Source organism: Myxococcus qinghaiensis (assembly GCF_024198215.1).
In the GTDB taxonomy this organism is placed as follows: domain Bacteria; phylum Myxococcota; class Myxococcia; order Myxococcales; family Myxococcaceae; genus Myxococcus; species Myxococcus qinghaiensis.
The window spans coordinates 1-57,671 of record NZ_JAKCFA010000006.1 but is presented as its reverse complement, the minus strand read 5'-3'; the positions used below and the strand labels follow the sequence as shown (position 1 = coordinate 57,671).

General features: G+C 69.4%; 48 protein-coding genes (1 of these 48 running past the window's edge). 29 read left to right on the top strand and 19 right to left on the bottom strand.

Translation table 11 applies throughout. The features are described from left to right. From LZ199_RS12350 to LZ199_RS12335, 4 genes are all read left to right on the top strand, one after another. A protein-coding gene (locus LZ199_RS12350; protein ID WP_253993870.1) for a UvrD-helicase domain-containing protein crosses the window boundary here: on the top strand, positions 1–3,637 show its 3' portion. The gene continues 35 nt to the left of window position 1, outside the view; the window shows 3,637 of its 3,672 coding nt (coding positions 36–3,672); its start codon lies off the left edge, out of view; it ends in the stop codon at positions 3,635–3,637. 12 nt (positions 3,638–3,649) lie between these two features. After that, the gene (locus LZ199_RS12345) at positions 3,650–4,960 is read left to right on the top strand and encodes an adenylosuccinate synthase (RefSeq protein WP_253993869.1); all 1,311 of its coding nucleotides are present in this window, start codon (positions 3,650–3,652) and stop codon (positions 4,958–4,960) included. A 110-nt stretch (positions 4,961–5,070) separates the two neighbouring features. After that, positions 5,071–6,738: a tetratricopeptide repeat protein gene (locus LZ199_RS12340; protein WP_253993868.1), complete on the top strand. Its 1,668-nt coding sequence runs from the start codon at positions 5,071–5,073 to the stop codon at positions 6,736–6,738. A 63-nt stretch (positions 6,739–6,801) separates the two neighbouring features. Next, positions 6,802–7,233, top strand: a complete 432-nt coding sequence (locus LZ199_RS12335) for a PH domain-containing protein (RefSeq protein ID WP_253993867.1) — start codon at positions 6,802–6,804, stop codon at positions 7,231–7,233. Between the two features lies 1 nt (position 7,234). Here LZ199_RS12335 and LZ199_RS12330 read toward each other — a convergent pair whose 3' ends face one another. The 3 genes from LZ199_RS12330 to LZ199_RS12320 form a co-directional block, all read right to left on the bottom strand. Then, positions 7,235–8,119, bottom strand: coding sequence for an FHA domain-containing protein (locus tag LZ199_RS12330; protein WP_253993866.1), 885 nt, complete (start codon positions 8,117–8,119; stop codon positions 7,235–7,237). Positions 8,120–8,258: 139 nt separating this feature from the next. Next, positions 8,259–9,014: a YqjF family protein gene (locus LZ199_RS12325; RefSeq protein WP_253993865.1), complete on the bottom strand. Its 756-nt coding sequence runs from the start codon at positions 9,012–9,014 to the stop codon at positions 8,259–8,261. A gap of 65 nt (positions 9,015–9,079) precedes the next feature. Next, positions 9,080–9,799, bottom strand: a complete 720-nt coding sequence (locus LZ199_RS12320) for a hypothetical protein (protein WP_253993864.1) — start codon at positions 9,797–9,799, stop codon at positions 9,080–9,082. A 144-nt stretch (positions 9,800–9,943) separates the two neighbouring features. Between LZ199_RS12320 and LZ199_RS12315 the strand changes: the two genes are divergently transcribed. Beyond that, positions 9,944–11,140, top strand: a complete 1,197-nt coding sequence (locus tag LZ199_RS12315) for a carbohydrate-binding family 9-like protein (RefSeq protein WP_253993863.1) — start codon at positions 9,944–9,946, stop codon at positions 11,138–11,140. Between the two features lie 18 nt (positions 11,141–11,158). On the opposite strand, the gene LZ199_RS12310 is transcribed toward LZ199_RS12315, so the two are convergent. Together LZ199_RS12310 and LZ199_RS12305 are read right to left on the bottom strand one after the other, a co-directional pair. Then, positions 11,159–11,413 carry a hypothetical protein gene (locus tag LZ199_RS12310; RefSeq protein ID WP_253994191.1) on the bottom strand — a complete coding sequence of 85 codons (255 nt, stop codon included), beginning with the start codon at positions 11,411–11,413 and terminating at the stop codon, positions 11,159–11,161. A 4-nt stretch (positions 11,414–11,417) separates the two neighbouring features. Next, entirely contained in the window at positions 11,418–13,877 is a 2,460-nt protein-coding gene (locus tag LZ199_RS12305; protein WP_253993862.1) for a DNA internalization-related competence protein ComEC/Rec2, read from the bottom strand. 191 nt (positions 13,878–14,068) lie between these two features. Here LZ199_RS12305 and LZ199_RS12300 point away from each other — a divergent pair, with 191 nt between their 5' ends. Next, entirely contained in the window at positions 14,069–14,563 is a 495-nt protein-coding gene (locus LZ199_RS12300) for a CarD family transcriptional regulator (RefSeq protein WP_047859039.1), read from the top strand. A gap of 75 nt (positions 14,564–14,638) precedes the next feature. After that, the gene (locus LZ199_RS12295) at positions 14,639–15,298 is read left to right on the top strand and encodes a hypothetical protein (protein ID WP_253993861.1); all 660 of its coding nucleotides are present in this window, start codon (positions 14,639–14,641) and stop codon (positions 15,296–15,298) included. On the opposite strand, the gene LZ199_RS12290 is transcribed toward LZ199_RS12295, so the two are convergent. After that, on the bottom strand, positions 15,273–17,033 hold the full coding sequence (locus tag LZ199_RS12290; RefSeq protein ID WP_253993860.1) for an FHA domain-containing protein: 1,761 nt from the start codon (positions 17,031–17,033) through the stop codon (positions 15,273–15,275). The two genes, LZ199_RS12295 and LZ199_RS12290, sit on opposite strands and share 26 nt — an antisense overlap. A 191-nt stretch (positions 17,034–17,224) precedes the next feature. Here LZ199_RS12290 and cysS point away from each other — a divergent pair, with 191 nt between their 5' ends. The 6 genes from cysS (at position 17,225) to LZ199_RS12260 (ending at position 26,796) form a co-directional block, all read left to right on the top strand. Next, positions 17,225–18,694, top strand: coding sequence for a cysteine--tRNA ligase (cysS, locus tag LZ199_RS12285; RefSeq protein WP_456094062.1), 1,470 nt, complete (start codon positions 17,225–17,227; stop codon positions 18,692–18,694). Between the two features lie 44 nt (positions 18,695–18,738). Beyond that, positions 18,739–20,436 carry a M28 family peptidase gene (locus LZ199_RS12280; protein WP_253993858.1) on the top strand — a complete coding sequence of 566 codons (1,698 nt, stop codon included), beginning with the start codon at positions 18,739–18,741 and terminating at the stop codon, positions 20,434–20,436. Between the two features lie 84 nt (positions 20,437–20,520). Then, positions 20,521–22,614: an excinuclease ABC subunit UvrB gene (gene uvrB, locus LZ199_RS12275; protein WP_253993857.1), complete on the top strand. Its 2,094-nt coding sequence runs from the start codon at positions 20,521–20,523 to the stop codon at positions 22,612–22,614. Between the two features lie 12 nt (positions 22,615–22,626). Beyond that, entirely contained in the window at positions 22,627–24,567 is a 1,941-nt protein-coding gene (gene uvrC, locus LZ199_RS12270) for an excinuclease ABC subunit UvrC (RefSeq protein WP_253993856.1), read from the top strand. Between the two features lie 134 nt (positions 24,568–24,701). Next, positions 24,702–25,220, top strand: coding sequence for a DUF507 family protein (locus tag LZ199_RS12265; RefSeq protein ID WP_256569053.1), 519 nt, complete (start codon positions 24,702–24,704; stop codon positions 25,218–25,220). A gap of 70 nt (positions 25,221–25,290) precedes the next feature. Continuing rightward, positions 25,291–26,796 carry a hypothetical protein gene (locus LZ199_RS12260; RefSeq protein WP_253993854.1) on the top strand — a complete coding sequence of 502 codons (1,506 nt, stop codon included), beginning with the start codon at positions 25,291–25,293 and terminating at the stop codon, positions 26,794–26,796. A gap of 364 nt (positions 26,797–27,160) precedes the next feature. On the opposite strand, the gene LZ199_RS12255 is transcribed toward LZ199_RS12260, so the two are convergent. Continuing rightward, positions 27,161–27,523 carry a hypothetical protein gene (locus LZ199_RS12255; RefSeq protein WP_253993853.1) on the bottom strand — a complete coding sequence of 121 codons (363 nt, stop codon included), beginning with the start codon at positions 27,521–27,523 and terminating at the stop codon, positions 27,161–27,163. A 67-nt stretch (positions 27,524–27,590) separates the two neighbouring features. After that, entirely contained in the window at positions 27,591–28,481 is an 891-nt protein-coding gene (locus tag LZ199_RS12250) for an SDR family oxidoreductase (RefSeq protein WP_253993852.1), read from the bottom strand. 111 nt (positions 28,482–28,592) lie between these two features. On the opposite strand from LZ199_RS12250, the gene LZ199_RS12245 reads away from it, so the two are divergent. Then, entirely contained in the window at positions 28,593–29,486 is an 894-nt protein-coding gene (locus LZ199_RS12245; RefSeq protein ID WP_253993851.1) for a LysR family transcriptional regulator, read from the top strand. A gap of 27 nt (positions 29,487–29,513) precedes the next feature. On the opposite strand, the gene LZ199_RS12240 is transcribed toward LZ199_RS12245, so the two are convergent. From LZ199_RS12240 to LZ199_RS12215, 6 genes are all read right to left on the bottom strand, one after another. Beyond that, entirely contained in the window at positions 29,514–30,851 is a 1,338-nt protein-coding gene (locus tag LZ199_RS12240; RefSeq protein WP_253993850.1) for a di-heme oxidoreductase family protein, read from the bottom strand. Positions 30,852–30,879: 28 nt separating this feature from the next. Next, entirely contained in the window at positions 30,880–31,983 is a 1,104-nt protein-coding gene (locus tag LZ199_RS12235; RefSeq protein ID WP_253993849.1) for an imelysin family protein, read from the bottom strand. A gap of 47 nt (positions 31,984–32,030) precedes the next feature. After that, entirely contained in the window at positions 32,031–33,383 is a 1,353-nt protein-coding gene (locus LZ199_RS12230; RefSeq protein WP_253993848.1) for a hypothetical protein, read from the bottom strand. Positions 33,384–33,641: 258 nt separating this feature from the next. Continuing rightward, a complete protein-coding gene (locus tag LZ199_RS12225) occupies positions 33,642–34,559 on the bottom strand; it encodes a DUF3108 domain-containing protein (protein ID WP_253993847.1) in 918 nt (305 codons plus the stop codon). A 21-nt stretch (positions 34,560–34,580) separates the two neighbouring features. After that, positions 34,581–36,272: a DUF4091 domain-containing protein gene (locus LZ199_RS12220; protein ID WP_253993846.1), complete on the bottom strand. Its 1,692-nt coding sequence runs from the start codon at positions 36,270–36,272 to the stop codon at positions 34,581–34,583. Between the two features lie 25 nt (positions 36,273–36,297). After that, positions 36,298–37,104 carry a DUF3108 domain-containing protein gene (locus LZ199_RS12215; protein ID WP_253993845.1) on the bottom strand — a complete coding sequence of 269 codons (807 nt, stop codon included), beginning with the start codon at positions 37,102–37,104 and terminating at the stop codon, positions 36,298–36,300. A 322-nt stretch (positions 37,105–37,426) separates the two neighbouring features. Here LZ199_RS12215 and LZ199_RS12210 point away from each other — a divergent pair, with 322 nt between their 5' ends. Further along, positions 37,427–37,639, top strand: a complete 213-nt coding sequence (locus tag LZ199_RS12210; protein ID WP_253993844.1) for a hypothetical protein — start codon at positions 37,427–37,429, stop codon at positions 37,637–37,639. A 27-nt stretch (positions 37,640–37,666) separates the two neighbouring features. Here the strand turns inward: LZ199_RS12210 and LZ199_RS12205 are convergent, their stop codons facing one another. Beyond that, the gene (locus LZ199_RS12205) at positions 37,667–38,338 is read right to left on the bottom strand and encodes a YggS family pyridoxal phosphate-dependent enzyme (protein ID WP_253993843.1); all 672 of its coding nucleotides are present in this window, start codon (positions 38,336–38,338) and stop codon (positions 37,667–37,669) included. Between the two features lie 2 nt (positions 38,339–38,340). Continuing rightward, complete coding sequence (locus LZ199_RS12200) at positions 38,341–38,934, bottom strand: Maf family protein (protein WP_253993842.1); 594 nt, start codon at positions 38,932–38,934, stop codon at positions 38,341–38,343. Between the two features lie 58 nt (positions 38,935–38,992). On the opposite strand from LZ199_RS12200, the gene LZ199_RS12195 reads away from it, so the two are divergent. Further along, entirely contained in the window at positions 38,993–40,096 is a 1,104-nt protein-coding gene (locus tag LZ199_RS12195; RefSeq protein WP_253993841.1) for a sensor domain-containing diguanylate cyclase, read from the top strand. A gap of 90 nt (positions 40,097–40,186) precedes the next feature. Here the strand turns inward: LZ199_RS12195 and LZ199_RS12190 are convergent, their stop codons facing one another. Beyond that, positions 40,187–41,758: a peptidylprolyl isomerase gene (locus tag LZ199_RS12190; RefSeq protein WP_253993840.1), complete on the bottom strand. Its 1,572-nt coding sequence runs from the start codon at positions 41,756–41,758 to the stop codon at positions 40,187–40,189. 219 nt (positions 41,759–41,977) lie between these two features. Between LZ199_RS12190 and mreC the strand changes: the two genes are divergently transcribed. The 5 genes from mreC to LZ199_RS12165 all read left to right on the top strand — a co-directional run bounded on the left by mreC (position 41,978) and on the right by LZ199_RS12165 (position 47,331). After that, a complete protein-coding gene (mreC, locus tag LZ199_RS12185) occupies positions 41,978–42,838 on the top strand; it encodes a rod shape-determining protein MreC (protein WP_253993839.1) in 861 nt (286 codons plus the stop codon). After that, positions 42,835–43,335: a hypothetical protein gene (locus LZ199_RS12180; RefSeq protein WP_253993838.1), complete on the top strand. Its 501-nt coding sequence runs from the start codon at positions 42,835–42,837 to the stop codon at positions 43,333–43,335. The genes mreC and LZ199_RS12180 overlap by 4 nt, the downstream gene beginning before the upstream one ends. Further along, positions 43,332–45,374: a penicillin-binding protein 2 gene (gene mrdA / locus LZ199_RS12175; protein ID WP_253993837.1), complete on the top strand. Its 2,043-nt coding sequence runs from the start codon at positions 43,332–43,334 to the stop codon at positions 45,372–45,374. Before LZ199_RS12180 ends, mrdA begins: the two co-directional genes overlap by 4 nt. Then, complete coding sequence (gene rodA / locus LZ199_RS12170; protein WP_253993836.1) at positions 45,358–46,509, top strand: rod shape-determining protein RodA; 1,152 nt, start codon at positions 45,358–45,360, stop codon at positions 46,507–46,509. Before mrdA ends, rodA begins: the two co-directional genes overlap by 17 nt. Positions 46,510–46,647: 138 nt before the next feature. After that, on the top strand, positions 46,648–47,331 hold the full coding sequence (locus LZ199_RS12165; protein WP_253993835.1) for a PilZ domain-containing protein: 684 nt from the start codon (positions 46,648–46,650) through the stop codon (positions 47,329–47,331). A gap of 103 nt (positions 47,332–47,434) precedes the next feature. Here LZ199_RS12165 and LZ199_RS12160 read toward each other — a convergent pair whose 3' ends face one another. Further along, entirely contained in the window at positions 47,435–47,755 is a 321-nt protein-coding gene (locus tag LZ199_RS12160; RefSeq protein ID WP_253993834.1) for a hypothetical protein, read from the bottom strand. A 530-nt stretch (positions 47,756–48,285) separates the two neighbouring features. Continuing rightward, entirely contained in the window at positions 48,286–48,615 is a 330-nt protein-coding gene (gene trxA / locus LZ199_RS12155) for a thioredoxin (protein ID WP_253993833.1), read from the bottom strand. A gap of 184 nt (positions 48,616–48,799) precedes the next feature. Here trxA and LZ199_RS12150 point away from each other — a divergent pair, with 184 nt between their 5' ends. From LZ199_RS12150 to LZ199_RS12115, 8 genes are all read left to right on the top strand, one after another. After that, on the top strand, positions 48,800–49,180 hold the full coding sequence (locus LZ199_RS12150; protein ID WP_253993832.1) for a hypothetical protein: 381 nt from the start codon (positions 48,800–48,802) through the stop codon (positions 49,178–49,180). 33 nt (positions 49,181–49,213) lie between these two features. After that, on the top strand, positions 49,214–50,029 hold the full coding sequence (locus tag LZ199_RS12145) for a cytochrome C assembly family protein (RefSeq protein ID WP_253993831.1): 816 nt from the start codon (positions 49,214–49,216) through the stop codon (positions 50,027–50,029). Between the two features lie 2 nt (positions 50,030–50,031). Next, positions 50,032–51,363, top strand: a complete 1,332-nt coding sequence (gene hemA / locus LZ199_RS12140; RefSeq protein WP_253993830.1) for a glutamyl-tRNA reductase — start codon at positions 50,032–50,034, stop codon at positions 51,361–51,363. Then, on the top strand, positions 51,360–52,298 hold the full coding sequence (gene hemC, locus LZ199_RS12135; RefSeq protein ID WP_253993829.1) for a hydroxymethylbilane synthase: 939 nt from the start codon (positions 51,360–51,362) through the stop codon (positions 52,296–52,298). Before hemA ends, hemC begins: the two co-directional genes overlap by 4 nt. Before the next feature lie 42 nt (positions 52,299–52,340). After that, on the top strand, positions 52,341–53,096 hold the full coding sequence (locus LZ199_RS12130; protein WP_253993828.1) for a uroporphyrinogen-III synthase: 756 nt from the start codon (positions 52,341–52,343) through the stop codon (positions 53,094–53,096). Positions 53,097–53,197: 101 nt separating this feature from the next. After that, positions 53,198–54,991 (top strand): zinc metalloprotease, encoded by a 1,794-nt coding sequence (locus tag LZ199_RS12125; protein WP_253993827.1) that lies wholly within the window; start codon positions 53,198–53,200, stop codon positions 54,989–54,991. Next, positions 54,976–56,820 (top strand): GspE/PulE family protein, encoded by a 1,845-nt coding sequence (locus LZ199_RS12120; RefSeq protein WP_253993826.1) that lies wholly within the window; start codon positions 54,976–54,978, stop codon positions 56,818–56,820. The genes LZ199_RS12125 and LZ199_RS12120 overlap by 16 nt, the downstream gene beginning before the upstream one ends. Before the next feature lie 111 nt (positions 56,821–56,931). After that, positions 56,932–57,198: a DUF6959 family protein gene (locus LZ199_RS12115; RefSeq protein ID WP_253993825.1), complete on the top strand. Its 267-nt coding sequence runs from the start codon at positions 56,932–56,934 to the stop codon at positions 57,196–57,198. The last annotated feature ends 473 nt before the right edge of the window (positions 57,199–57,671 follow it).

The window sequence follows — 57,671 nt, the reverse complement described above, 5'->3', positions numbered from 1 at the left end:
CAACCTCGCGTTGATGGCGGGTGCCGGCGCGGGCAAGACGTACAGCCTGGTGACGATGACGCTGCACCTGTTCGCCGGTGCGCGAGAGGCGGGCGCTCCGATTCGCCCCGCGCGGCTGTGCATGTTGACCTTCACGGACAAGGCCGCGGCGGAGATGCGCTCCCGCGTGCGTCAGCGCCTGGATGGGCTGGCCCAGGGCGATGTCCGACTGGAGCAGGAAGAGACGCTGCGCGAGTCGCTCGAGCGGCTGGGCCGGCCCTTCCCATTGCCCGATGAGTGGCGGCAGATGCGCGAGGAGCTGGGCGCGGCCACGGTGGGCACGTTCCATTCGCTCTGCGGCCAGTTGCTGCGGCGGGCCCCTCCGGCGGTGGGCATCGACCCGAGCTTCGAGGTGCTCGACGAGCTGGAGGCCTCCAGCCTGGTGCAGGACGTGGCCGAGCGCGTGGTGCTGGACGCGCTGGAGGCGGGCGACGCGCAGGTGCGCGAGCTGTGTCAGGAGCTGGGCTTCTCCGACTCGGGCTTCTCCGATGGGTTGGTGGCGGCGCTGGTGTCCGTCTACGGCAAGCTGCGCGAAGAGGGGCTGAAGGCGGCCTCCGCGGCGGTCGGCGACGCGGCCGAGGCGCGCGCGGAGTTCGATGACGCGGTGACGGAATGCCTGCGGTTGTGCGCGGACGCCCGCGCGCTGGATGCGAAGGGCGAGTGGGGCCAGTTGGTGGGCGCGCTGGAGAAGGCGCTCCATGGAATGACGGCGGAGAACTTCCAGAAAGGTGACCGCTACCCCTGGCTGCGCGCCTGCTTCGCGACGGACACCCGCAACATCGCTCGACTCAGCAAGGGCGCCGCCACTCCCGTGAAGGAGCTGTACTGGCGCATCTACAAGCGCAAGAGCAAGAGTGACGCTCCGGTGCGCATGCTGGTGGATGTCTGGGCCGCGTGGCACACCGCTCCCTTCGAGGCCACGTTCCGCGAGCTGCTGGGCCGCGTGGAGACCCGGCACGACGCGGAGTTCTCCCGGCGCAACGTCTTCGACTTCACGTCGCTCCTGGTGAAGGCGAGGGATTTGCTCAGGGACCATCCCGAGTTCCGCCGACAGGCGCAGGAGCGCGTGGGCGCGCTGATGGTGGACGAGTTCCAGGACACCAACCGCCTCCAGTTGGAGCTGGTGTTGTTGCTCGCGGAGCGGCGCGAGGAAGGTCCGCGCGAGCTGCCACCGGACGTGGACCTGGTGTCCGCGCTGCCACTGGAGCCCGCGTTCCTCTGCGCGGTGGGAGACCGCAAGCAGTCCATCTATGAGTTCCGTGGCGCGGATGTCTCCGTGTTCACCGTGCTCGCGCAGAAGATTGTCGACGAGGGCGGCACGCGAGGCTTCCTCCAGCAGAACTTTCGCTCGGTGCCGGGGCTCCTGGCCTTCTTCAACCACGCCTTCGCCGGGGTGCTGGTGGCGGCGGACTCCCAGGCGCCGCGTCCGTTCGAGGTCATCTACGTTCCGGAGGAGGACGACCTGTCTCCACGGCGGACCTCGCTCTCCGAGACAGCGGCGGTGGAGCGGCTCCACCTGGAGGAGCAGGAGACCGCGGGCGACCTGCGCTGGCTGGACGCGGACTGCGTGGCGCGACGGCTGCGTATCCTGCTCGCGCCAGGCGCGGCTCCCACCGTGGCACGCGAGGACGGTGAAGGCGCCCGGCCCGCTCGCGGTGGTGACGTGGCCATGCTGTTCCGGACCTTCACGCACCTGGAGATCTACCGCCAGGCGCTCATCCGTCACAACGTGCCGCACCGGGTGCTGCGCGGACGCGGCTTCTACGGAGCGCAGGAGGTGCTGGACCTGGCCTCGCTGCTGGCGCTGCTCGCGGACTCGGAGGACGCGCTCGCCTTTGCGGCCGTGCTGCGCTCGCCGCTGGTGGGGTTGTCGGACGCGTCGCTGTTCCATCTCGCTGGAGAGCAGCCGCTGTCACTCGCGTCCGAACGCTTGACGGATGCAGCGGTGCTGACGGAGCTGTCGGAGCGCGAGCGGATGCGCCTGTCGGAGTTCCTGGCGGCGTTGCCGGTGTTGCGTCGCGAGCGGGACCGCCTGGGCGTGAGGGAGCTGCTGCTCGCGGCGCTGGACATGACGGGGTATCGCGAGGCCCTGGCGGGCTCTCCCTATGCGGAGCAGGCGAGCGCCAACGTGGAGAAGCTGCTGGCGCTGGCGTCGCGGCGGGACGAGCGCGGCACGGGGGGCTGCGTGGCCTTCGCGCGCGAGCTGCGCATGCTGGCCGAGTCCAAGCCCAACGAGGCGCAGGCGGACCTGCTGGACGCGGGAGACCCGCGCGCGGTGCAGTTGCTCACCATCCACCGCGCCAAGGGCTTGGAGTGGCCCATCGTCGTGGTGCCAGGCATGGGCAGCAGGCGGCGGAGCACCTCAGGGCGCGCGCACTTCGAGCGCTCGCACGGCATCGCCCTTCAGCCGTGGGTGCCTGACTCGCTGGAGGACTACACCTCCAACCGCTTCGAGGCGGTGCGACAGGAAATCAAGGCGCGTGAGGCCGCCGAGTATCGCCGCCTGCTCTACGTGGCCCTCACCCGTGCACGTGACTTGTTGATTCTCGCCGGCGGCGAGGAGCCCCGGTCGAGCAAGGAGTCGTGGTGGCATCTCATCGATGCCCGCCTGGAAGATGTCGCCACGCGCGAGCTGGTGGACGACGTGGACGTGGACGAGCTGCCTCCGCCCGCCGACCCGGAGCCTCCCGGGCCGGAGGCGCTCGTCCTCGCGAAGTCCCGCGTGGAGGCCGCGCTCTTGCGCGTGCGGGGCGGACTGCTGGACCTGGGCGAGTCGCCCGCGGGTGTCTCCGCGCCGGTGAGCGCGGTGCAGGACTTCCTCGCCTGTCCGCGCCGCTTCCACTACTTGCACCGGTTGGGCCTTCGCGGCGCGCCCTGGCCGTGGGAAGTGCCCGTGCGAGAGGAGCCGCTCCTCGTCGACCCGGATGGCTGGTTGCCCGCGAAGAGTCCAGCGGAGTTGGTGCGCGAGCTGCTGCGCGGAGCGGACCTGCGGCTCGCGTCGGCGCGTGACGTGGATGCGAGTGAGCGCCGGGCCCATCTGGAAGGCCTGCTTCGCGAGGCGGGCGCGCTCCCCGACGAGGAAGGCATGGAGGATGTCCTGGGCACGGTGGAGCGCTTCCTCTCCACGGACTTCGCTCGCTCGCTCGCGGAGTCGCCGTCGCGCGCGGTGCACCGGAACCTGGCCTTCTCGTTGGTGCTGGAGGACGGCGTCTGCCTGGAGGGCGCGGTGGATGTCCTGTGGGAGTCGCCGCGGGGCGAGGCGGTGGTGCTGGCCTACAAGTCAGGTGGGCGACATCCGTTGGGCGCAGCCGCGTACACCCATGAACTGGCGGCGCTGGCGTTGGCGGCTCGACGGATGGTGCGGCCGGGTGTCCCCGTCCGTGTGGGCGTCGTCTTCCTGGGCGAGGCGCGTCCGGAGCCCGAGTGGAGCGTGGACGGGGCGGGGCAGGAGGAGGCGGCCGGGCGGCTCGCGGGCGCGGCGCGTGCACTGGCCCGGGGGGAGGTCCGTGGGACCTGGGCGGGACGAGAGAGGGCGACCTGCCAGGCCCTGCATTGTGGCTTCTCGGAACACTGTCACCCGGCCCCTTCCGCGTGCTAAGCGGCGGGCACCATGCCGAACGTCGTCGTCATCGGAGCGCAGTGGGGAGATGAGGGTAAGGGCAAGGTCGTCGACCTCCTTACCGAGCATGCCCAGTTGGTCGTCCGCTTCCAGGGCGGCAATAACGCGGGCCACACGCTGGTGGTGGGGGGGCAGAAGACCGTCCTGCACCTGATTCCCTCGGGCATCCTCCACCCGGGCAAGACGTGTGTCATTGGCAACGGAGTGGTGGTGGACCCCGCGGTGCTCGTGGGTGAAATCGATGCGCTCAAGGCGCGCGGTTTCCTCAAGGAGGACTCGCAGCTCCTCATCTCCGACAATGCCCACGTCATCTTCCCGTGGCACAAGCTGCTGGACAGCTTCCGCGAGAAGGCCCGGGGAGACAGCGCCATTGGCACCACCGGCCGCGGTATCGGCCCGTCCTATGAGGACAAGGTCGCGCGCCGGGGCATCCGCATGCGTGACCTGCTCAATCCGGAGCGGCTGCGCAAGCGCATCGAGGAGCGGCTGCCGCAGGCGTTGGAGGAGCTGAAGGAGCTGTGCGCGAAGGCGGGCGTCCCCGTGCCTCAGCTCGAGGTGCCGCAGGTGCTGGCCGAGTTCTCCGGCCTGGGCGAGCGGCTCAAGCCCTACGTGCACGACGCCTCGCTGTTCCTCGCGGAGCAGGTGCGCAAGGGCGCGCGCATCCTCTTCGAGGGCGCGCAGGGCACGCTGCTCGACGTGGACCACGGCACCTATCCCTTCGTCACGTCGTCGAACTGCGTGGCCGGCAACGCCGCGGTGGGCTCGGGCCTGGGGCCCACGGCCATCGACAAGGTGATGGGCATCAGCAAGGCCTACACCACGCGCGTGGGCGGCGGTCCGTTCCCCACGGAGCTGACCGACGCGATTGGCGACCAGTTGCGCAAGGTGGGTGACGAGTTCGGCGCGACGACGGGCCGTCCCCGCCGCTGCGGCTGGCTGGATGGCGTGGTGCTGCGCTACGCGGTGCGCGTCAACGGCTTGTGGGGCATCGCGCTCACCAAGCTCGACGTGCTCAGCGGGCTCAAGTCGCTCCAGCTCTGCAACGCGTACGACCTGGACGGTCAGAAGGTGACCGAGCTGCCCGGTGACTACGAGGACCTGGCGCGCGTCAAGCCCATCTACGAGACGCTGCCCGGCTGGGACGAGAAGCTTTCCGGTGTGCGCAGCTTCGATGACCTGCCGGAGAACGCGAAGCGCTACGTGCGTCGCGTGGAGGAGATCAGCGGCGTTCCCGTGGTGTGCGTCTCCGTGGGCGCGGACCGCGGTGAGACGGTCCTCCTGCAGAACCCCTTCCGGAGCTGAGGCTGGGAAGCGCACCCTCGGAGGAATCTTCCCACCGAGGGTGCGGGACCGCCGTGACGCCGTCCCTGGATTCTGCTACGGCAGCCAGGAGCCACCCCCTGGGGGACGTCATGGTTTTCGTGCGCAGGTCCGTCATCGCCCTGTCCGCGCTGTTGTTGCTCGGCGCAGCGGAGCCTTCCGAGTCCGCCCGGGCCGCATTCGCGCGCGGCGAGTCGGCGCTCTCCAGCGGTCGCTTGGATGAAGCCGCCGCCGCGTATCGCGAGTCGCTGTCCGCCACGCCGGGGTACGCCCCCGCGCTCAATGGCCTGGGCAGCGTCTTGTTCCGCCAGGGCCAGTTGAAGGACGCCATCGCGCGCTTCACCGAGGCCGCTGAAGCGGACCCCCAGCACAAGATGGCGTTCTTCAACCTGGGCTATGCCGCGCGCAAGGCCGGGGATTCCGCCACCGCGGCGCGGGCGTACGCGCGCTACGTGCAGCTCGAGCCCGACGACGCGGACGGCTACTACGGGCTGGCGGAGAGCCATCGGCAACTCGGTGACAAGTCCCAGGCGATTGCCGCGTATCAGGGCTACATCGCCCGCGAGCGGCGGCCCTCCGAGCAGATCTGGGTGCAGAAGGCGCGAGGCCATCTGAAGGCCCTGGGCGGACAGCCCCTGCCGGCGAACGAGGCGGCCCGTCCAGCGTTGGGCGCGGAGCCTTCGAATGGTGTCCTGCGAGAGAAGGGCGCGACTCCGAGCGCCATGCCCGTGGCGGGTGCCGCGCAGCCGGGAGCGGGCCAGACGGGAACGGCCTCGCAGCTGGCAAGCGTGGCTCCAGCGGGCACGGCCTTGTCGGGAGGCAATGCCTCGCAGGTCGGGAACTCGGCTGCGGCGGGCACGGCCTCGTCGGTGGGCAATGCCCCTCAGGTGGCCAGCGCGGCTCCAGCGGGAGCGGCCTCGTCGCCAGGCAGTGCCTCGCAGCCGGAGAGCTTCGCCCAGGCGGGAAGTGCCTCGCAGCCGGCGAGCGCGCAGCAGGAGCCGCTGCCCTTCCCCTCGACGCGCGCGGCCTCGGACGTCGTGCAGGAGCGCACGTCGAATCCGGCGCTCGCCGCCGCGCGGATCCGCGATGGCGACGCGTTGATGAAGGAGCGCCGCTACCGTGAGGCGGCCTTCGCCTTCCTGGATGCCTCGCACGCGGACGCTGGCCACGTGGAGGCCCTCTTCAAGCTGGGCAACGCGCTGGCCGTGCTGGGCTACTACGGGCAGGCGGTGGAGAAGTGGGAGACGGCGACGCGGCTCACGCAGGACACCGCCATCCGGCAGAGCGCGCAGGACAACATCACCCGGGCTCGCGCGAAGCTGGCCCAGGTGGGCGCTTCGCCGCAGGCGGCGGGGCAGGCTCCTGGCTCGGGTCCTGTCGCGGACCCGACACGTGCCCAGGCCCGACGCGCCTATGAGCAGGGCGTGCAGCGCATTGGCACGAGGGAGTTCTCCACCGCGCTGACGCATCTGACGCAGGCCATCCAACTGGAGCCCATGCTGGCGGTCGCGTACACGGCGCGAGGAAGCGCGAACATCGGCCTGCGTCGCTACGCGGAGGCCGCGGCGGACTACCAGTTCGCGCTGGAGCTGGAGCCCCAGTCGGCCTCGCCCCTTTACGGACTGGCCGAGTCCTACCGCGCCCTCGGTCGCAACGCCGAGGCTCGTGGCCTCTACGAGCGCTATGCCGCCTCGTCCGCCGCGGATGTCCGGCCGCAGCTCCAGGAGGAATCTCGACAGAAGGCCACGAAGCTGCGTTGACCGGCTGGCAGGCGGGCGCCGGGGCAGGTGGATCCTGTCAGTCCCAGGCACTAATTTGTAGCCATGGCCGGGCGCGACGCTGGGATGGACGATCGGCAGTTTTTTCGCCCCCGCCGGGGCCTGGCGGCCGCGATGGCGGTGGCTGGCCTGCTCTGGGTGGCGGTGCTGCTCTACCTCTTCAATTTCGAAGGGGTCCCGCTGAAGACCTTCCTCTCCGCGGGCTTCTTCATCCTCTTCTTCGCCGTCTCGCTCACCTACTACGCGCGAACGCTCATCGTCGTGGATGCCCGGGGAATCACCTACCGGGGCATGGTGCGCACGCGGCGGTTCTCCTTCGCGGATATCCGCAACGTGGACGTCCTGCCCGGGCCCGTCACCGTCTACGCGATTCGTGGACAGTGGGGATTCGTACACTTCACGAGCTTCTTCCGGCACCACCAGACGCTCGCCCGGATTCTCGTCGAACGCGCCGGACTGGGGCCGATGCCGGGGTGACCTAACCGGTCGCCAGCACGTAGGTGACGAGCAGTCCCGCCAGCGCCGCCACGCTCCCCAGGCCGATGAGCCACCACTCCGGAAGCACCCGGCGCGCGGTGAGCCGAGCCTCCGAGGGCCCCGTCGCCACCGCCCCTCCACCTCCCGATGTCGGCCCCTCGACGATTCCCTCCGCACTGGCAGGGGCCGCAGGAGGCACGGGCTCGGGCGTCGGCTCGGGCGCGGGTGCCAGCTCCTCCAGCGGCGCTTGAAAGCGCAGGAGCGTGCGGCCCAGCTCCAGGACGTCACCGTCGGCCAGGGGCACCGGCTCCGTCACCCGCTGACCGTTGACGAAGACGCCGTTGGGGCTCCCCAAGTCCTCCAGCGTGAAGCCGCCCTCGTCGTGAAGGACGCACGCGTGGCTGCGTGAGACGGCCCTGTCTCTCAGGCGCAGCGTGGCCTCCTGGCCGCGACCCAGCTTCGTGCGGGACTCCGCGAGCGCATGGGTGCGGCCCACGTCCAGTCCCGTCAGGCAGGTGAGGGTGGCGGCGCGGGACGGGGCGGGGGCCTCGAGTCCCGTGAGCAGTCCCTTGAGCACGGCGACCGTGCCCAGTCCCCGCTCCACGGGCGCTTCGGGCAGGACGCTCAGGAGCATCGTGTCGGGAAGGCCCAGCACCTCGCCGGGCAGCACCAGTCGCGAGACACCGGGCGGCACGAGCACGCCGTTGACGGTGAAGGTCCGCGTGGCCTCCACCATGAGCCGGGGCCCCTCGATGCGCAGGGTCAGCAGGTGGGGAGGAAGGGCCTCCAGGCGGATGTGGTCATCGGGTCCGCCGCCCAGCAGGTGATGTCCCTCGGGCAGCTCGAAGGGCGTGGTGGTGCCCAGGTGTTGGAATTCGAAGCGCATGGCCCGCCATGGAGCAACGCGCGGACCGGCACGGCGCACAGGGAATCGCGCGCTTACCGTGCGCGAGCGTCCGCGCCGGAGTCAGTCCATCCCCACCGTGAGACGCACCCCATCGTGAGATGCACCCCGCAGGGTCGGTTCACGCGGCGGAGGCGAGCACGGGCCCGACAGAGGGAAGCCGCGTCCCGGGATGCACCGACACGCCCGAGCCATCCGCGACGAACGCCGACGCGGGAGCCCCGCGCAGGACGGACGTGAAGCGGTCTCCGTACAGACTCGCCACGTCGCACTCGAAGGCCACGTCCTCCGCCTGCCACACGGACCAGCGCGGGTGCTCCACGCGGTACTCCGCGCAGCCGCCGTCGCGCTGTGGCGTGTAGCCCCAGTAATGCTCGGTGATGAACTCTTCTTGCGAGCCCGGGGCGCTGGCGGTGGGTGTGCCGCGCGTGCGTGCCGCGAGCCGGTGCCAGCGTCCCTCGTGCTTCCAGGCGTATTCGAGCCGACCCGGTGTGCCCTGCTCGGCGCCCTCCATCTCCACGACGTGCCGCATGGGCAGCGCGAGATAGGGCTCGTTGTAGACGACGCGCGCCACGGTGGCGATGGCCCACCGGGGCACCAGCTCCCGCACGAAGGCCACGCCGCGCCGCCAGCCTTCGGGGCCGAGGTGTCGCACGTAGAAGCGCAGGTTCACCTCGTCGAAGTCCCGGTGGAAGGGCACCGCGAGCCCCCGCACGCGGGTGTCGAGGAAGCGGAAGCCCACCATGCTGGCGAAGGTCTTCCCGTTCCACGTATCCAGCTCCGTGCCACGCGGCACGAGCGGCGCGAGCACCTTCGGGTCCATCTCGTAGTTGAGCATCACGAGGTACCGCCACGTGGCCGTGAGGAAGGGGCGCATGCGCTCTTCGTAATGCGCTCCAAGTCCCGCTGTCCCGCTTCGCGCGGCGTCGCTCGAACCCGGGCTTACTGGATTCGGAAGCCGATGTTCTGTGGAAGGGAGAACATGTAGACAATCGCCACCACCATCATCACGGTGGCCAGGGCGAGGAGGGAGACCTTCAGCGACGGGTGGAGCAGCTTCGTCGACACGCCCGCGAAGAAGAGGACCGAGGCGAAGAGGACGACGCAGAAGGTGAAGTTGTCGCCGTTCTGGTTGGACTGCCGCGCGTTCTCGAAGAACGCCGTGGCCTGCGCGGCCAGCTCCTTGCTCCGGTCGCCCGGGGCCGGATGGTACTCGGGGCGGGTGAAGGGGGTTCCCTCCGGCGGCTCATCCGGACGGGTGGCCTCCGCGCGCCAGGCCTCGAAGGCGGGCCGGAACTCCTCCCGGAAGCGCCGCTCGAAGAACTCGGTCCGTCGCGTGTCGTTGTCGTTCCACGCGTCCGCCCAGCTCTCGAAGAGGCTGGTGTCTATCTCCACCAGCAGCGCCATCTCGGTGGAGGCGCGCACCGACTCCGCGCGCAGCGCGTTCGCCTTGCTGTACTGGAAGGACTGCTCACCACTCCACCGCGTCGACTGGTAGGCCGTCCAGGCGGAGCCGACGGTGGCGAGCGCCAGCAGCACGGTGGCCAGCAGCTCCAGCACGTACTCCCGGCGCCGCTCGTGCTCGGGGCGGAGGTGGAGGAGCGCGTCGGCGAACTCCTTCCGGAGCTCGTGCGGAATCGTTGGAGGCGTGTCTGTTTCCATGATGTGCCGGAGGGAAGATGGAGCCTGCTCCTCGCGAATGGGACGCAGAGGTCTCGGCCGGACGGGTGCGTGGAGGGTCGCCAGGGCTTCCCGTGGCGAACGGGCCCACGCCCCACCGTGAAGTCGCTAGGATGCCCGCCGCCGATGCGCACCCCCTTCACCGTCCTCCTCCTGACCCTCTCGTGCCTCGTGGCCGCGTGCCGCGATGAACAGGCGGGCCCCAAGCCGCGTCCGTCCCGTCTGCCCGAGCCCGCGAAGGCCCGCGTCCTGGACGCCGCGCCCTCGGACCTGACGTTCCGCAGCGGTGCCACGTTCGCGGGGGGCTCGGTGGTGTACCTGGGCTCGAAGGTGACGCCCCCGAACGCCGCCCCGGGCGAGCAGGTTCGGCTGGCGCATTACTTCCAGGCGCGGCGACCGCCTCCGCAGGGGTACGGCTTCTTCGTCCACGTGGTCGACGTGGCGACGGGCGGGATGCTCGTCAACGCGGACCATGAGATTCAGGACGGCGCGGCGCCGCTGGCCTCGTGGCCGGTGGACAAGGTCATCGAGGACGTCCACTCCATTCCGATGCCGCCCGTGCCCTCCCGCGCCATGCTGGGCTTCTGGCGCGGCGACGAGCGGCTGCCCGTGGATGATGCCGCCTCTCATGACGGCTCCCACCGGATGCTCGGCCCGCAACTCGGCGGCGCGCCTCCGGAGCTGCCCGAGTATGTCGTCCGCAAGGCGAGCGCCGCTCCCACGATTGACGGCGTGCTCGACGACGCGGTCTGGAAGGGGGCCACGCCCGTGGTGTTGCAGGGCAGCTTCGACGGCCGTCCGGTGAAGCTGCGCACCGAGGCGCGGCTCGCCTATGACGACGCATTCCTCTACGTGGCCTTCGACTGCGAGGACCCCGACGTCTGGGGCACGCTGCGCAAGCGCGATGACCCCATCTACGAGCAGGAGGTGGTGGAGATCTTCCTCGACGCGAACGCGGATGGCCGCACGTACAACGAACTCCAGGTGTCACCGCACAACGTCAACTTCGACGCGTACTTCCCCGCGCGTCGGCAGGGGATGGACCTGTCCTGGGACTCGGGGATGACGTCGGCGGTGAAGGTCCGCGGCACGCTGGATGACGCGTCCGACAAGGACGAGGGGTGGTCCGTGGAGCTGCGGATTCCCTTCGCGAAGCTCGCCGAGGTGCCGAACGTTCCGCCGCGCTCCGGAGAGCGCTGGCGCTTCAATCTCTATCGGCTGGAGCACCACGGTCGGCGCACGGTGGAGGGACAGGCCTTCGCCCCTCTCTTCGTCGGCGACTTCCATGCGCTGCCGCGCTTCGCGTGGCTCACCTTCCAGTGAGGCACAGGCTTCGCGCGCTCACGCGTGTGGAGTGATGTCCCATTGGGCATCCGCCACGGAGCGCTCCGAAGGGTCCCCAAGGAAGCGGAGGTAGCCTTGGAGCTCCAGCGTGTCGATGAGCTCCTCGGACTCCTGTTGGGAGAAGCCCTTGAGGTCCACGAGCAAGTCACGCATGAGTGACTTGCCGCGCAGGTAGCCCACGGGCTCTCCAGGGCCCAGCGCGTCCTTCAGGTCCGCCGTCAACTGTCGCAGGTCGATGTCCTCGGGATTCATCGACTCAACGATGGGAATGACTCGCATCAACGGCAAGTCGAGGCGCCTCCTCGGCTGGCTCGCGCGCCAGGTGGGGGACCAGCCGGACATCCCGACCGTCACTCTCCACCGTGACGGCGCCGTCGATGTCAGTCCTCCAACACTCGCTGCCCGCGGCCCGGTAGCGCGCCTCCACCTCCGGGTGAGGGAAGCCGAAGCGGTTGCGCCGGCCGACACAGAAGACGACGTGCCGGGGCCTGATGCGGTCCACCAGGGCCTGGGTGGACGACGTGCGCGAGCCATGGTGCGGCGCCTTCAGCACCGTCACCGGCGCCAGGGTGTCCGCCAGGAGCGCTTCGGCGTCGTGCTCCATGTCCCCAGGCAGCAGCACCGTGACGTCTCCGTGCCGGACGCGCAGCACGACGCTGCGGTCATTCACCCCTTCGAGCAGCTCGCGCTCCTCGGCGCCTGGAGGGCCCAGCACCTCCAGCGTCGCCTCACCCAGCCGCAGCGAGGGATGTCCGGCCTCCACTGTCTCCACGCGCGCCTCGCCTGCCGCTGTGACGACCTGACGCGACAGCGGTCCGCCCTCGTCGCCGGCCGGCAGCCACAGCCGCGCGGTGGGCACCTCCTTCAGCGTGGAGATGAGCCCCAGCGCATGGTCCGGATGGGGATGGGACAGCACCGCCAGCTCCAGTGTGGAGATGCCCTGGTGCCGCAAATAGGGGAGGACGAAGCGGACGCCCGTGTCCGCGCCATTCGGTGAGCCGCCTCCATCCACGAGCGCGTGGTGTCCACGCGAGCTGAGCACCACCGCGTCGCCCTGTCCGACGGAGAGGAAGGTGACGCGCAGGCCCGGCTCGGGAGTGAGCCTGGGAGCGAGGGCCGCCGCGACGAGCGCCACGGGAGCAAGCCACCCGCACGCGCGCCATCGCCCCGAGCCCAGGGCCCACGTCAGCAGGCCGAAGGCATACAGCGCGGCCCAGCCTCCGAGCGGAGGCACCTCCACGGAGGCCAGGGGCATGGCCGCGAACACACGGGTAATCCAAAGCAACGCCTCCGACGCCCACGCTCCGGCCCACAGCACGGGAATCGCCAGCGGGGGCGCCACCACGAACAGCGCGGCGCCACCCGCCGCCAGGCCCGTGAGCAGGCCGCAGAGGGGCAGGGCGATGATGTTGGAGAGCAGCCCCGCCAGGCTCACCCGCCCGAAGGCCGAGGCCGCCACGGGCAGTCCCGCCAGCGTGGCGGCGGCGCTCGCGCACAAGGTCTGCGCCATGGTCTCTCGTCCTTGTCCCCAGAGTCGGGCCCAGCGGCGCGGCTCACCCGGGTCCGGCTTCGCGAAGGGGAGGGCCCCGCGCAGGGCTGGCACGAGCAGCACCAGCCCAAACACCGCGAGGAACGACAGCCGCAGCGACAGGTCCTCCACGCTGGACGGCGCCCACATCACCAGCACCAGCGCCGCCGCGGCCAGGCCATTGAGCCCATCCGCGCGCTTCCACCACGCCAGCCCCAACAGCACCACCGTCGCCATCACCGCCGAGCGCACCGCCGGAGGCTGGCTGCCGGTGAACAACACGTAGGCCCAGACGAACGGCACCGCCGCGGGCGCCGCCACCCGCCGGGCATCCAGCTTCCGCCACCGCGCGCCGGCCCGTACCAGCAGCCTCCGCAGCAGCGCGAGCGTCATCAGGGCGAGAGCCGCGACATGCAGGCCGCTCACGCTGAGCACGTGCGCGAGGCCCGCCCGTGAGAAGGCCTCCTCCCACGCCGCATCCAGCTCCGCGCGCCGCCCCGCCGCCAGCGTGAGGAAGAGGGCCGCGGAGTCTCGCGAGGGGGCGACGCGGTGAGTCGCCTCGGCCAGTCGCTCCCGGGTGTCTTCCATCGACCACCGCCACGTCGACGCCAGGGACAGCACCAGCACGCGTCCGGCGTCCGCCACCCCCGTGAAGGCCACGCCCTGCCGGCGACGGACGGACGTGAAATCCTTCTCGCCGGGATTGGCGGCGGGCGCGTCGGGAGTCAGGCGAACCCGGGCCCTGAGGCGCTGTCCGGCGAGCAGCGGCGGCGCTGCTCCGCGAAGCGTCAGGTTCAGCTTGAAGCGAGCGCTCTGGAGCGCTCCGTCCTCGGGCCCCGCGCGCGACACCGCCAGTCGCACCCGGGTGGCTTCATCCAGGCGGTCCACCCGCTCGGCTTCGCCCTCCACCACGGCCTCGCCGCCCCTCGCCAGGGCTCGCGGGATTTGGACCCGGGATTCCCACTGCGCGAGCCCGGCTCCAGCCATCCAGAGTGCGCCGAGCACCGCCAGATGGGAACCAGGCAGCCGGGCGAGCGCCAGGCCGACCACTCCCAGCAAAACCCCGCAGACCAGAAATAGCTCGGCCGGGCCGTCCGTTCCGGGAGACCAGAGAGCGCCTAGCAGCAAGCTCAACGAAGGAAAGAAAAGAGGACGCGTCCCCAGATCGCGCCACGCGTAACGATCCACCCGCCACCCCGCCCAACACCGTCCGTCACGCCGGCTCGTACACCGAGCGATACCGCGTACGAAAACCGACAACGTAGTCGGGCGCGTCCTGGGTGGTCAAGGCGATATCGTTGCCCGTGGATGTGGTTTGTGGTAGTAGTGCCCGGCTTGGTGATGGAAGGCCGGGAGCGAGTCTTTCAAGGAGGCAGTTAGTGCAGACCAGCTTCAAGACTGGTGACAAGGCGGTTTATCCGGGCCAGGGCGTCGGTGAGGTGATGGGTATCGAGCACACCGAAGTGGCCGGGCAGCGCCAGTCCTTCTACGTGCTGCGCATCCTGGAGAACGGGATGCGGATCATGATCCCGATCAACAAGGTCGGATCGGTCGGCCTCCGGGAGATCATCAGCGAGGAGGACGTCAAGCAGGTCTACTCCATCCTCAAGGAGAAGGACATCTCGGTCGACTCCACGACCTGGAACCGGCGCTACCGGGAGTACATGGAGAAGATCAAGACGGGCTCCGTCTTTGAGATCGCCGAAGTGCTGCGCGACCTGTACTTGCTCAAGGGTGACAAGGACCTGTCCTTTGGCGAGCGGAAGATGCTCGACACGGCGCGTTCGCTGCTCATCAAGGAGCTGTCGCTGGCCAAGGACTGCACCGAGGAAGAGATTGAGTCGGACCTGAAGAAGATCTTCAATCTCGCCTGAGCGTCACGGGCTCCTGCCCGAGACTCCAGCCCCGGGTTCCCTCGTAGGGAGTCCGGGGCTTCGTCTTTTCACGTCATGAACGAGTCGCCTTCCTCCTCCCTCGCCCAGGCCGAGCGGGACGCACGCATCGCCGAGCTCGAGTCACGGCTCGCGCGGCGCCGCGTGGGTGTCAGGCCCCTGGCATCCGGGGTCGGCATCCTGGTGAGCCTGGCGCTGCTGGTGATGCAGCGGCGGGAGCTGGAGTACTTCTTCTCCTCCCCGGTGCCCCTGACGTTGGGGGTGGAGGGGGACTACCGCTTCGACGCGCTCGCCTCCAATCGCTACGCGCAGGTGCACGGAGTGCCCACGGCCCGAGGCGCCTACGAGCAGGACGGAAGCGCGCTGCTCGTGCTGGTGGGCCTGCGGGAGTCGCCCTTCGTGGTGCGCCGGCCCGCCTTGCCCGGCGAGGACTGGGTGCCCGGACGGCCACCGCCTCCGCCCGATTCGCGGCCCTTCGGCATCCGGGGGCGCCTGCTGTCGGAAGAGGACGCGCCGCGCTACCGCGATGCGCTCGCGTTGCTGCGAAACATGGGTGAAGTGCAGCCCCATGAGGGCAGGCTGTGGCTGCTCATCGAGGGCGAGCGGCCGGGCGAGGACCGTGGGCGCATCCTGACCTGCCTGGCGCTGCTCGCCTTCGCCGTGCTCAACGCGGTGCTGCTCTACAAGGCCCTCAAGGGCCCTGCTGGAGCCGCCTGAGTCCCTCGGTGGCCCTGCGGTTTCCCGAGTCGTACTTCAGGGCCTGCTCGAAGTCCGCGCGGGCCGCGTCCGGCTCCTGGGCCTTCAGGTGGTCCGCGCCCGAGCGCACGTACAGCGTCGAGAGCTGCGTGCGCAGCTGGGGCCCCAGTCGACTCCAGCCCTTGGACAGCTCCTGGTCGACTTTGACGGCGACCGTGAGCTGGGAGATGGCGCGAGCCGTGTCGCCCTTCGCCAGGGCCTTGCGTGCCTCGCTGCCCGCGGAGTCGAAGCGGGCGAGCTGGGCGTACAGGGCGGTGAAGCGACCGGACTTCGCCATCTCCATCGCGGACGTCACGTCGCCCGCCTCGTAGAGCCGGAGGACTTCCGTTTCGGACGCGGGGCCCCGGGGCTTGCTGTCGCGGACCTTCGTGTTCGTGACGATCTTCTCGGCGGACGCGGAGTCGTCATCGGACAAGGACTGGAACGCGGCCACTTCCTCCGTGGCCTCGCGGCTCCCACGCACGGGTGCGCGGACCGCGCCCGTGGCCAGGTCCCTGGCGCTGAGGCTCGCGGTCGATGCGGAGGTGTCTGGCTGTGTCGCTCGCGTGGAGCCCGTGGCCAGCGCCGCCGCGCGCGGTTCCGGGGGAGCGGTGGACGTGTCGGTCCGTGACGCCCGCGTGGCGCCAGCGGCGATGTCCCGAGCACTGAGTCCCGTGGGGGTCGCCGCGCCACCCTGGGGCGCGCGGACCTTGACGGAGTCGTCGCTCCCCGACGCGGTCGCCCGTGCCTTCTCATCCCGGAGGGGGGCGCGAGGCTCCTCGCCGCCACTTCGCCGAGTCCCCGCCTGCGTCTCGCCGACCAGGGGTTCGCCAGTCTGCACGCGGTCCGTGGCGGTCCCGGTGGGACGCGCATTGCCCGTGTCGACGAGGAGGGGACGATCATCATCCGCGGCGAGCTTCTCCGACGGCGAAGCCTGTCCCCGCGTGGACGACGAGTCACCCGCGCGCCCCGTGTCGTCGGAAGCCCCCGTCCGATTCGAGCTGAGTCCCACCGCGAGCACGGTGATGAGGGCCGCGACGGTGGAGCCCAGTCCCGCGGCGACGAGCCCCACGCCCCAGGGCCCCAGTCCGCGCTTGCGCGGAAGCGGCTCGGAGAGGGCTCCGCTCAGGGCAGGGATGCCCGCGGCGGGCGTGCCACCCGGGCCGCGCAGCCGCAGCATCGCGTTGCCCAGGGTGATTTCGTCCCCCGACATCACCTCGACCTCGGTGGTGACGCGGTTGCGGTTGAGGAAGGTGCCGTTCTGGCTGCCCAGGTCCTTGATGAAGACCTGGTCTGCCTGCCGGGTGATCTGCGCGTGGCGCCGGCTGATGGACGGATGCTGGAGCCGCAGGTCCGACGAGGACGAGCGCCCCAGGACCAACGGCCCCTGCTGCACGGGCACGAGCTGGCCCACGCCGGGACCGCGCTCGACGTAGAGGAAGGCCGGAGGGTGGCCGGGGTTCGAGTACTCGCGCCCCCAGTCGAACCGCCCGGACAGCTCCCGGTCGTTCTTCTCCCGGCCCTTGCCGCCGCTCTTCGAGCGTCCCTTGCGCGAGCCCGCTGGGAACTGGGGCACTCGCTGGGGGCGGGGGTCGTCGGCCTGGAGGGGCGCCACCTCATCGTCGTCGAAGGGCAGCTCCACCTCGGGCTCCTTCGGCGCCTGCGTGCCCGGCGGACGGGGAGGGCGGGGCGGGCGCTTGGGATTCGGTGGAGCCATGAACACCATTCTCGCTGATTGAGGACCGGCTGGAAGGTTCTCAGGCCCGGGTCGTCCGAAGTTGTCCAGGTCCGGTGGATTCCGGGGGCTTCCCGCCACCGAGGACCTCGTGAATGCTGGCCTGTTCAGGGACCGCGAATCTAGAGTGGCGGCCACACGCACAAAGACGGACCCCAGGAGGAATGGCGCAAGTGACTCCCCCACCCATCCGGCTCTTCAATACGATGACCATGCAGAAGGAGCTGCTGGAGCCCGCTGTCCCGGGCTGCGTCGGGGTCTACGTCTGTGGTCCGACTGTCTACAGTTACATTCATATCGGGAATGCTCGCACCTTTACGTCTTTCGACGTGGTGGTCCGCTACCTCCGGTACCGGGGCCTGAAGGTTCGCTACGTCCGGAACTTCACGGACGTGGACGACAAAATCATCAAGGCCGCGCACGAGACGGGTGAGGCCCCGGTGGCGCTGGCCTCGCGCTTCGTGGACATCTTCCGCGAGGACGCCAAGGCGCTCCACATGCAGGAGCCGGACGTGGCGCCGAAGGTGAGCGACCACCTCCCCGAAATCATCGCCATCATCCAGAAGCTCGTGGACAAGGGCTTCGCCTACGCGTCCCACGGCGACGTGTACTTCTCGGTGAGCGCGGACAAGGACTACGCGAAGCTGTCCAAGCGGCACCTGGACGAGCTGTGCGTCGGTGAGCGCGTGCAGCCGGGAGATTTGAAGCGAGAGCCGCTCGACTTCGCGCTGTGGAAGGCCGCCAAGCCGGGCGAGCCCGCGTGGGAGAGCCCGTGGGGCCCCGGGCGTCCGGGCTGGCACATCGAGTGCTCCGCGATGAGCGCGAAGTACCTCGGCGAGACGTTCGACATCCACGGCGGGGCGCTGGACCTCATCTTCCCCCACCACGAGAACGAAATCGCGCAGAGCGAGTCCGCCAACGGGCAGGAGTTCGCGAAGTACTGGATGCACTGCGGCTTCCTGGACCTCGAAGGCGCGAAGATGTCCAAGTCGCTGGGCAACGTGGTGCGCCTGCGCGACGCGCTGGAGAAGGTGGACGCGGAGGCCCTGCGCTTCTTCTTCATCTCCACGCACTACCGCCATCCGCTCAGCTTCTCCGACAAGGCCCTGGCCGACGCGGAGGCGCGCATGGAGTACTTCTACGAGACGCTGCGCAAGGTGGACGAGCGCATCGCCGGGAAGGACTTCGGCACCGGCGCGCTCCACGGCGAGCCGCATCGCTTCCTCGCGGAGTTCGAGTCCTCCATGGACGACGACTTCAACAGCGCGGGAGGCATGAGCGCGCTGTCGGGCCTCTTCAATCTGATGAACGAGCTGACCGACAAGCCGCCGGTGAAGGACAAGCCGATGGTGGGGCGCACGCTCCAGGCGCTGCGCGAGGACGTGCGCAAGGTGTCAGGCGTGCTCGGCCTGTTCGAGGACGACCCGAGCGCGTGGCTCCTGCGCCGTCGTGAGCGCGCGGTGCGCGAGCGCGGCATCGACGTGGCGGAAGTCGAACGGCTGCTCGGTGAGCGGACGGCCGCTCGGGCCGCGAAGGACTTCGCCGCGGCGGACCGCGTGCGGGCCACGCTGAAGGAGAAGGGCGTGGAAATCATGGATACGGTGGGCGGCACCTCGTGGAAGGTGGCGGCCGCTCAGGGCTGAAGGGCTGCGGCGCCCCGGGCCTTCGTGTTAGGGCTCGGGGCACCATGAAGCACCTGCTGTCACTGTTCCTGGCCCTGACGTCCGTTCCCGCGCTCGCGCAGCGCGGGCCCTTGAGCACCCCCGCGGAGAAGGCCGCCGCGGGCAGCATCAACCCGGACGTGTTGCGCGCGCACGTGCGCTTCCTCGCGAATGACTTGCTCGAAGGGCGGGGCCCCGGCACCCGGGGCGACGCGCTGGGGCAGGCGTACATCGCCGCGCAGCTGGAGTCCCTGGGACTGAAGCCCGCGGGCACGGACGGCACGTACTTCCAGCCGTTCGACCTGGTGGGCGTCACCGGCCATCCGGAGGCGATGTCCATTCGCGCGCCGCTGGGCACGACGGAGCTGAAATTCCACGAGGACTTCATCGCGGTGTCTGGCGTGCAGGTGCCGGAGTCGAAGCTGGAAGCCTCCGAGCTGGTCTTCGTGGGCTACGGCATCCAGGCGCCCGAGTACGCGTGGGATGACTTCAAGGGGATGGACCTGCGCGGCAAGACGCTGCTCATCCTCAACAGCGACCCGGAGGATGATCCGAACCTCTTCGCGGGCCGCACGCGGCTCTGGTACGGCCGCTGGGATTACAAGTACGAGCAGGCGGCGAAAGTCGGCGCGGCGGGCGCCATCATCCTCCACACCACGGCCAGCGCGGGCTATCCGTGGCAGGTGGTGCAGTCGTCGTGGACGGGCGAGCAGTTCGAACTGCCCGCGTCGTCCGGGCCGCGCCTCCAGGTGAAGGCCTGGGCCACCGAGGACGCCACGCGCAAGGTGTTGCAGCTCGCGGGGCGGGAGCTGGAGACGCTCCGGGCCTCCGCGCAGTCGCGCGACTTCCGGCCGGTGCCGCTGGGCGTGACGGTGTCCACGCGCTTCGCCAACGACGTGCGTCGCCGTCCCACGGCCAACGTGCTGGCGATGCTGCCCGGCAGCGACGCGAAGCTGTCCGGCGAGGTGGTGCTCTACAGCGCGCACCATGACCACCTGGGCAAGAAGGAGGGCGGCAAGCCGGGCGAGGACACCATCTACAACGGCGCGCTCGACAACGCGGCGGGCGTGTCCGCGATGCTGGCGGTGGCGCGGGCCTATCGTGCGATGCCGCAGGCGCCGCGCCGCTCCATCCTCTTCGCCGCCGTGGCCGCCGAGGAGCAGGGCCTCCTGGGCTCGCAGTACCTGGCCGAGCATCCGCCCGTGCCGGCCGGCCGCATCGCCGCCAACGTCAACATCGACGGCGCCAACATCCACGGCCGCACGCGCGACATCACCGTCATCGGCCTGGGCAAGTCCAGCCTGGATGGCGTCATCACCGCGCTGGCGAAGACGCAGAACCGCGTGGTGAAGGCGGACCAGTTGTCGGACCGGGGCTTCTTCTACCGCTCGGACCAGTTCAACTTCGCCAGGCGCGGCATCCCCGCCGCGTACTTCGGCAGCGGCATGGACTTCATTGGCCGCCCGGAAGGCTGGGGCCGTCAGCAGCGCGAGGCCTGGGAGGCGAAGCACTACCACCAGCCCTCCGACGAGCTGCGCCCGGATTGGGACATGACGGGCGCGGTGGAGGACGCGCGCCTGTTCTTCCTGCTCGGGGCCCATGTCGCCCGCGCAACGGAGCTGCCGCGCTGGAACAAGGGGGACGAATTCGAGGCCGCTCGTCTGGAGGCGCTGGAGGCACTCAAGGCCCCCCGGACGCCCCCCTCCGAGGGGGCATCGAAGTAGGGCGGGAAGCGCTCCGTCCGCCGCTCGACGGGCGGGTACAAATGTCCAGTGTTTCGCCCCGCGAGGGTGTTAAACCTCGCGGATATGCCTGAGTTCCAGATCGTCAGCGACCACCAGCCCGAGGGTGACCAGCCCAGGGCCATTGGCGAGCTCACGGAGGGCGTGCAGCGGGGCGACCGCTACCAGACGCTCCTGGGCGTCACGGGGTCCGGCAAGACGTTCACCATGGCGAACATCATCGCCAACGTGCAGCGTCCCACGCTGGTCATCGCCCACAACAAGACGCTGGCCGCGCAGCTCTACGGCGAGTTCAAGGGCCTCTTCCCGAACAACGCCGTCGAGTACTTCGTCTCGTACTACGACTACTACCAGCCCGAGGCCTACGTCCCGTCGTCGGACACCTTCATCGAGAAGGACTCGTCCATCAACGACAACATCGAGCGGATGCGCCACTCGGCCACCCACTCGCTGCGCACGCGCGACGACGTGGTGATTGTGGCCAGCGTGTCCTGCATCTACGGCCTGGGCGCGGCCCGCAGCTACGTGGACCTGGCGGTGCGCGTGGACGTGGGCGGGGAGATGGGGCGCGACGCGTTCATGCGCCGCCTCGTCGAAGGTCAGTACGACCGCAACGACATGGACTTCCACCGAGGCACCTTCCGCACGCGCGGCGACACCGTGGAGGTGTTCCCCGCCTACGAGGAGGAGCGCGCGGTGCGCATCAGCTTCTTCGGCGACGAGGTGGAGCGAATCACGGAGTTCGACCCGCTTCGCGGCGTCACGCTGGGCACGCTCGACAAAGTCGTCATCTTCCCCGCCAGCCACTACGTCGCGGGCGAGGACATGCGCAAGCGCGCCCTGCAGACCATCCGCGACGAGCTGTCCGAGCAGCTCCAGACGTTCAAGCGCGACGGCAAGCTGCTGGAGGCGCAGCGGCTGGAGCAGCGCACGATGTTCGACCTGGAGATGATTGAGCAGGTCGGCTACTGCAACGGCATCGAGAACTACTCGCGACACTTCTCGGGCCGCGCGCCGGGGGAGCCGCCCCCGTGCCTCATCGACTACTTCCCGCGCAACCTGCTGGTCCTCATCGACGAGAGCCACCAGACGGTGCCGCAGATTGGCGCGATGTACCGCGGCGACCGCGCGCGCAAGGAGACGCTGGTCAACTTCGGCTTCCGCATGCCCAGCGCGCTGGACAACCGCCCGCTGAAGTTCGGTGAGTTCGAGGAGCTGGTACCCCAGGCCGTCTTCGTCTCCGCCACGCCATCCGAGTACGAGCTCCAGAAGTCCCAGGGCGTCGTGGTGGAGCAGATCATCCGCCCCACCGGCCTGACGGACCCGGAGGTCGAAACGCGCCCGGTCGGCAACCAGGTCGATGACCTGCTCGAGGAGGTGCGCCTGCGCGTCAGCCGCAACGAGCGCGTCCTGGTGACGACGCTCACCAAGCGCATGGCGGAGGACCTCACCGAGTACTACGCGGACGTGGGCGTGCGCGTGCGCTACCTGCACTCGGACATCGACGCGATTGAGCGCATGGCCATCATCCGCGATTTGCGCAAAGGCGAGTTCGACGTGCTGGTGGGCATCAACCTCCTGCGCGAGGGCCTGGACATCCCCGAGGTGTCCCTGGTCGCCATCCTCGACGCGGACAAGGAGGGCTTCCTGCGCAGCCACGTGTCGCTCATCCAGACCATCGGCCGCGCCGCGCGCAACCTGAATGGCCGCGTCATCATGTACGCGGACTCCATCACCGACTCGATGAAGAAGGCGCTGGAGGAGACGACGCGCCGCCGCGAAATCCAGCGGCAGCACAACAAGGCCCACGGCATCACCCCTCGCTCCATCAAGAGCAACATCACCAACTTCTCCGACCACGCCTACGACGCGGAGGGCGGCGGCACGCTGCCCATGGCGGCCGAGGGGGAGGATGACGTTCTCGACACGAAGGAGATCAAGCGGCTGGTGAAGGAGTTCACCGAGGAGATGCAGCGCGCCGCCGAGTCGATGGAGTTCGAGAAGGCCGCCGAGTACCGGGACAAGGTGCAACTGCTCAAGGACATGGACCTGGGGCTCAAGCCCGCCTCGCGTTTCCTGCTGAAGGGGCCGGCGAAGGCGCCGGATGAAGCGCCGAAACGGGGACGGGGCAAGGGCGGCCGGGCGCGAGGGCGCCGTTAGGAGGCGTCTGCCATGGACGTGAAGCTCCAGGAGAAGCTCGACGCCCTTCCCACCGAGCCCGGCGTGTACCTGATGAAGGACCGCCGGGGGCAGATCATCTACGTGGGCAAGGCCATCAACCTGCGCAGCCGCGTGCGCTCGTACTTCACGCGCACCGGGGACACGCGCGTCTTCGTGTCGCTGCTGGATGAGCTGCTCGGCGACCTCGAGACGGTGCTCGTCCACAACGAGAAGGAGGCGCTGCTCCTCGAGAACGAGCTCATCAAGAAGCACCGCCCGCGCTTCAACGTCCTGCTCAAGGACGACAAGCAGTTCATCTCCCTGCGCCTGGACCGCACCCACGCCTATCCGCGCCTGGAAGTCGTCCGCAAGTACGAGCGCGACGGCGCGCGCTACTTCGGCCCGTACTCCAGCGCGGGCGCCATCCGCGAGACGCTGCGCATCATCAACCGCTACTTCCGCCTGCGCACCTGCACGGACCACGTGCTGGCCAACCGCAAGCGGCCCTGTCTGCTGTTCCAGATTGGCCGCTGCCCGGCGCCCTGCGTCCACCCGGTGCCCGAGGACGACTACCACCGCAGCGTGGACGAGGTGGTGATGTTCCTGGAGGGCAAGGCCAGCGAGCTGGTGGAGGGCCTGCGCCTGCGCATGAAGCGCGCCGCCCAGGAGCTGAAGTTCGAGGAGGCAGCGCGGGTCAGGGACCAGCTCCTGGCGATTGAGCGCAGCCTGGAGCGCCAGAAGATCGCCACCACGGACTTCAAGGACCAGGACGTCTTCGCGCTGTTCCGCGAAGGCGACCGCATCATGTTCTACGTCCTCTGGGTGCGGCAGGGCCGGCTCAACGGCGGCCAGGCCTTCCCCTTCGGCAACCAGGAGTTCCCCAACGAGGAGCTGCTCGCCTCGTTCGTGAACCTCTACTACGACCAGGGCAGCTTCGTGCCGGAGGAGGTGCTGCTGCCGCTGGACCCCGAAGACGGCACCGAGGGGCTGGAAGGCCTGCTCTCCGAGCGGAAGGGCGAGCGCGTGCGCGTGCTGGTCCCCAAGCGAGGGGAGAAGCACGAACTGGTGCAGATGGCGGTGAAGAACGCCGAGCAGGCCTTCCTGGAGCGCCGCCGCACCAAGGACGAGACGGACCAGGTGCTCTCGCGCCTCCAACAGCGGCTGAACCTCAAGAACTTTCCGCGCCGCATGGAGTGCTTCGACATCTCGCACTTCCAGAGCTCGGCCATCGTCGCCTCGCAGGTGGCCGTCACCGACGGCGAAGCGGACAAGTCCCGGTACCGGAAGTACAAAATCAAGACGCTGGAGAAGCAGGACGACTTCGCCAGCATGTACGAGGTCGTGACGCGGCGCCTCAAACGAGGGCAGGAGGACGGAGACCTGCCGGACCTGCTCGTCATCGACGGCGGCAAGGGGCAGCTCGCCAGCGCTCACGCCGCCATGAAGGACCTGGGGGTGGACTCCGTCGACGTGGTGGGCCTGGCAAAGAGCAGGGACTTGGAGGTCTTCGACCGGGATGCGGAGAGCGCTCGCAGCCCCGAACGGGTGTTCGTCGTGGGGCGAAAGGACCCCATCGTCCTGGCTCAGAACTCGGCGGAGATGTTCATGCTGACGCGCATGAGGGACGAGGCGCACCGCTTCGCCATCACCTTCCAGAAGCAGGTGATGCGCAAGAGTCGGGTGCGCTCGGCCCTGGAGGACATTCCGGGGGTAGGGGAGGTGCGGCGCAAGACGCTCTTGCGGCACTTCGGTTCACTCAAGCGCGTGGGCGAGGCGAGCATCGAGGAGCTGGCGGAAGTGGTGGGCCCGGCCGTCGCTGAGCGTGTCCATGCGGGGCTTCACGGACACCCTGACGAAGAGGCCGAGGACCCTGTCCGGGAAGCATCCCTCGACGACGCCGTCGAACCGGCGAACGAAAAATCGCAGGGAGGGTCGCCACCCGGTGCCGCGTGATTAATTTCCACTTCGGACTGCGGGGGAAGTGCGCTGGAACCGCGACGTTCCTGGGGTTTTTAATTGCGACTGGGCTCGGCGCTGATTTATAGCGGTTGACGATTCGAGCCGTCCAAAGAGGGCGAGGGACCGACATGAGGCTGTATCCGAAGGTGATCCCGATCATCTCGCGAGAGGCGATTCAGCAGCTCATGCAGGAAGGGGACATCGAGGTGGAGCCGATGCGCGTGGCGGACGCCGAGATGGACCTGTCGGCGATCATGCGTGAGTACCTGGCGAACGAAGAGCGTGTGAACCAGGCGACGCGAGAGGCCCTGGAGCGTCGCGGATATGACTACTCCAAGTTCAACCAGGTGAAGCGCGAGATGGCGGATGTCCGCGGCTTCAAGATGGGGGACGAGGGCATCGAGTTCGTCATCAACCAGATGATCGAGTTCCTCCTCATCAGCCGGAACGTCGAGGAGGTCTTCGCCGGGGACGAGGGAATCCGCAAGAAGGTCTTCGCGGTGATGAAGCGGCACCTGGACGTGGACGATGAGATCGACAAGGAGGCCCGCTCCCGCCTGAAGCACCTGCAGGAGGGCACCAGCGCCTTCGACATCGAGTACAACAAGACGGTGGAGCAGATCCGCCGGGCTCGAGGCCTCATCTAGTCTTCTTGGGGAGAGGGGACTGCCGTTCCCCGCTCCGCTGCCTACCTTGTTCCACAAGGAGGCAGCGTCGATGGCGGGACCTCTCACCACGTTTCTGTTGTCCGGGTTGCTGGCCGCGGGGCCAGGCGGGTTCACGTTCGAGGGCCGCCAGGCCAGCGCGAGGACCGAGCAGCCGGACGCTTTCTTCATCCAGGGGCCGCTTCCCTTCACGGACCTGGCCGAATCCGGCCGAGGGAGCGCGAACCTCACTGTCGAAGACCGGGTGGATCTGCCGGGAGCCACGTACGGCGACAAGGCGGCCTTCTCCGCGTTGTTCCAACTGGGGGCCACCGACTACCGGGTGGAGCTGTCCCAGGCCGGTTTCCCGCCCTCCCAGGCCCTTGGACAGGCGCCCTCCCGGCCGCTTCCTCAGCCGCCGCCGCATACGGTGGGCGGCGGCGTGCTGCTGAACGTCCCCCTCTACGGCAACAGCGGGCTGGGGTGGTCCGCGATGACCCGGACCCATGCCGCGGTGGCGGTCTGGGGCGTGGGCAGCGTGTGGCGCAACGGGCGGCTGCTGACGGACACGGCCTTCGTGCATGTCGGGGCGCTGGACGCGGGGGCGTTCGCCGACGACGACACGCACCGGATGCTGCGCCAGGCGCGTGTGGGGGACACGGAGCTGGTGGTGCTCGTGTGGAACCTGCCGCCGGAGGCCGAGCCGCGAGGGTTCCTCCAGTTCATCTTCGAGGACGTGGCCATCAACGTGGATGGGGTGTCCGTGCGCTCGGTGGAGGTGGTGGAGAACACGGGCAACGTGACGGGTGATCCGTATGTGCTGACGCCGGTGCCGGCGAGTGTCTATCCCGGCGTGCCGCCCCTGCTTCCACCCGCGCCGGTGCCGCAGCAGGCGACGGGAGGCAGCGGCCTGTCGACGACGGCCACGGCCGGGCAGGACGCGTCGCTGGTCATTCCCGACGGCACCACCCGGGTGCGCGTGGGCGGGAGTGATGGCCAGGTGGTGACGGAGGGCGGGGCCGCGTTGGGCACTGGCGCGAATGTCCTCGTGGCGCCGCGAGAGCCCGAGGTGACGAGCGGTGTCTCCCCGATTTCGAGCACGCCGAATCCACCGGTGAACACTTCGACAGTGGTGCCTGGGACGCCCGCGCTGAGCCCGGGGTTCACGACGGTGGCGCCGGGAGCGGCGGCCCCGAGCGTGAACACGACGACGAGCGTCTTCGGGACTCCGGCGAACCTGTCGACGACGGGCTCGTTCTCCGTGCCGGCGCTGACGGCGGCGCCCAGCTTCGATGCGTTCTCCGGGACGGCGCAGGTGAGCCCGGGCATCATCGGCACCGCGCCGCCGCTCAACGCCGACCCCGCGACACCTCCCGCCGCGCTGCTGGGGGCTCCCGCGCCGCTCAACTCCGCGTCCGCGCCGCCGCTGCTGGGTTCTCCCACGCCACTGAACGCGGCGCCGGCCATCGGGCTGCCCGCCACGCCGTTGCCGGGCAATGCGGCGCCCGCGACGGGCGTGGGCTCCACCGTGGCACCCGCGGCGGGACCAGCAGCACCGGCGGGGACGCCCGCGAACTGAGGGGCGCGAAGGGCGATGCTTCCGAGGCCAGGGCCGCCCGAGCCGCGCACTGGCCTCGGGAGAGAATGTGCCGGTGGATGCGGCAGTGCCCTTGAGCCGAGGGCCGCGAGACTCCCTCACGAAGGGCGACAGTCCGAGGCGTCCGCTGAATGCGTCTCGCGAATGTGCCAGCGGAAGCGGCAGCTCCCTTGAACCGAGGGCCGCGAAACTCCTTCATGAAGGGCGACAGTCCGAGGCGTCCGCTGAATGCGTCTCGCGCCTCCTGTAGAAGGTTCGCGTGTGGAGCGGTTCTGACGCCGCGCGTGAGCGGGCGCCGGTCATGTCACCTGGTCGACAGTGTCGAGGCCTGGAGAGCGGGCGGCGCTCAGCGAGCGCGCGAAGGGGGCGTCTGCCGCGCCATCGCGGCTGCCTGGGCCAGGCGCTTGCGGAGCTGGAGCACCAGGTGCTGCAGATAGTCGAGCCGCTCGATGATTCGCGGGTCATCCCCCGCGTTCACCAGGTTCACCGGCGTCAGCGGCCCCGTGCGCAGCGTGCCAAGCAGGTCCGAGAAGTGGGCCTCCACGTCGCCGAGCGCATCCAGTCCTTCCCTCAAGTCGTCCTCGAGCAGCTCCACGAGCACCGTCGCATCGGTTCGGGCGGGGAGGGCGCGGGCCAGTCGTTCGGCGGCCACTCGGACCGGGTCGGCCTGGCGCGACAGCACGGGGGCGGCGAGGGCGAGAGGGGGCATGGCCTCGACGCTACAGGCCCGTAGCACCCCGTCAATTTTCCCACCCCCGCCCTTGGTGCCCAGGGCTTCAGCGCGCCGCGGCCTTGAGCGTCTCGACGTGGCTCGTCAGGAAGCTCGCCACGCTGGTGGGGACCTTGCCCGTGAGCTCCGCGACACTTCCGGTCGCCTCACCCATGAGTCCCTGGGCCACCGCCACGTCGAACGAGGCATAGAGCTCCGCCGCGAATGCCGGCAGTCCGTGGGACACCATGCCCGCCTTGAGGCGCTCCACGTCCACCGGAACGAACTGCACGGGACGACCGGACAGCTCGCCCGCCAGTCGCGCCAGCTCCGCGTGACTCACCGCCGAGGGCCCCGTGACTTCCAGCGTGCGCTTGCCATCGAAGGTGGACGTCAGCGCGGCGACGGCGATGCGAGCGCAGTCCTCGCGGGTGACGAACGCCGTCGAACCCGTGCCAGTGGCCGCCACCAACTGCCCCGTCGCGATGGCCTGAGGGAGGCTGTGCAGCAGCAGGTCCGCGTAAAGGTTGTTGCGCAGCACGGTGTAGCCCAGCCCGCTCTTCGCCAGCGCCTGCTCCGTCTGCCAGTGGTCCTGCGCGAAGGTGACGGGAGAGCCCGGCTCGGGACGCGTCAGCGACGTGTAGACGACGTGCCGGACACCCGCGCGACGAGCGGCGTCCACGGCGTTCTGGTGCTGGGTGATGCGGCGACCCGGCACATCGAGCGAGTCCGTGCTGATGAGCAACAGCCGCTCCGCGCCCGCGAAGGCTGCGTCGAGCGACTTCGCGTCATCGAAGTCCGCCTTGCGCACCGTGACGCCCCGAGCCGCGAGGTCCGCGAGCTTCGAGGGCTCCCGGGTGGTGACGATGAGCGAGCCCTGGTGGGATTCCAGGAGCAACTCCACGACGCGACGGCCAAGGTGGCCGGACGCGCCGGTGACGAGCAGGGTGGCGGACATGGGGACTCTCCGGGGCAGCGAGGTGAACTCAGCTTCGGCCCATGGGTTAATCCCCGGACTGCGTCCTGCACAATGTCTCCTTCTGGAGCATACTGTTCCACGGGAGGAACAATGGACCTCAATCAGCTCGCGCTCTTCGTCGCCGTCGCGGAAGGAGCCAGCTTCTCCACCGCCGCCAAGAAGCTGGGCATGCCGAAGTCCTCGGTGAGTCGAGGCATCTCCAGCCTGGAGTCCTCGCTGGGCGTGCAGCTCCTCCACCGCACGACACGACGGGTGGCGCTCAGCACCGCGGGGCAGGCGCTGTATGAGCGCGTGTCTCCCATGCTCGCCTCGCTGAGCAAGTCGGTGGGGGAGCTGCCGGAGTTGGAGGAGGAGCCCTCGGGCGAGCTTCGGCTGACGGCGGTGGTGGATTGGGGCACCACCGTGCTGGCGGAGATCATCACCCGCTTCGTGGCGCGCTACCCAGCGGTGAAGGTGGACCTGCACCTGGACAACCGCGTGGTGGACCTGGTGGCCGAGGGCTTCGACGCCGCGCTCAGGCTGTCCTCCAACACGCTCAAGGACTCGTCCCTGCGCGCCCGTCGACTGGGGCTCTTCTCGCTGCGCCTCTACGCCTCACCCTCGTACCTGGCGCGCCGGGGAACTCCTCGCCATCCGCGCGACCTCGCCAGCCACAGCTGGGTCTCCTTCCGGAGCGCGCTGCCCTTCTCCCTGGTGGGGCCCGGGGAGACGATGCGCGTCCCGCAGAACGGCTCCATCCGGTGCGATGACATGTTCTTCATGAGGGAGACGCTGCGCCTGGGCGCGGGCATCGGCTTCCTGCCCACGATGCTCGCGGAGCCGGACGTCACCGAGGGACGCCTCGTCCCGGTGCTGCCGAAGTGGAGCATGCCCGGGGGAAGCGTCTGGTTCGTCTCCACCGCCGAGCGACACATGCCGCGCAAGGTGGCCGCCTTCCGCGACTTCCTGATGGAGTCACTGAAGCAGCGCCCCTTGCCACCCTGAGCCGGAGTGGCGGCGGACGTCCCGCTGTCAGAGCGAGCCGAGGAACTTCATCAGCGCGGCGCGGTCCTCGCTGGACAGCGCGCGGAAGCCATCGCGCGCGGCGAGAGCCTCGCCCCCGTGCCACAGCACTGCTTCTTCCAGCGTCCGGGCGCGGCCGTCATGCAGGAACCCGGAGTAGGGCAGCACCGTGTGCGTCAGCCCCAGGCCCCACAGCGCGGGCGTGCGCCACTCGGTGCCGGTGGCCGCGCCATCCGGCCTTCCATCCGCGAGCTCCGGCCCCATGTCATGCAGCAGCAGGTCCGTGTATGGATGGATGACCTGTCTCGCGAGCTCCTCGTAGGCGGAGGCGCCTGTTTCGAGCGTCTCACGGTGGCAGGACTCACAGCCCAGCGAGCGGAACAGCTTCTCGCCGCGCTGGACGACAGGGTCCTCCAGGGCCGCTCGCGCGGGAACGCCGAGCGACTGCGAGTAGAAGACGGCGGCCTCCAGCAACTCAGGCGTGAGCTCGTGCGTCCCGTCGGGCTCCGGGAAGAGGGGGCTGCTGATGCCCATGTCATTGAAGTACGCCTCGGCGGACTGCTGCAGCAGGTGGGGGCTGTTCGCCTTCCACCCGAAGCGCCCGGGAACGAGCGTGTGCAGCGCAGCGTCCCAGACCTCGTTCATCCGCCCGGAGATGCCGTCACCGTTCCGGTCGTCCGGGTCCTCCAGCGAGCGCAGCGTGTCGAGCGGCACGGCCTCCAGCAGCCCCAGTCCGAACACGGGAGGCGGAAGCCGCAGCGACATCAGCATGTTCTCCGGCAACGCGGAGCCATCCGACGGGGCGATAATCACTCGCGGCGAGCGCAGCGAGTACGGCGCGCCATCCGCGTACTGCCCGGTGCTCTCCACCCACGAGAGCGTGAGCGAGGCCGGCGGCGTGGTGCCGTAGACGGCCTGGTCTCTCACCTGCAGCCCCAGCCCCGGGACAGGCACCGCGCCGTGCGGGTGCTCGGGCACGCCCTCTGGGAGACTCACTCGCACGAGGAGCTGGGTGCGCTGAGAGGTCGGCCCCATCACCGGCATGCCGCGCCCGTTGCGCAGATGACAGCCGTTGCACGAGACGTTGTTGTACGTCGGCCCGAGCCCAGGATTCAGACGAGAAGGCGCCGGGACGAAGATGGCCTCGAAGGCCGCGTCGCCGTCCCGGTGCAGCCTGTCATTCTCAGGGCGCAGATTGGCCGCGGGCTGGGCGAACGCCAGCGACGTGCGGTTGTCGACGGTGGTGGCCCCGCCCGCCCTCGGCGGAGCGAAGGGCACCTGGGGGGCCTCCTCTCCGCATCCGGCGGTCCACAACAGCAAGGCCCCCATCATCACGGCACGTCGCATGGCGCTCACCTTCACTCGCTACCCTACGTTACTTCGTCACGAGGGGCAGCACCTCGCCCTGGAAGGTGTCGTGCAGGGTGCGGATGGCCTCCTGCGCCGCGACGATCTTGGGCTTCTCCGCGTCGTTGGTGATGGACTCGCGGAACGGCTCGGCGATGGCGGCCAGGGCGGTGATGGACGCGGCGATCTGCTGGCGGATCTTCACGTCGAGCGCGCTGTCCACGCCCACCACGTCGCGCAGCGACGAGCCCGTCTTCGGCTCACCCTGCAGGTGGCCCAGGTACGCGTTCTCCACGCTGCGGATGTTGTTGGTGAAGTCCTCCAGCGAGTTGTATGCGAACTGGCTCTCCACCAGGTCCGGGTCCTCGGCGGTGAACGGGTCGGCGATCTTCCCGTTGGCGACCTCGTCCAGGATGGTGGTGATGCCGCCCACCATCTCCTGCGCGGCGGCCTGCACGGACGGGTACGCGGTGTTGCCCGACTGGCCCGCGGTCGCCAGCGTGTTGCGGAACGGCGGGTTGCCGCCCAGCGACTCGGCCCATGAGCCGTGCAGCGCCTGGCCCACGGACTTGAGCTCCGCGGACAGCGCCCTCATGTACTCGAGCTCACGAGCCGTGAGCTGGGCCACCGTCTTGGTGCCACCATTGTTGCCGAAGAGGATGTACTCCAGCGTGTGGAAGCCCTTCTGCTCGTTCTTGAGGTTGCTCACGTACTGCTGCGTGAGGGCATCGTTGTTGGCCAGCACCGCCTCCAGCTCGGTGTGGCTCACCGGCCAGCTGTCCAGCGCCGGGTCATAGCCGAAGCTGTCCACGGGACCGAACAGGAAGCCCTCGCTCTGCTCCCAGGGAATGCGTGACGCCCGCCACGCCGCCTTGGCCGCCGTCAGCCTCTCCGCCGTGGGCGCCGTCGCCAGCGCGACACAGGCCGCGTCCAACTCGGTCAGCCGCGTGGCCAGCCGCGCATAGGTCGGCACCACGACCTTGTCCGCGAACGTGACGACGAGCTCCTGGGTGACCTTGGAGTCGTCCTCGGTGGGGTTGTTGTCGTCGTCGCCGCAGGCACCGAGGAACAGCGCGCTGGACAGGAGCGCCGGCGCGAGCGCCAGGCGGAGGGGCAGGGACATACGCTTCATGACTGACCTTTCGTTGGGGGTTTGGGAGACGCCGGCGCGGGCCGACGTCAGTAGTTGAAGCCGGTGGCGAAGCGCAGGGTGTTCTCCGGCCGGAAGTCGGAGGAGCCCAGGCGGCGATGGCCGAAGTCGACCTTCGCGAACGCCACGTTCATCAGGTTGTAGGCCAGGCCCACCGTGTAGATGGAGCGGCGGAAGCGCGGGTTGTCGTACAGCTCCTCGCGCGGCTTGAACTGCGTGTCCACGTAGTCGTAGCGGACGAACGGGAAGAGGTGGTGCGAGTCGCTCAGCCCCACCCCCGTCGCGATGTCGTAGCCCAGCTCGCCCCACACGGCCAACGCGTTGTCGGACACCGGCGTGCGCATCACCCCGAGCAGGTTGGACAGGCGCGCGTTGCGCTGCGAGACGAGCTCCGCGTTCTTCAGGTGGCCGTACATCACCAGCGCCTTCGCGCTCCAGCGGCCCTTGCGCACGGACAGGTGAGCGTCCAGCAGCGTCAGCGGGGCCGACACGTAGCCGCACGGCGCCACTTCCCTGGGGTTCGCCTCCTCGCAGCTCTTCACCAGGTCCGCCTTGGGGCGGTTGCGCGTGGTGTCGCCGCGATAGGCGGACACGCCGAAGGTGAACCCGTCGAAGTGTGTGACGTCCGCCCGGACGACGAACGCCATGTCCGTGGCCCGCTGCACCTCGAAGCGGCGTTGATGTCCACCCACCGCCCAGAGCTGTGAGCTGAAGCCGGTGGAGTCCAGGCCGTTCACCAACTGCCCCGTGAGCCGCAGCCCCCAGGGGAACTTGTAGCGCAGGCGCAGGCCCATCTCGTCCCACGTGTTGGGGATGATGCCCGTCTCCGCCTCGTCGCGGTTGGTGCCCAGGTAGTCGGTGGGGCGAGAGAACTCACTCAGCGTGCCCACCGCCACGTAGAAGCGGCCCACCGCGAGCGCGGCGTTGGCCCCCAGCTTCTTGGAGAGGAACATCTCCTCGACGAGGATTTCGCCGCCCTTGTCCAGCTCCTGGTCGAACTCGCCGAACTCCTCGTACTCCAGCTCCATCGCGGTGCCGGTGCCGCCGTGCTCGAACTCGACCTCGACCTCCGCCTCCAGGCCGTAGTCGGGCAGGGCGCCCTTCACTTCAATCACGAAGCGGTTGGTGTCGAACTCGATGCGCGAGTCGCGCTGCGCGCCGCCCGCCCGGTTCTGGTCCAGGCCGTAGTTGAAGTACGCGAACTGCAGCTCACCGTAGGCCGTGACGTAGGCGTCAATCTTCGGACGCGGAGGCCCCAGGGGAGGAGAGGCCGGCGGCGCGGCGGGAGCCACCGGCACGGGCTGCGCGACGGCCGGAGCAGGCTGCGCGGGCGCTGGAGCGGGCTCGGCCTGGGGCGCGGTGGACGCGGACGGCGGCTCCACGGCGGGCTCGGCCTGAGGTGCTGGGGGCGTCGCCTGGGGTCCGGCCGGAGTTTCGGCCCGGGTCACCGAGGCGGAGAGCAGCAGGGTGGAACAGAGCAGCAGGGAGCTACGGACGAAGCAAGAGCGTGGGCGCATCGGAGCGGCGCGCACCCTACGCTCGGGATTTTGATTTTGCAAACCAGAATCAATTTGTGTTCAACACGAAAGGCCCGGGAATACCGCCCACCGGGCCTCTCACGAGGGGACTTCAGCCCCTCGTCACCACTTCATCTCTTCCTTGCCGGGGCCGGCCTCCTGGCGCTTCTCACCGGGGCGGCTGACGGAGGTGAGGGTGGCGCGCACGGCGCCCAGGTCCAGGGTGCCCACGGCGGCCAGGGGCAGGCGGCGCGCGTCGTCGGAGAGCCAGACGTGGACTTCGCGCTTCTGCTTGGGACGGTCCAACCGGACGGCGGTGCCCTGCAGGTGCCACGCGGTGAACTGGCCCAGCGGCGTCGTCACCTGCTCCTTCTTGAGGACCTGGCCCTGCATGCGCCACAGCCGGCGCACGCCGTACACGTCGAAGCAGACGGACATGTTCTCCTCGAGCGGGAGCTGGCGCAGCAGGTAGATGGAGCCCGCGACGTCCAGGCCGTCCTTGTCGTAGGTGTAGTTGTACTGGCCCTTGGCGCGCTGGCCGATCTGATAGTCCACCTTGATGGCGCGGTCCTTGTGGGTGAAGGCGACCTCCACCTTGCGGCGCATCTCGTTCTCCGTGGCGTCCTCCACGTAGCGCTTGGGGCGCAGCGTCTTGGGGTTGAGCCAGGTGGTGGCGCTGCCCCGAACGCGGCGGACCTTGGAGAAGAAGGAGTTGGTCTGTGCCTCGGCGAGCACGGGAATCTGCCCGTCCTGCTGCTTCTGGACGCGCAGGGTCATCTTCCCCGCCTGCGCGCCCATGGCGTCCAGGTCGAACTCGAGCACCTCGCCGGGCATGAAGGCCAACGGCATGCGCAGCGCGGGCAGCGCCTGGGCGCAGGGCTCCACGGTGAGGGGTGGCTCTTCGGGTGTCGCCGTCGCGCTCGCGTCAGCGGGCTTGTCGGCTTCGGGCTTGTCGGCCTCCGTGTCCGGAAGCTGGGCCCAGGCGGTGCCGCCGGAGGACAGCATCAGGCAGGCCGCGAGGAGGGTGCGCAGGGAGCTCATCCTTCTTCCTTCCACAAGTGACTACGGGGTGCTCTTGGGCGTGTGACGGCCCGGACGCTTCGCAAATTCGGACGTGGACCATCGCTGCCGGAGCCGGGCAGTCACGACCTGGCGGACCAGGGTCCATTCTCGCGCATCCCGGCGGATGTCCCAACCGGTGCGCACCAGGTGACGTGCCGCGTCTCGGGCGAACGCCTGGTCTCCCAGCTCGGAGAGGAGCCGGAGGTACTCGAAGTCCTCCAGGCCGTCTCGCAGGTGCTTGAGCCGGAGGGACTGCACCGGGTGGTGTCCGGAATCGCCCAGGCGGCCGGGCGTGCCTGGATAGAAGAGGGTGCCGTCGCCGTTTCCGCCGAACTCCAGGAGGTCCTTCCAGGGGTCCTCCTTCGTGTTGTAGGCGAAGACGGTGTCGAAATAGAGCTCGCCATCCACGCCGCTGGCGAACGCCAGCGGGCCCATGGCCCGGTTGAGCGGGGCAGGGTGGTCCACCATGTACGAGGCCCAGCCGCTGTAGGCCCGCTCCTGCGCGGAGTCTTGCGAGGGGCCGCCGTTGCACCCGTGGGAATTACAACTCTGATACCACCACACCTGGGTTGTCGCGGGCAGCTTCGCGCGCAGCTCCGCGAGCTCATGCACGGCCGGGCAGGTGACGGGGCCGGAGCGGGGATGGAAGCAGTTGAGCGTGGGCGCGAGGATGTCCGCGGCCGGCGCGAGCGTGTCGTCGAGCGGGCTGGTGATGAGCACCCGGCTGCCCCCCGCGGCGCGCACCCGACGCGACTGCGCGAGGACGAAGGGCACGTCCTCCGGCTTCGGCTCGTCCTTGGCGTAGAAGAAGAGCTGCGCGGGCCAGCCCTTCTGTCGGAAGTGCTCGGCGAAGGCGCGGTAGTACGCCACCTTCTCGTCCTCGGTGACGGCGTGCTTGTTGTCGCGCACCTCGGCGGTGGTGAAGCGGGCGCCGGAGGAGAGCAGGGTGCCTTCGAGGAAGGGCGCCATCTCCGCGTCGTACTCGCTCCAGTCAAGAAGGGCCTTGCCCTCCTCGAAGCGCACGGAAGGCGGCGTCATGCTCATGCCGTGCGCGCTCACCCGGTGCTCCAGGAGGACGCGTGCGTACTCGCGCAGCAGCTCGCGCGCCTCCGGCGAGTCGGGGGCGAGCCCGTGTCCCCGGGCGATGCTGTAGAGGGAGATGCCGAAGCTGGTGGGCAGCGAGGACGTCGCCGGCAGCACGAAGGGCTGCACCTCCACCGTGAAGGGCACCGCGACGTGCTCCACCTTGTTGAAGCGCGCGCGCAGCGTGCCCCGGTAGGTGCCCGGTGACTGGCTCTCCGGCGCGCACACCTCCACGTAGAGGACGGCGGGCAGGCTCCGGGAGTTCTCGGGGACGGGCGCGTTCAGCGGCAGCAGCGCATCTGGCCACGGGCCCTGGGCGCCCTCGCTGTTGGAGGCGAGGTGGATGGGGAGATAGCCCTCGCGCCAGACGGCCGCGCTCAGCGCTTCGCCCGGGCCGCCGAGGAACAGGGGCGTCACCTTGAGTTGCTGGACGGTGCCGGGCAGCACCACCTGCACGCCTTCGCACTCACCGCGCGCGACGCTCAGGCGGGCCTGGGGCCGACCCTGGAGCGCGGCGCCGGGCCGCACCTTCACCAGGGGAGACACCACCATTGGCTCCGGTGTGGCGGCCATCGCCGCCAGCACCACCCACGCCCAACCCGCGCCCATCCGCTCCCGTCACTCTCCAGCGGTGCTATCCACCGCTCTCCGCGCTCGCCACCGCCATGGTGCGCCCGGGCTGGTAGTCGGTGATTTCCGCCACCACCGTGCCCAGCGAAAACTCCGCCTCCACCCGCACCGGGACGTGCCTCGGGTCCGCGGTGAAGTAGACGAACATGTCCCGCTTCGACGTCAGGCTGCCGCCGAACTCCGCCTGCACCCGCGTCTTGAAGACCTCCTGGGTGCCCAGCTCCGTCTTCATCGTCTCGCGCGCCTCCACCTTGGCGCGCATGGTGAAGCTCTTGCTGCCGGTGAACACCGGGTAGGAGAACTCGCTGCCCACCGCCAGCTCGCGGTTGCGCAGCGCGAAGGTGGCGCCCGTCACGTCCAGCGTCCCCGCGACGACTTCGGCGGTGGACTCGCGCGGCGCCTCGCCTTCCTTCTGCTTGACGACGAAGACACTCTTGCCATCCGCCTGCATCTTGATGCGCTGGCGGCGACGCTTGCCGTTCTCGTCCGCGTGCAAGTCGCTGCCGATGACGGACTGCGTTCCGGCCTTCCAGTACGACACGAACTTGTCCTTGATGGGCCACACGCCGATGAGCGCGTCGGAGCGCGCCACCGCGACGATGGGCCACACGTCCTCGCCCCACTGCTTCATGGGAGAGCCCACCGTCACCTGCGCGGTGCCCGCTGTCACGCCGAGGTACTTCACGCGATACTGTGCCTGCTCACCGGGGCCGAACGCCGGGTTCGCGGAAGGCTCCTGAGCCATGGCCGATGCCGACCAGACCAGGCCCGCCAGCATCGCCGCGAAACCCCAATTGGACTGCGCACGCATCGGTTGAGCTCCATCGCTAGGAAGTTAAGTAGCCTGCCTGCCACCTGCCAGGCCCTGCCCCCGAACCATTCCCGCCACTCCACATTTCCATGGACGTGCCCGTCCCCCGGGCATTCAACGGACGCTCGTTCCCTGGCCGTGGGGGCGACGCCGGGGCCGAGCGGGGACGCAGTCTCGCACGCGAGGGCCCCCTGGCGCCTCTTCGCCGCCCAGGCCCGGCCGCCCTCCAGCGAGCCGGGCATGTCCACCGGCCGACACCGCTGATAGCCTTCCGTCCCGGCGCCTACAGGTAGGCGGCGCCTTGCCACGGAGGCACGGAAACATGTCCGGCAACTACGACTTCGACGACGACGACATCAAGGAGTCGTCCAAGGGCGGCGGCAAGAACAAGGAGTTCGACTGCCCGGGCTGCGACGCCAACAACCCCGTGCCTGACGGCTTCGGTGACGGTGACGAGCTGCGCTGCAACTACTGCGGCTGCGAGTACAGCGTCCGCGTCAGCGCGGAAGGCCGCATGAAGTTCAAGGAGATCTGAGGGGCCAGCGGGCCTGCCCGGTCGCCCTCAGGTCCGCTCGCCGAAGAGGGCGGTGCCCACGCGCACCTGTGTCGCGCCCGCCTCGATGGCCAGCTCGAAGTCGTGCGTGGTGCCCATGGACAGCTCGGGCAGCGCGTGGCGTTGCCCAAGTTCGCGCAGCGCCTGGAAGTAGCCGCGCGCGCGGGCCTCGTCATCGGTGGGCGGGGGCAGGGACATCAGCCCCACCAGCCGCAGGCCCGGCAGCTCGCGCACCTGGGCCAGGAAGTCGGGCAGCGCCGAGGGCTCCAGGCCGGACTTGGTGGCCTCGCCGCCCACGTTGACCTCGACGAAGCAGGGCAGGGGCGTCATGCCCTCGCGGCGCTTGGACAGCTCGCGCGCCACCTCCAGCCGGTCCAACGCGTGGAAGGCGCTGGCCACCCTGGCCACGTACTTCACCTTGTTGGTCTGCAGCGGGCCAATGGCGTGCCAGCGCAGGCCCTCCAGGTCCGCCAGCTCCACGGCCTTGTCCCGCAGCTCCTGGGCGTAGTTCTCCCCGAAGTCGCGCTGACCGGCCGCGTAGGCCTCGCGGATCATCCCCGCGGGCTTCAGCTTGGAGACCGCCACCAGCGTCACCGACTCCACGGGTCGCCCCGCGCGAGCGCACGCCGAGGCCACCCGCGCTCGCACCGCCTCCAGCCGCTCCGCGAGGTCCGAGCCCATGCTCAGCGCTTCCAGGCCAGGGGCACGCCGGCGCGCTCCATCAGCGCGAGCGTCTCTCCCAGCGGCAGGCCGACGACGTTGGTGGGGCTTCCGTCCACGGAGGCGACGAGGAAGCCGCCCTGGCCCTGGATGGCGTAGGCGCCCGCCCGGTCCACCGGCTCTCCGGTGCCGACGTACCAGGCAATCTCGGCGGCGCTCAGCTCCCGGAAGGTGACGCGGGTGCGCACCACGAGTGCCTCCTCGTGACGGCCCGCGAGCGCGACGCCGGTGTGGACGTCATGCGTCTTCCCGGACAGGCGGCCGAGCATGGCGCGGGCCTCGGCCGAATCCTGGGGCTTGCCCAAAAGCTCCGAGCCCAGGGCCACGGTGGTGTCCGCGGCCAGCACCCAGGCGCCGGGGTAGCGGGCGGCCACGACGGCGGCCTTCTCGCGCGCCAGGCGGAGGACGTAGGGGCCTGCCTCCTCGCCAGGGCGGGGCGTCTCGTCGATGTCCGCCGCGGAGACGGTAAAAGTGAGACCCAGTTGCGACAGGAAGTCCCTGCGGCGGGGAGAACCCGAGGCCAGGACGAGCAACGTTTGATCAGCGTGCGTGTGCATGTTACGGCTCCAGGCGTCGCGTCCTTAGCAGACCTGCGCCTCGGAGTGGACTCTACGGATGAATCCCGCGGACCTCCTGTCGGCCATGAAGCGGACAGTGGAACAACTGGCCGCCTTCAACGAGATGGCGAAGGCGTTGACGTCCACGCTGGAGCTGCGCGAGGTGCTCGCGCTGGTCATGCAGAAGGTCAGCAGCCTGCTGCTGCCTCGCAACTGGTCCCTCATCCTCCAGGATGAGCGCACGGGTAAGCTCTACTTCGAAATCGCCGTGGGCGAGGGAGCAGGCGTCCTCAAGGGCCTGCAGCTCAACCCCGGCGAGGGCATCGCGGGCGCCGTCTTCTCCTCGGGTGTGGCCCGGCTCGTCCACGACGTGGGCGGCGACCCCAGCTTCTCGCCCCGCTTCGACGCGGCCTCCGCCTTCCACACCCGCTCCATCCTCGCCGTGCCCCTGCTGTCCCGGGGCCACGTGCTGGGCGTCATCGAGCTGGTCAACGGCCCCACGGATCCGCCGTTCTCCAACGACGACCTCACCACCCTCACCGCCATCGCCGACTACGCGGCCATCGCGATTGAGAACGCGCGCAACTTCCGCCGGGTGCAGGAACTCACGATTACCGACGAGCACACCGGTTGCTACAACGCCCGGCACCTGCGGGCGCTGCTCGACACGGAGGTGAAGCGCTCGGCGCGCTTCCGCCACCCGCTGTCGCTCGTCTTCCTGGACCTGGACCACTTCAAGAGCGTCAACGACCGGCACGGGCACCTGATGGGCAGCGCCACGCTGAAGGAGGTGGGCGACCTGCTCATGGCCCTGGGGCGCAACGGCCTGGACGCCGTCTTCCGCTACGGAGGCGACGAGTTCGCCATCCTCCTGGTGGAGACGGACCAGGACGGCGCGGCCCTCATCGCCCAGCGCATCTGCGAGGCGTTCCGAGGGCGCTCCTTCCTCCAGGAGCACGGCCTGGACGTGCGCGTCACCGCCAGCGTGGGCGTGGCCACCTTCCCGGACCACGCCACCTCCGCGTTGGACCTCATCCGCTCGGCGGACTTCGCCATGTACGGGGCCAAGGCCCGGGGCCGGGACGCCATCTGCGTCGCCGAGTCCACCCCTCCCGACACGGGGAATGGCAACGGCAACGGCTCCGACTTCCCGGCGCGCTGAAGCTGAGAGAGCACCCCGCAACGGCCGAGGGCCGGGGAGGGGAACACCCTCGGCCCGGCCCTCGTGGGACTGCGTCGTGCGGGAAGACGACTACCCGGCGCCCACCACCGAGTCGATGGCCTCGGTGTTCGTCACGACGTCGCCGTTCTTCTTCAGCGCCTTGAGGAAGGACTCCGTCACTTCAATCTGCTTGGCCTGCTGCGCCTGGGCGCGCAGGGTGTCCTTCTTCGCCTCGAAGCCCGCGGCGTCCGGCTTCTGGCGCTCCACCACCTGCGCCACCACGAAGCCCTCGCCCACGGGGAACGTCTCGCCCAGCACCTGGGGCGCGGTGGTCGCGAAGGCCGCCTTCACCAGCGCGGGCGCGGGGCCCAGGTGCGGCACGGCCTCACCCTCGGCGGTGAAGCTGTCCGTCTCCACGGCCTCCGGACGCGTCTCCGTCTCGAAGCGCAGGATGGCCGGCTGCTCCTTCTCCGGCGGGAACAGCTCCTTCAGCGTCTTGCCGCCCTGCACGGAGGCCAGCGCCTTCTGGGCCTCCGCCTTGGCCAGGTCCTTGGCGCGCTCCTGCTTGAAGAGCGTGGTGGCGATCTCATCCGAGACCTCCTCCAGCTTCTTGTCCTGGGCGGGCTGCTTCTCCTCCACCTTCACCAGGTGCACGCCGAACTTCGTCTCCACCGGCTGCGTGACGCCGCCCGCGGTGAGCGCGAAGGCCGCGTCCGCCAGCGCCGGCTCCCAGCTGCCACGCTCCACCCAGCCCAGGTCGCCGCCGCGCGCCTTGCTGCCGGGGTCCTCGCTGCTCTCGCGGGCCACGGTGGCGAAGTCCTTGCCGCCGTCGATCTCCTTCTTGAGCGCCTCCGCCTTCTTGAGCGCCTCCGCCTTCTGCTCGGCGGTGGCCTCCAGGGGCAGCTTCACCAGCACCTGGCGGGCGCGGATGCGCTCCGGCTGCTGGTACACGAAGCGGTTGGCCTCGTAGTAGTCCTTGATCTCCTTCTCGTGCGCCTTCTTCCAGTCCGCGAGCTGCACGGGCGTGGGGGCCGGCACCTTGTCCGCGAACATGGTGGGCAGGAAGCGCGCGAAGACGACCTTGGCCTGGTTGCCGTCCTTCTCGTAGCGGGCCCGGACCTCGTCATCGGAGACGACCGCGTTGGCGCGGACGACTTCGATCATCTTCTGCGCGGCCAGCTGGCGGCGCAGCTCGGTCTCGAACTCCTGGGGCGTCTTCCGATAGAAGTCGCGCAGGACCTGCTGATAGCGCGCGAAGTCGAACCCGCCCTCCTTGGCGTGGAAGTCCGTGTTCTGGTGGATGAGCTTGCGCAGCTCCTCGTCGGACGGGTTGATGCCACGCTGCTCGGCCGCCTGGGCCAGGAGCTCCGTGTTCACCAACCTGTCCATCACCTGGTTGTGCATGCCGAACTGCCGGGCCACGGACTCGGGGATGGGGCTGCCCTGCGCTCGCAGGAAGCTCATCTGCCGGGCCCAGGCCGTGGCGAAGTCGCGCAGCGGGATTTCCTTGCCGTTCACCTTGGCCACCGAGCCCGGAGCCGTGGTGGCGGCTCCAGAGGCGCCGAAGCCGGAGCTGCCCGGCCCGAACGAAAGCGTGAACACCACCGCGATGCCGATGATGAACAGCAGGGAAAAGACCTTCCGGGGGTTCAGACCGTCCATTGTCGTCACTTCGAGAGCAAACGCGCCGAGAAAAGTCGTGCGGAAGGACTCGCGACGCGGTGTTGTTGGTAGCCCGGCCGAAGGGTGGTTGACCTGCGGCCACCCCCGTCACAGGGCCTTGACTGCCTAGGACACTGCACCGGAAAATGCAAGCGATTTAGAGAGTTTAGCGCAGACCCCCACCCTCCGCACTTCCCTCCCACCCCGGAATTCCCCTCTGTGCTGTCGCTCCTCAAGCGATATCGGCGCCCCCTCCTGGTCGGCGTCCTGCTGCTCTACCCGCTGGTCGCCTTCCTGCTCAGCGGGCGCAAGGTCAGGGACCCCAACCCCATCGACCGGGCGGTCATCGCGGTGACGTCGCCCGTCCAGCAGGTGCTCACGGCCTCCATCGAAGGCTCCGTGTCGGCGGTGCGCCACTACCTGGATTTGCGCGGCGTCCGGCAGGAGAATGACACCCTGCGTCTGGAGAACCTCCAATTGAGGGCCTCGGTGCAGGCGCTGGGCGAGTCGCGCACGGAGAACGAGCGGCTGCGCAAGCTGTTGGGCTACGCGGAGGCGGCGGCGGGGCCGGAGATTCCGGCGCGGGTGGTGGGCGTCAACCCGGTGGCCAAGCTCCTGTCGGTGCGCATCAGCGCGGGGGAGAAGGAGGGCGTCTTCCGGGGCATGTCGGTGGTGACGCCGGATGGAATCGTGGGACAGGTCATCCGGGCCACGGGGAGCTACTCGGACGTGGCGCTGGTGACGGACACGCAGAGCCGGGTGGCGGTGAGGGTGCAGCGCTCCAGGGCGCGGGGGACGGCGTCGGGTGCTGGCAGCGGACCTTTGAAGCTGGAGAACATGCTGCGCACCGAGGACGTGGACAACGGCGACCTCATCATCACCTCGGGCACGGATGGCATCTACCCACCGGGGCTGGTGGTGGGGCGGGTGACCCATCTAGAGAAGAAGGAGCACGGCATGTTCCAGGGTGGGGACATCGTGCCGGCGGTGGACACCAGCAAGCTGGAAGAGGTGTTGGTGGTGGGCAGTCCCTACAGCGCGATGGCGCAGGGCAGCGCGGCGGAGGGTGCGTCGAAATGAAGTTCCTGGTGACGGTGGGCATCGCGCTGGCGCTGCTCACGCTGGAGTCCGTGGTCGTCAAGCAGGCGGGCCTGGTGCTCGGCCGCATCGACGTCACCGTGGTGCTGGTGGCGTTCCTCGCCCTGCGCGCCACGCTGCTGGAGGGGGCCTTCTCCGCGTTCGCGGTGGGCTACCTGTTGGACCTGATGAGCGGACAGCCCACGGGGCTGTTCACCTTCCTCGCCGTCTTCACCTTCCTGGTGGGGCGGCTGGTGTCGACGTTCGTGGACGTGCGCGGCGGCCTGTCCTTCGCGCTGTTCGCCATGGGCGCGGACGTGGGGCACGGCCTCCTGGCGACCTTCTTCACCTGGCTGACGGTGAAGGACGGCGGCTCGGGGCCGGCGCTGGCGGGCCTGCCGCTGCAGGTGGCGCTCACGGGGGTCGCGGCGCTGGCGCTCTTCCCGCTGCTCAAGCGCTTCGAGGCGGCGCAGGACCGTCCGGCGGGGTTGCTGAGGTGACGCCTCCCACGCTGGGCAACACGACGCCGGGCCGCGAGCTGCGCCGGCGCTTCCTCTGGCTGGGCCTGGCCATGACGGTGGGGCTGGGCCTGTTGTCCATCCAGCTCTACCGCCTGCAAATCACCCGGGGCGAGGAGTACTCCGCCAAGAGCGTGGCCAACTTCGTCAAGGAGGTGCGCCTGCGCGCCGACCGGGGCGTCATCAAGGACGCGCGCGGTACCATCCTCGTCGACAGCCGCCCGTCCTTCGACGCGGTCGTCACGCCCGCGTTCTGCACCGACTGCTCCGAGCAGGTCATCCCCCGGCTGGCGGAGCTGCTCCAGTGGGACGCCGACCAGGCGAAGAAGGTGGAGGACCTGGTGCGCCAGGGCCGCCGCAACGCGCCCTTCCAGCCGGTGCCGGTGCGCGTGGACCTGACGCGGGACGAGTACGACCGGCTGGCCGCCCGCCGCGACATCCTGGACGGCGTGGAAGTGGCCCCCGTGCCGCACCGCCACTACCGGACCAACACGGTGCTGTCGCACGTGCTGGGCTACATGAACGAAATCACCCAGGAGGAGCTGGAGCGCCTCAACGGCGACGGCTCGCGCTACGCGCTGGGGGACTACATCGGCCGGCGCGGCCTGGAGCGCTACTTCGAGCAGCGCCTGCGCGGCCAGGACGGCGTGCGCAAGGAGGTCGTCAACGCGCGCGGCCAGAAGATTGAAGAGCTCAACGTCAAGCTGGGCGACAACGCCGTGGTGCAGCCCCAGGCGGGCAGCAACCTGGTGCTGTCCATCGACATGCGCCTGCAGGAAGAGGCCGAGCGCGCCTTCCCCGGCGTGACGGGCGCCGTCGTCGCCATCGATGTGAACACGGGCTTCATCCGCGCGCTGGTGTCGCGGCCCGGCTTCGACCCCAACCTCCTGACGGGCCGCGTGACGCCCACGCAGATGGCGCAGCTGTCCAGAGACCCGCTGGAGCCCATGGTCAACCGCGTGGCCGCGGAGCACTACAGCCCGGGCTCCACGTTCAAGGTCGTCACCGCGCTGGCGGCGTTCAAGTCCGGCGTGTTCCGTCCGGAGACGGTGGTGAACTGCCCCGGTGGCTACCGGCTGGGCGCGCGCACGTGGCGCTGTCACCTGGACCGGGGCCACGGCCCGGTCAACGGCCTGGATGCGATGAAGAGCTCGTGTGACACGTGGTTCTACAAGGTCGCTGACACCATCGGCCTGGACCCCATCGGAGAGATGGGCAAGTCGCTGGGCCTGGGCAGCCCCACGGGCATCAACGTGGTGGCGGAGGTGCCCGGCATCATGCCGACCAGCGCGTACCACGACAAGGCCTCGCCGGGCGGCTACACCAAGGGCATGGCGCTCAACAGCGCCATCGGCCAGGGCGACAACAACGTCACGCCGCTCCAGCTCGCGCTGATGTACGCGGCCATCGCCAACGGCGGCACGCTCTACAAACCGCAGATGGTGCAGCGGCTGGAGAACCTGGACGGCCAGGTCATCCAGGAGTTCAAGCCGGAGGTCGTGCGCCGGGTGGAGCTGTCCCCCACGCACCTGAAGGCCGTCATCGAGGGCCTGGTCAAGGTCGCCCACGAGCCGGGCGGCACCTCCTACCGCTCACGCCTCAAGTACATGCGCGACCAGGAAGTCCTCGTCGCGGCGAAGACGGGCACGGCCCAGGTCGCGCGCCTGGGCGCCATCCGCCTCAAGACGCACCAGATGAGCTTCTTCGAGCGAGACCACGCCTGGTTCGCGGGCTTCGCCCCGGCGGACAAGCCGGAGATAGCCGTCGTGGTGCTCAACGAGCACGGTGGCCACGGTGGCTCGGACGCCGCGCCGACGGCGATGGCCGTCATCCAGAAGTACCTGGACCTGAAGAAGCTGGACGCCACGGCGCCGCCGCCGCGTCCCAACCAGCCCTACACCCCGTCAGTGCTGCGCGCGCCGTCTCCGGACGAGGCGGCCCTGACGCGCGGCGTGAAGCCCCCGAAGCTGCTGCCGGGCGACGAAGAGGTTTCGGAGGACACCCATGCAACTCAGGATTGAGCGGCGGATGGTGCCCCACGTCCCGTGGGGCCTCATCGTCTGTGTGCTGGGCGTGTCCCTCTTGGGCATCTGGAACCTCGCCTCGGCGTCGCGGCCTCCGCTCGCGCCGGTGTGGTCCAGCCAGGCGCTGTACCTGGGGCTGGGCGTCGTCGCCGTGCTGGTGGTGTGCCTGGTGGACTACCGGTGGATCCAGCGCATGGCGCTGCCCATCTACGTCACCAACATCCTGGCGCTCATCGCCCTGCGCTTCATCGGCCACACGGCCAAGGGCGCGGAGAGCTGGTTCGTCATCGGCCCGTTCCGCCTGCAGCCCGCGGAGTTCATGAAGATTGGCGTCGTGCTGATGCTGGCCAAGGTCTACCACGACGACTTCCGCCCCAATGAGCCGTCCTACGGCCTGGTCCGCCTGTGGAAGCCGCTGCTCGTCGTGGGCGTGCCCTTCGTCCTCGTGCTCGTCCAGCCGGACCTGGGCACGGCGCTGATGATTGGCCTGTCCTCGCTCACCGTCATCCTCTTCGGCAAGGTGCGCTGGTACCTGGTCGCCACGCTCGTCGCGGCCATCCTCGCGGGCGGCATCGTCATCTGGAACGACTACGTGCGCGACGTGCCGGAGCCCCGGCCCACCATCGTCCGGCACCACCTGAAGAAGCACCAGAGTCAGCGCATCTCCGGCTGGTTGGACCCGGAGGCGGACCTGCGCGGCAGCGGCTACCACGCGGCCCAGTCGAAAATCGCGGTGGGCAGCGGCGGCGTGTCCGGCAAGGGCTGGCGCGAGGGCACCCAGACGGGCCTGCGCTTCCTGCCCGAGCAGCACACCGACTTCATCTTCTCCGTGTGGGCGGAGGAGCACGGCTTCGTGCTGTGCACGGTGCTGCTCGTGCTCTACGGCGCCATCTTCATCTTCGGCCTGGGCGTGGGGTTCAACGCCCGAGACAGGTTCGGCGCCTTCGTGGCCGTGGGCGTCGTCGCGATGCTGTTCTGGCAGGTGTTCGAGAACATCGGCATGGTCATCGGCCTGCTCCCGGTGACGGGAATCACCCTGCCACTGATGAGTTATGGCGGGTCTTCCATGATGTCCGTGATGCTCAGCATTGGCTTGCTGGTGAACATCAGCATGCGGCGTCACATGTTCTGAGACGGCGCGACACGCGACGCTGAAGCAGGCGCTCCGAAGATGGTGCGGGGCGCTGGCGGCGGGTCGCGGGTGGTGTATGAATCACCCCACCAATTCCGGGGGGAGGGCGAGTCCCTCTCGGGCCGGTGGAGGTCAGGCATGCAGAGGAAGGTCGGGCAGAAGGTGAGTGGGAGTGTCCGCGTGGCGGAGATTCCCGTGGCGGCGAGGGACGTGAAGCCCGCGGCGCCACCGCCCGTGGCGAGGGCCCCCGTCGTGGCGAAGGAGGAGGTGCGACGGCCGGTGGCCTCCGCGCCGCTGCTGCCGACGTTCGCTCCCATCATCGAACGCAACCAGGGTGAATCCGAGCACCGGGAGTTCCCCCGGGCGCAGCTGGTGACGCGCTTCGAGGTCTGGGTGGATGACGAGGAGGGCGGGCGGCGCTTCGCGGCGAGCCTGGCCTCCATCAACGTCAGCGTCAGCGGGGCCTTCCTGGAGAGCACCTTCTACCTGCCCATGGGCACGGTGCTGGGGGTGAGCTTCATCCTGGAGCCGGGGGCCTCGCCGGTGCGGGCGCGGGCGCAAATCGTCCGTGAGGAGCGCGGGGACGGCCCCGAGGGCCGCAGCGGCTTTGGAATCCGCTTCCTCGACTTCAGTGGCCAGACGGAGGTCGCCCTGGCGCGACTCTTCGTGGGAGCCCGGCTGAGAGCCTTCGCGGAGGACTACTTGAGCTCCCAGCGGGCGCGTTCACTGCCCAACGAGCTGGAGCGGGTGGTGGATGTCCTTTCGGCGTGGGAGCTGCTCAAGGCCACGAGCACCGAAGCGGACCCCTGGCAGGCCAAATAACGACTGACTTCCCACTCGCGGGCCGGCCAGCCATGAGAGGGTGGGGGGGATATGGATTGAGGCGCTCGCCCAGGGCCGTGGGCGCCACCTCGAACCGCGTGTCTCAGGCGGGCTTGCCACCCGCCAGCAGACGCCGCCGCTCGGCCTGATAATGCGCTGAACACAGCCCCTTCGAGCGCTGCTCACGCGTGCAGTCCGGCATCGTGCAGCGCCGGTCAGACGCCACCATGTTGCCCGCAAGTGCCTTGGGCGGACGGCCACGACGACGGCTCGCCGCCACGCCGTTGCTGTTGCCACCCGTGGGCATGCCCTGGTTCATCGCCCGGAGGACGCCTCGGCCAATCGCATCGCCAAGCGCTTCCGCCCAATTCACCAATGCGGGGGTCAGGGGGACCTTCGACAACTCCTTACGTGGTCGTGCCATGAAAACTCCCGTGAAAACAGTCAAAACAAACAAGGCATCCAATGCGCCTATTTGGCGGTGGATGTCAACGCTGTCAATACAACCAGGGAGGGGTCTCGTCTGACTCGCAAAACCCGCGCGGAAAATTGATGACAAGACTGCAAAGGGATACGTGTTTCCCACAGGCGAGCAGGACGGCGATTCGGTATCTGCGCTGGATTTGTCCGCAGGGGTGAAAATGACGCGGAGTCTGAGAAATCGCTGAAGGCTCGCCCGAGACTTGGGTTGAGTTGAGTCAGGACGTGGACGGGCAAAGCCGCTGCTCCAACGGTTCCGGGCTCGCGAGAAGGATCCGCTCACAAGCCATGAACCGGAGGGCTCACGAGGGTTGCGCCGGGGGGGCCGACAGGCGCTCCGGGGGGCGTTGGTGCTTGAGCCCGCGGCCGGACAGCGAGTGGGGCGCTGGCGCCCCGCGTCGACAAACAGAAGCGCCGGGCGAGGCGCGCGCGAGGCCAGGAGTCCTCACGTGCGCGCGGGCCCGGCGAAGCGGCTTACAGCGCCTTCTTGATGGCGTCTTCGATGCGCGCCTTGGGGACGGCGCCGACAATCTGCTCCACGACCTTGCCGCCCTTGAAGAGCAGCAGGGTGGGGATGGACCGGATGCCGTAGTCCTGCGGCGTCTGCTGGTTGTCGTCGATGTTCATCTTGGTGAACTTCACCTGGCCGCCATACTGGGTGGCGAGCGCGTCGATGGACGGGGCGATGGCGCGGCACGGCGCGCACCAGGTCGCCCAGAAGTCCACCAGCACGGGCTCCTGGGAGTCCAGCACCAGCTGCTTGAAGTCGCCATCTCCGACCTGTGTCACGTTGTCGCCTGCCATGGTGTCTCCTTCGGGCCCTCTCCGGCCTGCACGGCGCGTCGTCTAGTACGTGCCCCGGGAGCCTGCAAGAATCGGCGGACCGTCGGCCGATCTGCCAGAAATGATGCGGTGGGGACGCGCGGGTTTCACCCCTCATTCCGAACGGCTCCCCCCTCAAGCCCGGTGCTGGTGTAGGCTGGCGGACGTGACGAAGCTCTTTCTGCCCCAGTCCCAGCTCGAGGAGTGGGCACTGGCCGACAAAGCGGACGTGCGGGATGGCCGGCTGGTGGTGATGGCCGAGGGCGGCACCGCCTTCGCCGTCTCCCCCGCGGTGCATTTCCTCCAACTCGTGTCGGGCGAGGACACCCACGGTCTGGTGGCCAAGGTGAAGACCGAGGAGCAGCTCTCCCGCCTGGGGGCCGAGCAGATGGCCGACTCGGTGCTGGTGGGGGAGTCCGCCTACGAGGTCGTTCCAGGGTATGTGACGGACGTGCCCTCCGGGGCGCCGAAGCCGGAGGCGGCGGGCAAGAAACCCGATTCGGAGACCGACCTGTTGGCGGCGTTCCTTCTCAACAAGATGGGCTGATTCGCCTGTCTGTCACGGTTATTGCCTGAATCCATGAGCCACACGCTCGTATCGCTCGCCTGCCACGCCTACGGCATCGCCGCCGTGGCCTATCTGGCCTACCTCGTCCGCCAGTCGGACGCGCTGGCCATGGCCGGGCGCGTGCTGGTGGGCGGAGGGCTCGTGCTGCACGGGGTGGCCCTCTTCGAGTTGCTCGGAGCCCAGTCCGGCCGGCCCGTGGGCATGGCCCAGGGCTTCTCCACGCTGGCCTTCCTGCTCTTGGCCATCTTCCTGGCGCTGGATGTGCGCTACCGCCGCCCCGTCATCGGCGCGTTCCTCACGCCCCTGGCCGTGACGGTGCTGATACCCGGGCTGTTGATGCACGGAGGGCAGTCGCCGCTTCCACCGGGCGTGCGACAGCCGCTCTTGCCGCTGCACATCACCCTGGCGCTGTTGGGGCTGGCCGCGTTCGCGGTGGCCGCGGGCGTGGGGGTCATGTACCTCCTGATGGAGCGGCAGGTGCGCGCCAAGCGCTTCGGCCTGCTCTTCTCCCGGCTGCCCTCGCTGGAGTTCCTGGACACCCTCAATCGGCGTTTGGTGGTGTGGGGCTTCATCGCGCTGTCCATCACCCTGGCGACGGGGGCGTTCTTCGTCGCCTCCACCATCGGCTGGCAGTGGGATGGCAAGTCGATTGCCACGGTGGTGGCGTGGGCCGTCTTCGCGGCCATCGTCAACGCGCGCATCTTCGCGGGCTGGCGGGGGCGCCGGGTGGCGTTGCTGACCATGGCGGGGTTCTGTCTGGTGCTGGTGTCGTTCCTCACCTCGTACGACGTGACTGCGAGCACGGCGGCCGCCATGAGGATTCCCTGAGTATGGAGCTCGTCTGCATTGGCCTGTCCCACCGTACGGCGCCCCTGGTGGTGCGCGAGCGGCTGGCCCTGTCCGAGTCGCGTCAGGTGGAGGTGCTCCAGCGGCTGGCCCAGTCGCCGGTGGAGGTGCTCTGGGTGTCCACCTGCAACCGGGTGGAGGTCTATCTCTCCGCGCCGGACGGCATGCTCGCGCGGGAGCGCGCGGTGTCGGAGCTGCGGGCGCTGGGCGGTGACGAGGCGTTGGACCACCTCTACGAGCACCGGGGCGAGGCGGCCCTCATCCACCTGTTCCGGGTGGCCTCCAGCCTGGACTCCATGGTGCTGGGCGAGGCGCAGATTCTCGGGCAGGTGAAGGACTCCTTCGAGCGGGGCCAGGGCGCGGGGGCGGTGCGGGGTGAGTTGACGCGGGCGTGCGCGGCGGCGTTCGGGTGCGCCAAGCGGGTGCGCACGGAGACGGCCATCGGCCGCGCGGCGACGTCCATGGCGTCGGCGGCGGTGCAACTGGCCAGCAAGGTGTTCGACGGCTTGAAGGGCAAGACGGTGCTGGTGGTGGGAGCGGGGGAGATGGGAGAGCTGGCGGCGCGCCATCTGCAGCAGGCGGGTGCGACGAAGCTGTTCATCACCAACCGGACGTTGGCTCGCGCGGAGGCGCTGGCGACGGAGGTGGGCGGGGTGGCGCGGCCCTTCGAGGAGCTGTTCTCGCTCCTGGGCGCCGCGGACGTGGTGGTGTGCAGCACCGCGTCCCCCGTGCCGCTGTTCACCCGGGAGAACGTGGGCGCGGTGGGTAAGGGGCGCAAGGGCCGGCCGCTGTTCATGGTGGACCTGGCGGTGCCGCGAGACATCGACCCTGGGGTGGGCACGCTGGACTGGGTGCACGCCTACGACGTGGACGACATCCAGAAGTTCGTCGCGGACAACGCGGCCGCGCGCGCCGAGGAGGCGCACAAGGCGGGCGTGCTGGTGGCGCAGGAGGTGGCTCGCTTCGTCAAGGAGCGCGCGCTGCGCGAGGGCATGCCGGTGCTCGCGCGTCTGCGCCAGCGCGCGGAGGCCATTGCCCGCTCGGAGGTGGAGCGCACGCTGACGTCGCTGGGCGACGGGCTGACGGACAAGCAACGCAAGAGCATCGAGGCCATGGGGCGCGCCATCGTGAACAAGCTGTTGCATGAGCCCACCTCGCGGCTGCGCGCCGTGGGCCCGGAGGGCGAGGGCAATCGCCTGGCGGGCGCGGCCGCGGAGCTCTTCGGACTCCTGGAGGCGGAGATGGAGGCTGCGGACGCGGAGGCCTCTTCCCTGGCTCCGGTTCCGCAGCAGGTCGCCACGGGGGCCAAGCGATGAAGACCGTGCGAATCGCCACCCGACAGAGCCCGCTGGCGCTCTGGCAGGCCCGCCACGTGGGCGCGCTCCTGGCCTCGCATCATCCGGGCCTGGAGGTGTCCCTGGTGGAGATGACCACCGAGGGAGACCGCTTCCTGTCCGCGCCGCTGTCGGCGGTGGGCGGCAAGGGCCTGTTCGTGAAGGAAATCGAGCAGGCGCTCATCGACGGCCGCGCGGACCTCGCGGTGCACAGCCTGAAGGACATGACGTCCGAGCTGCCGGAGGGCCTGATTCTCGCGGCGGTGCCGACGCGCGAGGACCCTCGCGATGCCTTCTGTGGCCTTGCGGGCCAGACGCTGGATTCGCTGCCGCAGGGTGCGCGCGTGGGCACGTCGTCGCTGCGCCGCAGCTGCATCCTGCGCTCGCGGCGGCCGGACCTGGAGATCGTCAGCCTGCGCGGCAACGTGCAGACGCGTTTGCAGAAGACGAAGGAGCTGGGGCTCGCGGGCGCGGTGCTGGCGTACGCGGGGCTCAAGCGCCTGGGCCTGGAAGACGTCATCACCCAGGTGCTGTCCACCGAGGTGAGCCTGCCCGCGGTGGGGCAGGGCGTGCTCGCCATCCAGTGCCGAGGGGACGACGCGCGCGTGTGCGCGCTGCTCGCGCCGCTGGAGGATGCGACGACGCGCGTGGCGGTGACGGCCGAGCGCGCGCTGCTGGCGAAGCTGGAGGGCGGCTGCACGGTGCCGCTGGCGGGGCATGCCACGGTGTCCGAGGGCTTCGTGCACCTGCGCGGACTGGTGGGCCGGCCGGATGGCGCACGGGTGGTGCGGGGCGAGGTCCGTGGGCCGGTGGCGCAGGCGCGGGAGCTGGGCGAGGCCCTGGCCGACGACCTCTTGTCGCAGGGCGCGGCGGACATCCTGCGTGATTTCGCTCGCCGCCCGGACGCGCGGCCCTAGACTGCCGCCCGCGTGGAACGGCGACTGGAAGGCATCCGAGTCTTGGTGACGCGCCCGCGTGAGCGGGCCGAGGAGCTGTGCTTTCTCCTGGAGGACGAGGGCGCGGAGGTGCTCAGCCTTCCGCTCCTGGAGCTGCGTCCGCCGGAGGACCCACGTCCGCTGGCGTCCGCCGCCGAGCACATCCAGCGCTATCGCTGGGTGGTGTTCGCGAGTCCCTCCGCTGTCGACGCGCTGATGGACGCGCTGCGCGAGGCGGGCACGGCGCAGCGGCTCTCCCGCGTGAAGCTGGCGGCGGTGGGGCCTCGGACGGCGCGCGCCATGAGGAGCTATGGCCTGGACGTCGCCGCGGAGCCGGACGAGGGCACGGGGCAGGCGCTCTTCGAGATGCTCAAGGACGGACTCCAGTCGGGTGACGAGGTGCTGTTGCCCGCGGCGGAGGAGGGGCGGCGCGAGCTGGAGGAGGCGCTGCGCGACGCGGGCGTGCTCGTCACCCGCGTGACGGCCTATCGCTCCCTGGCGGCGGAGGTTCCCCCGGAGGCCCTGGCGCTGCTCGCCGAGTCACCGCCGGACGTGGCGGTGTTCGCCTCGCCGCGCACCGCGGAGGCCTTCCTGGACGCGGCGGGGCGTGAGCGATTGGGGCCCGCGCGGGTGGTGGCGATTGGGCCCACCACGGCGTCGGCGCTGGAGCAACTGGGGCTGCCGGCCACGGCCGTCGCGGAGAGGCCCACGCCGGAGTCATTGGTGGATGCGACGGTGCGCGCGGTTCGCGGCCAGGCGGAAGCGCCCCCGGTGAAGTAGTGGGGGATGCGGCTCGACGCGCTGTTCGCGGGTAGACTGCCCTTCCCGTCGAAGTCCGGGCGAATGCATGCCCGGTGCTGGACGACGCGGAGGGGTTTTCGATGAATCGGGGTTCGCAGCGGAGCGCCGTCGTACTCGGGTTGTTGTTGTCCGTCACGGCGGCGGCGCAACAGGTGCTGGAATACAAGGACCTGGGCCACCGGGTGCTCAGCACTCCCGCGGACCCCTTCGTCTTCTACGTGGACGGCCGACAGGCCCTGCCCGGGGGCAATGACCTCAACCTGGTGGTGGCGGCCAGTCGCGCGGCCGCGCAGACGTGGCAGGTCAGCTGCTCCTGGCCGACGTTCTCCTTCCCGGATGGCGGAGTGGCCACGACGGGCTCGCCCATGGCGAACGTCAATGACCCGGGGGACCGCTTCAACGTGGTGCCCGTCTGGGTGACGAGCGCGAGTGACCCGCGCTACTCGGACACGCTCAACGGTGGAGACCGGCAGTCCGCCGCGCGCCCGCTGACGTTCAGCGGCTACGTGTACCAGTGCGACATCTTCCTCAACGCGGTGGACTTCGAGTGGTCCACGACGACGCCCACGCCCGCGGGCCACTACGACATCCAGAGCGTGTTGACGCACGAGATTGGCCACTGCCTGGGCCTGGGTGACTCCTTCGAGGCCATTGGCGCGGTGATGTTCTTCGACCTTCCGGCGGGAGAGAGCCGGCGCAACCTCGCGGACTACGACAGGACGGCGCTGTGCCGCTTCTATCCGAAGACGGGCGCTGTCGGTTCGCCCTGTGACACCGCCGCGTGCACCACCGGCCTGACGTGTGTCACCGCGCCGTCCACCGTCTCCGGCAAGGACCTCAAGGTCTGTGCGAAGGGCTGCTTCGGCAACGCCACCGCCGAGTGTCCGGCCCCCTATGTCTGTCGCGAGTCCTCCGCGGTCTCCGGGTACACCCGGGCCTGTCTGCCGGCCCTTCCCGATGGAGTCACGCCAGTGGGCCGCGAGTGCACCCCTGGCCCGAGGAGCTGCAACACCACGAATGGCGTCTGCATCGCCCCGGTGTCCGCGCCGTCGGGCAATGGCGAGTTCGACCGGTGGGACGAGGGCTACTGCACCGAGACGTGCAGCGGCTCGAACTCGTGCCCCGCGGGCTCGGCATGCTCCGTGGTGGCGGGACAGGGCTCCATCTGTCTCAAGGACTGTACGCTCGGGGGCAGCGACTGCCGCCCTGGCTATACGTGCGAGGCCCGGCCCGAGGGCAACCTCTGCGTCCCTGGCTGCTACGGCGACCTGGACTGTGACAGCAACTCCGTCTGCCGGACGTGTGACCGCGTCTGTGTTCCGAAGCAGGCCGCGGGCAAGCAGGTGGGCGACGCGTGCACCGCGAACGCCGAGTGTGGCACCAACCAGTACTGTCTTTTCGCCGAGGGCGGCACGCAGGGCGTGTGCGCGCAGCAGTGCTCCGTCTCCGCGTGCTCCTGCCCTGGAGGCACGTCGTGCCAGGTGGTGAACAAGGACGGTGAGCGGGCCTGCGTCCGGGCGTGCTCCGCGAGCTCGTGCCCCTCCACGCTGCGGTGTGGCTCGGTGGAGCAGGGCGGCTCCGCCTGCTTGCCTGTCTGTGTGACGAATCAGGACTGCGCGCCCAACATGCTCTGCGCGAGCGGAGGCACCTGTTACGATCCTCAAGCGCGGCCGGACGCCGGGCCTTGCACGCTGTGCAACGATGGTGGCTCGCAGCCGCCGCCGCCCGTGGATGCGGGGCCGCCCACGGGCAGCACCACGGGGCCGGATGGCTGTGGTTGTACGGGCGCGCCGGTGTCGGCGGCGGCCTTCCTCGGTGGGTTGGTCCTGCTGCTGCTGGTGGCGGGAAGGAGACGGACTTGGCACAAGCAGTGAGCGGCCCGGGGAATCCTCCTCCGAAGAGCCGGGATGACTTCACCACGCTCTTCGTGCTGGAGGCGCTGGTGGGGCAGGGGCTGTTGACGCCCCAGCAGGCCCAGGAGGTCCTCGCGAAAGAGGGGGCCGCGCGAGCGCGGGTCCTCAAGGCGCAGACGGCCGCGATTGGCAAGGATGCGGCGCGCTACGACGTGTCGCCTGTCGAGGTGGTGGCTGCCTTCCAGGTGCCCCTGGCCAACGGCCGGGGCGTGCTGGACGAGGACCGCGTCACGGAGGCCGCCGCGCGTGCCGCGGGCATGGCCTACCGGAAGATAGACCCGCTGAAGCTGGACATGACGCTGGCCACGCGCACGGTGTCGCGGCCGTATGCGCAGAAGCACGTGTTGCTCCCGCTGGAGCGCACGGTGCAGGGCCGGTTGCTGGTGGCGGTGGCCAACCCGTTCGACCGGGAGCTGTTCGAGAGCTTCCACCGCCTCACGGGCCTGCCAGTGGAGCCGGTGCTGAGCGCGAAGGCGGACATCCTCAAGTCCATCTCCGACATCTACGGCTTCGGCAGGACGCTGGCCCGCGCGGCGGATGACTTCAGCGTGGCGGTGGGAGGCGGACAGCTCTCCAACTTCGAGCAGCTCGTGTCGCTCAGCGGCACGCAGGAGCTGGAGGCGTCTGACCGTCCGGTGGTGCAGGCGGTGGACTATCTGCTGCGCTACGCCTTCGACAACCGCGCCTCGGATATCCACATCGAGCCCAAGCGCTCCACCAGCGTGGTGCGGCTGCGCATCGACGGCGTGTTGCACCCGGTGTACTCGCTGCCGGCGCAGGTGCATGCGCCGATTGTGTCGCGCGTGAAGATGCTCTCGCGCATCGACATCTCCGAGAAGCGCAAGCCCCAGGACGGGCGCATCAAGACGGAGCGGGACGGGCGCGAGGTGGAGTTGCGCGTCAGCACGCTGCCCACGGCCTTTGGCGAGAAGGTGGTCATCCGCATCTTCGACCCGGAGACGCTGGTGCAGGACATCGCCCAGCTTGGCTTCGAGCCGGACGAGAAGAACTCCTTCGAGTCGTGGATTGACCAGCCCCACGGGCTCATCCTCGTCACGGGGCCAACGGGAAGTGGCAAGACGACGACGCTCTATTCGGCGCTCAAGGCGCTGGCGGGGCCGGACGTCAACGTCACCACGATTGAAGACCCCATTGAAATGGTGTGGGACGCCTTCAACCAGGTGCAGGTGCAGCCCAAGCTGGGGCTCGACTTCGCGAGCGCGCTGCGCCACATCCTGCGTCAGGACCCGGACGTCATCATGGTGGGTGAGATTCGTGACCAGGAGACGGCGGAGAACGCCATCCAGTCCGCGCTCACCGGACATCTTGTCCTGTCCACGCTACACACCAACGACGCGTTGGGCGCGGTGGCGCGCATGCGGGACTTGGGAGTGCCGTCTTTCCTCCTGGCGCAGAGCTTGTTGGGCGTCATGGCCCAACGACTGTTGCGCCGCGTGTGCAGTCATTGCGCGGAGGAGGCGACGCTGACGCCGGATGAGCTGCTCGCGCTCCAGGCGCCGCTGCCCTTGCTGCCGGGTGGGGTGCGCCTGCTCAAGGGGGCAGGCTGCGTGCGCTGCCGAGGCACGGGCTACGTGGGCCGCACGGGCGTCTTCGAAATCGTCACCACGGGCGGAGAGCTGCGCGAGCAGATTGCACGCGAGGCACCGTACGAGAAGCTGGTGGAAGTGGCCCGGCGCGGAGGCATGCGCACCCTGCGCGAGGCCGCCGTGCGCAAGCTGGCGCAGGGGCTCACTGCTTTTGACGAAGTGGTGCGCATGACTTCGGCGTGAGGTGAGCAAGTGGCAACAATTGCGAGCTTGCCCGACCGGGACGAGCCGGTCGCCGAGCTGAGGGGCGTCGTCGATGACTGAGTCGAAAAGTTTCAGGAGGGATCTCCTTCCATGATGCTTGTCGAAGCCGAACTGCTCACGCAGCCTGGCAACAACGCTGTCCTTCGCCTCCCGGGTCGGAGGTTTCCAGGCGTCGTCATCCAGGGCGACACACTGCATTCCCTGGTGTCCACGGCGTCCGAGGCTCTCGCGGCCCTTGAGCAGGGGAACACATCGAATGCCCAGGAGTTGCTCCGAGATGCCGTCGAGCAGCTCCGTGATGCGCAGGCGCGCTACGAGGCGGCGCTCGGGGAGCATGGTCTCGCGCTGCCTTATTGAAAGAGGGCTCGCGTGGGATGTTCTGTCTGGATTTTCCGACGGGATTTCCGGTGTGCACGAACTGCCAGCCTGAATGCAGTCCAAACCAGTTTCTGCCAGACACAAGGAGCGATCCTGGTAGCCGGCGAGGATGTTGATGTGCATCAAAATGTTTGTTGAGACGGAACCCTCCAGACACCCATGGTCATCTCTCTGCAAGTGGCGCAAGGATTCGCAGAGAGTGTCCCGGAGGGCGCTTCGGACGCTCCTGACTGCTCAGTCGCCGTCCGACGTCAAAGACACGTACTGATAAAGCCTGGCCTCAAGCCCCGCCCGAATGGCACGATGTTCTACGAGGGGGCTCTAGTACTACCCGGTCACTTGAATCCAGGTAGCGGTCATGATCTACGGTCGGGATGACACCCGCACATCTGCGCAAGCTGGATGAGGCGCTGAGCGCCTACCTCGATGAGATGGTGGTCGGCATGGGGCGG

Coding starts and splice junctions, on each gene's coding strand:
- LZ199_RS12345 (WP_253993869.1), top strand. CDS start 3,650: ATGCCGAACGTCGTCGTCATCGGAGCGCAGTGGGGAGATGAGGGTAAG.
- LZ199_RS12340 (WP_253993868.1), top strand. CDS start 5,071: ATGGTTTTCGTGCGCAGGTCCGTCATCGCCCTGTCCGCGCTGTTGTTG.
- LZ199_RS12335 (WP_253993867.1), top strand. CDS start 6,802: ATGGCCGGGCGCGACGCTGGGATGGACGATCGGCAGTTTTTTCGCCCC.
- LZ199_RS12330 (WP_253993866.1), bottom strand. CDS start 8,119: ATGCGCTTCGAATTCCAACACCTGGGCACCACCACGCCCTTCGAGCTG.
- LZ199_RS12325 (WP_253993865.1), bottom strand. CDS start 9,014: ATGCGCCCCTTCCTCACGGCCACGTGGCGGTACCTCGTGATGCTCAAC.
- LZ199_RS12320 (WP_253993864.1), bottom strand. CDS start 9,799: ATGGAAACAGACACGCCTCCAACGATTCCGCACGAGCTCCGGAAGGAG.
- LZ199_RS12315 (WP_253993863.1), top strand. CDS start 9,944: ATGCGCACCCCCTTCACCGTCCTCCTCCTGACCCTCTCGTGCCTCGTG.
- LZ199_RS12310 (WP_253994191.1), bottom strand. CDS start 11,413: ATGAATCCCGAGGACATCGACCTGCGACAGTTGACGGCGGACCTGAAG.
- LZ199_RS12295 (WP_253993861.1), top strand. CDS start 14,639: ATGAACGAGTCGCCTTCCTCCTCCCTCGCCCAGGCCGAGCGGGACGCA.
- LZ199_RS12290 (WP_253993860.1), bottom strand. CDS start 17,033: ATGGCTCCACCGAATCCCAAGCGCCCGCCCCGCCCTCCCCGTCCGCCG.
- LZ199_RS12280 (WP_253993858.1), top strand. CDS start 18,739: ATGAAGCACCTGCTGTCACTGTTCCTGGCCCTGACGTCCGTTCCCGCG.
- uvrB (WP_253993857.1), top strand. CDS start 20,521: ATGCCTGAGTTCCAGATCGTCAGCGACCACCAGCCCGAGGGTGACCAG.
- uvrC (WP_253993856.1), top strand. CDS start 22,627: ATGGACGTGAAGCTCCAGGAGAAGCTCGACGCCCTTCCCACCGAGCCC.
- LZ199_RS12265 (WP_256569053.1), top strand. CDS start 24,702: ATGAGGCTGTATCCGAAGGTGATCCCGATCATCTCGCGAGAGGCGATT.
- LZ199_RS12260 (WP_253993854.1), top strand. CDS start 25,291: ATGGCGGGACCTCTCACCACGTTTCTGTTGTCCGGGTTGCTGGCCGCG.
- LZ199_RS12255 (WP_253993853.1), bottom strand. CDS start 27,523: ATGCCCCCTCTCGCCCTCGCCGCCCCCGTGCTGTCGCGCCAGGCCGAC.
- LZ199_RS12250 (WP_253993852.1), bottom strand. CDS start 28,481: ATGTCCGCCACCCTGCTCGTCACCGGCGCGTCCGGCCACCTTGGCCGT.
- LZ199_RS12245 (WP_253993851.1), top strand. CDS start 28,593: ATGGACCTCAATCAGCTCGCGCTCTTCGTCGCCGTCGCGGAAGGAGCC.
- LZ199_RS12240 (WP_253993850.1), bottom strand. CDS start 30,851: ATGCGACGTGCCGTGATGATGGGGGCCTTGCTGTTGTGGACCGCCGGA.
- LZ199_RS12235 (WP_253993849.1), bottom strand. CDS start 31,983: ATGAAGCGTATGTCCCTGCCCCTCCGCCTGGCGCTCGCGCCGGCGCTC.
- LZ199_RS12225 (WP_253993847.1), bottom strand. CDS start 34,559: ATGAGCTCCCTGCGCACCCTCCTCGCGGCCTGCCTGATGCTGTCCTCC.
- LZ199_RS12220 (WP_253993846.1), bottom strand. CDS start 36,272: ATGGGCGCGGGTTGGGCGTGGGTGGTGCTGGCGGCGATGGCCGCCACA.
- LZ199_RS12215 (WP_253993845.1), bottom strand. CDS start 37,104: ATGCGTGCGCAGTCCAATTGGGGTTTCGCGGCGATGCTGGCGGGCCTG.
- LZ199_RS12210 (WP_253993844.1), top strand. CDS start 37,427: ATGTCCGGCAACTACGACTTCGACGACGACGACATCAAGGAGTCGTCC.
- LZ199_RS12205 (WP_253993843.1), bottom strand. CDS start 38,338: ATGGGCTCGGACCTCGCGGAGCGGCTGGAGGCGGTGCGAGCGCGGGTG.
- LZ199_RS12200 (WP_253993842.1), bottom strand. CDS start 38,934: ATGCACACGCACGCTGATCAAACGTTGCTCGTCCTGGCCTCGGGTTCT.
- LZ199_RS12195 (WP_253993841.1), top strand. CDS start 38,993: ATGAATCCCGCGGACCTCCTGTCGGCCATGAAGCGGACAGTGGAACAA.
- LZ199_RS12190 (WP_253993840.1), bottom strand. CDS start 41,758: ATGGACGGTCTGAACCCCCGGAAGGTCTTTTCCCTGCTGTTCATCATC.
- LZ199_RS12180 (WP_253993838.1), top strand. CDS start 42,835: ATGAAGTTCCTGGTGACGGTGGGCATCGCGCTGGCGCTGCTCACGCTG.
- rodA (WP_253993836.1), top strand. CDS start 45,358: ATGCAACTCAGGATTGAGCGGCGGATGGTGCCCCACGTCCCGTGGGGC.
- LZ199_RS12165 (WP_253993835.1), top strand. CDS start 46,648: ATGCAGAGGAAGGTCGGGCAGAAGGTGAGTGGGAGTGTCCGCGTGGCG.
- LZ199_RS12160 (WP_253993834.1), bottom strand. CDS start 47,755: ATGGCACGACCACGTAAGGAGTTGTCGAAGGTCCCCCTGACCCCCGCA.
- trxA (WP_253993833.1), bottom strand. CDS start 48,615: ATGGCAGGCGACAACGTGACACAGGTCGGAGATGGCGACTTCAAGCAG.
- LZ199_RS12145 (WP_253993831.1), top strand. CDS start 49,214: ATGAGCCACACGCTCGTATCGCTCGCCTGCCACGCCTACGGCATCGCC.
- hemA (WP_253993830.1), top strand. CDS start 50,032: ATGGAGCTCGTCTGCATTGGCCTGTCCCACCGTACGGCGCCCCTGGTG.
- hemC (WP_253993829.1), top strand. CDS start 51,360: ATGAAGACCGTGCGAATCGCCACCCGACAGAGCCCGCTGGCGCTCTGG.
- LZ199_RS12125 (WP_253993827.1), top strand. CDS start 53,198: ATGAATCGGGGTTCGCAGCGGAGCGCCGTCGTACTCGGGTTGTTGTTG.
- LZ199_RS12115 (WP_253993825.1), top strand. CDS start 56,932: ATGATGCTTGTCGAAGCCGAACTGCTCACGCAGCCTGGCAACAACGCT.